This window comes from Bradyrhizobium sp. Ses1 (genome assembly GCF_059512365.1).
Genome location: NZ_JCAMOQ010000023.1, coordinates 55,205 through 110,421 on the forward strand (window position 1 = coordinate 55,205; position 55,217 = coordinate 110,421).

Consider the following 55,217-nt stretch of genomic DNA (forward strand, 5'->3'; position numbering starts at 1 on the left):
CCGAACGGCGTCTCCGGCATCCCGCGGCCGACCTTGTTCGGCATTCCGCTCTCGCCGGGCGAGGACGGGCTGGCGGCGCGGCTCGGCATCGAGTTCTCGCCGACGCACCGCATCGTATTCCTGTTCTATTTGATCCTGGCAATGGCGCTGCTGACCAACTGGGTCACGATCCGCCTTCGCCGCCTGCCGATCGGCCGCGCCTGGGAGGCGCTGCGCGAGGACGAGGTCGCCTGCCGCGCGCTCGGCATCAACACCACCACGACCAAACTCACGGCCTTTGCCACCGGCGCGATGTTCGGCGGCTTTGCCGGCGCGTTCTTCGCGACGCGCCAGGGCTTCATCAGCCCGGAATCCTTCACCTTCCAGGAATCGGCGCTGGTGCTCGCCATCGTCGTGCTCGGCGGCATGGGCTCGCAGCTCGGCGTCGCGCTGGCTGCGCTGGCGATGATCGGCGGCTTCGAACTGTTCCGCGGCCTTGACCAGTACCGCATGCTGGTGTTCGGGATGGCGATGGTGCTGCTCATGATCTGGCGGCCGCGCGGACTGATCGGTCATCGCGCCCCGACCGTCTATCTCGAGCGCAACCAGGCGATCTCCTCCGACCTCGTCAAGGAGGGACACGGATGAGCGGTGAGACCATCCTCTCCGTCAATGGCCTGTCGATGCGGTTCGGCGGCATCGTTGCCGTGAACGATCTCTCCTTCGATGCCGGACGGCGCAAGATCACCGCGTTGATCGGCCCGAACGGCGCCGGCAAGACCACCGTCTTCAACTGCATCACTGGCTTCTACAGGCCGAGCGGCGGCTCGATCGCGCTGACCCATGACGACGGCAAGACGATCCAGCTCGAACGTCTGAACGATTTCCGCATCTCCAAGCAGGCGCGCGTGGCGCGCACCTTCCAGAACATCCGCCTGTTCCCCGGCATGACGGCGCTGGAGAATCTGATGGTGGCGCAGCACAACGCGCTGATGCGCGCCTCCGGCCTGACCTTCCTCGGCCTGATCGGCGCGCCATCCTGGCGCAGCGCCGAAGCACGCGCGATCGAGCTGGCGCGCACCTGGCTTGTGCGCGTCGGCCTGCTCGACCGCGCCGACGATGCCGCCGGCAACCTTCCCTATGGCGACCAGCGCCGGCTCGAGATCGCGCGCGCGATGTGCACCGAGCCCGCGCTGCTCTGCCTCGACGAGCCCGCCGCCGGCCTGAACGCGCGCGAGAGCGCCGCCTTGAGCGAGCTCTTGCTCTCGATCCGCACCGAACAGGGCACCTCGATCCTCTTGATCGAGCACGACATGTCCGTGGTGATGGAGATTTCCGACCACGTCGTGGTGATGGATTACGGCGTCAAGATCGCCGAAGGCACGCCACAATCCGTCCGCGACGATCCCAAGGTGATCGCCGCCTATCTCGGCGCCGACGAGGAAGAAGCCATCGCCGTCATGGAGAGCGGCACGTGATCGCCCACGCTCTATCCCCGTCATGCCCGGGCTTGTCCCGGGCATCCACGTTCCGACGGCCCTCGTTCATTGCGAGGAGCGAAAGCGACGAAGCAATCCATGCCGCGGCGCGCGGAGGGATGGATTGCTTCGCTTCGCTCGCAATGACGACAGGCCGGAGAAAGCGCGTGGATGGCCGGGACAAGCGCGGCCATGACGGCTGCGAGGTTGCCCTATGACCTCAACCTCTCCCCTCCTCGCAATCCGGGGCCTGCGCGCGGCCTACGGCAAGATCGAAGCCCTCAAGGGCGTCGATCTCGAGATCAATGCCGGCGAGATCGTCGCGCTGATCGGGGCCAATGGCGCCGGCAAGTCGACGCTGATGATGACGATCTTCGGCAAGCCGCGCGCCCGCGCCGGGGCGATCGAGTTCGACGGCGATGACATCACCGGCGTGCCGACGCACGAGATCGCGCGGCTTAGGATCGCGCAGTCGCCCGAGGGACGCCGGATCTTTCCGCGCATGAGCGTCGCGGAAAACCTGCAGATGGGCGCTGACGTCACCGAGTGCAGCGAAGCGGAACGCGCGGCCGTGCTGGAACGCGTGTTCACGCTGTTCCCCCGGCTCAAGGAACGCGTTAACCAGCGTGGCGGCACGCTCTCCGGCGGCGAGCAGCAGATGCTGGCGATCGGCCGCGCGCTGATGAGCCGCCCGCGCCTGTTGATGCTGGATGAGCCTTCGCTCGGCCTCGCGCCGCTGATCGCACGCCAGATCTTCGACGCGATCCGCACCCTGAACCGCCAGGATGGCCTGACCGTCCTGATCGTCGAGCAGAACGCCAACCACGCACTGAAACTTGCCCATCGCGGCTACGTCATGGTCAACGGCTTGATCACGCTGTCTGGAACCGGCAGAGAGTTGTTGCAGCGGCCGGAGATCCGCGCTGCCTATCTGGAAGGCGGCCGGCGGGGCTAGCTGATCGGCACCCATCCTGCGGCAAGATGCTGCGAAGGGAGCGTGCATTTGCCTGAAAAATGCCGATGACTTCACGGCAAATTCAGTCGACAATGCCGTCGGTTTCGTATCCGGCGGCGCGCCGGATGCTTCCCTTAAGCGATGACCACGGGGACTCCACATGAAATCACTCAAGCTGATTGGCCTTGCACTCGGCGCATCGCTCGCATTGTCGGCGAGCGCATTCGCGCAGGATATCACCATCGCAGTGGCGGGCCCGATGACGGGCTCCGAATCCGCTTTCGGCCGGCAGATGAAGAACGGCGCCGAACAGGCGGTTTCCGATCTCAATGCCGTGGGCGGCGTGCTCGGCAAGAAGCTCAAGCTCGAGGTCGGCGACGATGCCTGCGATCCCAAGCAGGCGCGCTCGGTCGCGGAAAAACTCTCCAGCGCGCGGATCCCCTTCGTCGCCGGTCACTTCTGCTCGTCGTCGTCGATCCCGGCGTCGGAAGCCTATGCCGACGGCAACACACTGCAGATCACGCCGGCCTCTACCAACCCGCTGTTCACCGAACGGAAGCTCTGGAACGTCGCGCGCGTCTGCGGCCGCGACGACCAGCAGGGCCTGGTCGCCGCCGAGTACATCCTGAAGAATTTCAAGGGTAAGAACGTCGCGATCCTCAACGACAAGACGACCTACGGCAAGGGCCTCGCGGACGAGACCAAGAAGGCGCTGAACAAGGCCGGCTTCCAGGAGAAGATGTTCGAGTCCTACAACAAGGGCGACAAGGATTTTAACTCCATCGTTTCGCGGCTCAAACGCGACAACATCGATCTCGTCTATGTCGGTGGCTACCATCAGGAGGCCGGCCTGATCCTGCGCCAGATGCGCGACCAGGGCCTGCAGACGGTGCTGATGGCGGGCGATGCCATGAACGACAAGGAGTTCGCCTCGATCACCGGCCCCGCCGCCGAAGGCACGCTGTTCACCTTCGGTCCCGATCCGCGCAACAAGCCGACCGCGAAAGCCATCGTCGAGAAGTTCAGGGCCAAGAACATCGATCCCGAAGGCTACACGCTCTATACCTACGCCGCGATGCAGGTGTGGTCACAGGCGGTCGCCAAGGTCGGCTCCACTGATCCGAAGAAGGTGATGAACGCGATCAAGGCCGGCGAGTGGGACACCGTGCTCGGCAAGATGGCCTTCGACGCCAAGGGCGACATCAAGGCCATCGACTACGTCGTCTACAAGTGGGACGCCAAGGGCAACTACGCCGAAGTCAATCCGAAGGGGTCGTAGGCGTATCCACATCACCGCCGTCATTGCGAGCGGAGCGAAGCAATCCACTCTTCCGCTTGCGGCGCTATGGATTGCTTCGCTCCGCTCACAATGATGATGTGGATGCCTTGGGTGCGACAAATCAACCCGACGGGCAAATCACCTAAAAGTCTGTCCAGACTATCAGCGAAAAATAAATCGCTTAACCCGACGAGGCTGGGCAAGTATTCGCCGCGGGCGCGTCCTCGTAGAACGTCCTTTCTTTGCGCGACGCGCATGGCAATGAGGATGGAATTTTCTACGTGCAATCGCCCGCAACGGCGAATGCATTTCTGCGCCGTTCAAGGCTGATTGAATACTTGCCCAGCCTCGTCGGGCAAATCAGTGATTTAACTCCGCGCGTCTCACCCAGATGAGGGGCGGGTCGCGATCGTCACGAACGTTGCGGTGAGATGCGGTGGACGCGATGCGTGCGACTGACGAGCGCGCGTAACGCGGACGGCGAAGTCGTGTGGTCCTGGCGCCCCGACGCTGGCGCTAAGCTTCTTGTGAAGTGACGGTGGCAAAAGAGCCCGGTCACCGGGGAGAGCGCGAAATAAGCCGTAACACCATCGCGCAGGGAAAGCCGGAATGCTTCGGTTGAACCTGTGGTCCTACCCCGTGCTTTTTGTTGCACGGGACCCACGGGTGCAACCAGCACCCGGCTTTCCCTGCGCCCTCTGATATCGAGGAGGGTGAAACGAGACGCAAAGCTCGGGCAAATCATGCCGCGAGAATGCGAACTCATATCCGCTGTTTGAATCAGACGTAGGATGGGTAGAGCGAAGCGAAACCCATCATCGCACCGCTTGCTCCATCGCGATGGGTTTCGCTTCGCTCTACCCATCCTACGGGTCCGCTGTTTGAAATTTGGGAAGTCGTCCGATCAAACCGCCGCGCGCACCGCAACGGGGACAACCGCCTGCCGCGCGTTCTCGATGGCGCGCATCAAGTCGTTCGGACGGAACGGCTTCTGCAGGCAGACCACGTTCGACAGGTCTGGCGCTTCAGCGACGAAATCCAGCGCCGTCATGCCGGAGATCGCGACGATGGGGAAATCCGGCTGGCGGTCGCGCATCATCGACATGAGGTCGAGACCGCTCTTGCCCTGCAGGAAGATATCGATGATCGCAAGATCGAATTTCGCCGTTTCGAACGCCTTGATCCCCTCCGCGGCGGATGCCGCCTCGACAATCTCGAAACGATTGACGCGCAGCACAATTGCGATCATCGCGCGCACGTCGGATTGGTCGTCGACAATAAGAACACGGGCCATGAAAACCCCCGGGACCGGCTGCGGGAAGCCTAGTCGTGGAAAACGCTATGCAGTAGGTGATCAGGCGAATTATCTATCCTGTCAGTAAAGAGGTGGTTACCTCAATTGGATACGGGCGCCCGGTTCAATTCCCTGCCGGTAGCAGATAACCTTGGATCGATTTCGAGCAATTCGTTTTGCGCCAAAGCGATGCGTAGCGGGTTTATGGGACTTTCATTTCGACGTTCCCCAAATCAGCGGACACAGCCTTCCCTTTCCGCCGGTACGGAGAGAGGGGCCGGATATTCCACTTTGTGTGGACAGCCCGCGCGCGGATTTGACGTGATCGACTGTCTTGCGTTCGATACCGCCTTCCAGGAGACCATCAGTGCTCAAGCGTAACGATCGCAGCTTCTTCCTTTCGACCATGCCGGCCTCGCGCGGCGACCGCAACGTAGCGCTGGCGGTGGTCGTCGTCTCGGCCGTGCTGTTCGTGATCGCGATACCATTCGCCGGGATGCCGCTGACGCCGGTACCGGCTTTCGTGGCGAGCTACCAGTCCGCGCTGGCGATCAACGATCTCATCACCGCGGTGCTGCTGTTTTCGCAGTTCGCCATCCTGCGCTTGCGGGCGATGCTGCTGCTCGCCAGCGGGTATCTCTTCACCGCCGCTGCCGCGATCACCCACGCGCTGACCTTTCCGGGCCTGTTTGCGCCGGCGGGCCTGTTCGGCGCCGGTTCGCAGACCACGGTCTGGCTCTACATGGTCTGGCACGGCTTCTTCCCGCTGATGGTGCTCGGCTACGCGCTTTTGAAAAGAGACGACGGCGCCCGGATTCGCGGCTCGACGATGTCGGCGATCATGGGCAGCGTTGCGGCAGTCGTCGTCGCGATGGCGCTGTTTACCTGGATCGTCACCGCCCAGCACGACCACCTCCCAGTCCTTTTGAGCAGCGGTCACTACACGCCGGTCATGCTCGGCGTGGTCTCGACGGTGCTGTTCTTCTGCGCCGCCGCGCTTGCTGCGCTATGGTTCCGGAAGCCGCATTCCGTCATCGACATCTGGCTCATGGTCGTGCTGTGCGCCTGGCTGTTCGACATCGCGCTGTCGGCGATGCTCAACGTCGCGAGATTCGATCTCGGTTTCTACGCCGCACGCATCTACGCCTTATGCGCCGCCAGCTTCGTGCTCGCGGTGCTGTTGATCGATAACGTCGCGCTGCAGGCGCAGATGTCGCGGCTGTTGGGCGTAGTTCGTCGCCAGGCCGCCAGCGAACGCGACTATCACGCCGAGCGCGAGCGGCTGTTCAGCGCGGTCGTGGAATCCTCCAACGACGCCATCATCACCAAGTCGCTTGACGGGACCATTACCGCCTGGAATCCGGCCGCCGAGCGCCTGTTCGGCTATCCGGCAGCCGTGGCGGTCGGCCAGCACATCGACCTCATCGTGCCGCCCGACAATCGCGGCGAGGTCAACGACATCCTCAAGCGGATCCGCAGCGGCGAAAAGCTGGCGCAATATGAAACGCAGCGGCTGCACAAGAGCGGCAAACCGATCGACGTCTCGCTCAGCGTCTCGCCGCTATTGTCGGCGACGGGCGAGATCATCGGCGCCTCCAAGATCGCGCACGACATCACCGAAAGCAGGCGGACGCGGGAGGCGCTGAGCCGGGAGCTCGAGGAGCGGCAGCACATCTTCGAAGCATCGCAGGACTTCCTCTCCATAACCGACAAGCAGGGCCATTTCGTCCAGGTCAGCCCGAGCGCCAGGACCATTGCGGGCTACGATCCCGCCGAGATGGTCGGACGTTCCGCGGTCGAGTTCGTTCATCCGGATGATCTCGAAAACACCCGCAACGAAATGCGCGCTGCGCGGCGCGGCCAGAGCAAGCGCAACTTCGAGACGCGCCTGATCCGCAAGGACGGCGAAGTGGTATCACTCAACTGGTCCGCAACCTATTCGGAGCCGGTCAAGCGCTATTTCTTCATCGGCCGCGACCTCACCGAGAAGCAGGCCGCCGAGGCGCAGATCCGGCAGGTGCAGAAGATGGACGCGGTAGGCCAGCTCACCGGCGGCGTCGCCCATGACTTCAACAACATCCTGACCGTCATCACCGGCACCATCGGCATCCTGGAAGAAGCGGTCTCCGACCGGCCCGACCTCGTCGCCATCGCCCGGCTGATCGACGAAGCGGCCGAGCGCGGCGCCAACCTGACCAGGCACCTGCTCGCCTTCGCCCGCAAGCAGCCGCTGCAGCCGGTCGATGTCGATATCAACGCGCTGATCCTGGAGGCGGCGAAGCTGCTGCGCCCGACGCTCGGCGAGCATATCGAGATCACGCCAATGCTGGCCGACGACGCCTGGACGGCAATGGTCGATCCGAACCAGCTCACCGCGGCAATCCTCAATCTCGCACTGAATGCACGCGATGCCATGCCCCGCGGCGGCAAGCTGGCGCTCGAAAGCCGCAACGTCTATCTCGACGAGGGCTATGCCAGCATGCACAGCGAGGTCGCGGTCGGCCATTACGTCATGGTCGCCGTCAGCGACAGCGGCGGCGGCATTCCGGCCCATCTCTTGGAAAAAGTATTCGATCCCTTCTTCACCACCAAGGAAGTCGGCAAGGGCACCGGGCTTGGGCTTTCCATGGTGTTCGGCTTCGTCAAGCAGTCGGGCGGGCACATCAAGATCTACAGCGAGGAACGCCATGGCACCTCGGTCAAGATGTATCTGCCGCGCGCGACCGGCCTCGCCCAGACTATCGCGGAAGCGCAGCAGACCACCGATCTCCGGGGCGGACACGAAGCCATCCTGGTGGTCGAGGACGACGCGCTGGTGCGCAAGTATGTCGTGACCCAGATCACAAGCCTCGGCTACTCCACGCTCGAGGCGGCGAATGCCGCTGAGGCGCTCAAGATCATCGATACCGGCGCGCCGATCGACCTCCTGTTCACCGACGTCATCATGCCGGGCGCCATGAACGGACGTCAGCTCGTCGACGAGGCGCTGAAGCGGCGGCCTGGGCTCAAGACACTGTACACGTCGGGCTATACTGAGAACGCGATCGTCCATCACGGGCGGCTCGATTCCGGCGTGCTGTTGCTGGCGAAGCCCTATCGCAAGTCCGAGCTTGCCAAGATGATCCGGCTCGCGCTCGGCAGTTGATGCATTCGGTTCGGTTGCTATATCGATCAACAAGACGATAAGAGGAAGCGCGCTTTGAAAAATCTCCTCACCGACATCGCAGGCGTCCGCGTCGGCCATGCCGACGACGCTTCGATCGCCTCCGGCGTCACAGCGATCATCTTTGACAAGCCCGCCGTGGCGTCGATCGACGTGCGCGGCGGTGGCCCGGGCACGCGCGACGACGCGCTGCTGCAGCCGCACAATACCGTCGATGCGGTGGACGCGATCGCACTGTCCGGCGGCTCGGCCCTCGGCCTCGATGCTGCCGGCGGCGTGCAGGCCTGGCTGGCCGAGCAAGGCCGCGGCTTGCGGATCCGCGACGCCGTGATCCCGATCGTGCCGGGCGCGATCTGCTTCGATCTCTTGAACGGCGGCAACAAGGCGTGGGGCCGGTTCCCGCCCTATCGCGATCTCGCTTATGCCGCGGCGGCCGCGGCCGGGAGCGATTTCCGGCTCGGCAGCGTCGGCGCCGGCACGGGCGCGACCACGTCCAACCTGAAGGGCGGACTAGGTTCGGCGTCGGCGCGAACCGATGACGGCGTGACGGTTGCCGCACTTGCCGTCGTCAATGCGGTCGGCTCCGTCACGGTCGGCGATGGCCCGTGGTTCTGGGCCGCGCCCTTCGAGGTCGACGGGGAATTCGGCGGACGCGGTCTGCCGGCCTCGTTCACGCCTGATATGCTGAAGGCGCGGCTGAAGGGCGGGCCGGCGGCGACATCCGGCGAGAACACCACACTGGTCGTGGTCGTCACCGATGCTACGCTGACGAAAACGCAGGCCAAGCGGCTGGCGATGATCGCGCAGACCGGCATGGCGCGGGCGATCTATCCGGTGCATGCGCCGCTCGACGGCGACGTGGTGTTTGCCGCGGCGACCGGCGAGAAGCCGATCGATCCTTTGTTCGGCCTCACCGAACTCGGCATGCACGCCGCCAACACTGTGGCCCGCGCGATTGCGCGCGGCGTATACGCGGCGACCGCGCTGCCCTTCCGCGATGCGCTGCCGAGCTGGCAGGATCGCTTTGGCTAGCAACTTAGTTCAGCGACGTGCGTTGAGGCTGCGGGTTCCAGCTCGGGTGCCGCAATGCCATCCACAGTCATTCGCTTCTTCCGCTACGACGCCGAAAGACGCGAGCTGTTGGTCGTCTTCGTTACTGGTCGCCGCTACATCTATGAGGACGTTCCGCCCGATGTGGCCGAGGCGTTCGGCAAGGCATTCTCAAAGGGCCAGTTCTTCAACCACGAGATACGTGATCGCTACCGTTACCGCGAACTCAAGCAATTGGCTTAAACGCGATCTGTCACGCATTGACCGAGAGGGAGGCCCAGGCCTGCGCCGAGATCGGCTTGGCCTGCAGCTGCACCAGTTGGTCGACGGCGTGCCGCTGCCCCAACTGGTCGACGAAATTGTAGGACGAGGTGGCAGCCCGCGCGGCAGACGGGCTCGCAGCAGAGGTCGCCGTTATTTTCGATCCGTCGGCATAGGTCGTGGTGGTCGTGACCGATCCATCGCTGTTGGCAATCGAAGTGCTGGTGCCATCAAGCGCCTGCATCAGCGCATCGGCACCGCCGCCACCGCCGCCGGAGTGACGATGAGCATGCGAGCGACGGCCGGACCCGCCCTTCAAAGCCGAGGACATCTCGTCCAACGTGACATTGCCGTCGCCATCCTTGTCGAGCTTGGAGAAAACATCATCAGCCTTCGCCAGATTGGTCCCGCCGGCGCCGAGCGCATTCTCGAATTCGGATTTCGTGATCTTGCCGTCGCCGTTGCCATCGATCTGCCCGAACAAGTCCTTCAGCGCATCCGAGGGGCTTTTGGTCGACGCGGCCGTGCCGGTCGAAGCCTGGCTCTGCGCATCGAGCAGCGCGCTCATCGTCTCCGGGGCAATCGGCGCAGAGCTGCTGCCGGCCGATCCAGAAGTCGGAGCTACGCTTGTCGGCGCCGTCGTGGCACCGGAGATATCGAAGACGCTGGTGGCGCCCTGGGTGAGGCCGGTGGGCTTTGCCTGCGACGTCTTCGACGACGTCAGCGACTTCAAGAGATCAATGGCCGACGACGCAGCGCCAAGGGCGAACAGCATGAGAGGGAACTCCGGCAATGCCGCGTGAGCGGCGGCCCAACACCTGCATGGCTACGAGCAAGCGCCGTGCCATGGCGAAAAGCCCTTTGGAATCGGCGTTTCACGCAAACAAACGTGTTCGCCGCAGCCGGCAATTGCTGCCGCTGCGGCAATTTTTTCCTGCCCGCGATTTCCCTCCTGTGCATTGCCCGGCACCAGCATGCATGTTAGGCGGAACCATCCTGCCCGCTACAGAGATGCCTTGGAGAGCGTCCATGTCCCAGCCCTTCACGCCACGTCCGCTGGTGATCGCGCCGTCGATCCTGGCCTCGGATTTCTCCAAACTCGGCGAAGAAGTCCGCGCCGTCGACCAGGCCGGCGCCGACTGGATCCATCTCGACGTCATGGACGGGCATTTCGTGCCGAACATTTCCTATGGCCCCGATGTCATCAAGGCGATGCGCCCGCACACCAAGAAGATCTTCGACGCGCATTTGATGATCTCGCCTTGCGATCCCTATCTCGAGGCGTTCGCGAAGGCCGGCTGCGACCACATCACGGTACATGCCGAGGCCGGCCCGCATCTGCATCGTTCGCTGCAGGCGATCCGCGCGCTGGGCAAGAAGGCGGGCGTCTCGATCAATCCGGCAACGCCCGTCAGCGCGATCGAGCATGTGCTCGACCTCATCGACTTAGTGCTGGTGATGTCGGTCAATCCGGGATTTGGCGGCCAGGCCTTCATCCGCGGCTCGCTCGGCAAGGTCAGCGACGTCAGGGCGATGACCGCCGGCCGGCCGATCGACATCGAGGTCGATGGCGGCGTCGCGCCCGATGTATCAGGGGAACTGGCAGCGGCCGGCGCCAATGCGTTTGTCGCCGGCTCCGCCGTGTTCAAGGGCGGCACGATGGAGGCATACAAGGCCAACATCTCCGCGATCCGCAACGCGGCGGCGCTGGCGCGCGGCGAAGCGATCTAGCCCGAGCGTGGCGGGCGCACCACGGTCACCGTGCAAGGCGCCTCCGCCGCCACCTTCGCCGAGACGCTGCCGAGCAGCGTCCGCAGCATGGAATCCCGCCGCGCGCCGATCACGATGTGATCGACCTGATTGGCTTGCGCGAATTCCAGGATTGCCGCCGCGGGATCGATCGCCTCCAGCACATGCACCGACAGCCGGTTCTCGTCGAGCTTCAGCGAGGACGCCCAGTGCCGCAACGCGACCAGGCGGTCGATATGCTTGTTGCTGCCCTTCTCGTCCAGCGTCCGATCGATGGTGACGAGGCCAAGCTTGAGCACGTTGACGCATGCGAGACGGGCCTGCGGCAAGGTCCCGAGTATCCGCTGCGTGGTGACGCGCAAGGCATCGTTCAGCGGGCCCGAGGTTTCCGTCGTATCGATCGCAACCACCAGGATCGGGCTCGACGCCAATTGTACCGCGACATCGGACTTCGGCTGCGGCTGCCATGCCCCGCGGTTGAAGCGGCGGCGCATCACCGTCGCGAATGGATCGCGATCACGCCGCTCCGCACGCGCTGTCAGCTTGACCTGGTCGGGATTGCTGAGATCGAAGGCGAGTTGCGAGGCGGTCGGATAGCGCCAGGCGGGCTCGATCTCCAGGCATCGCAGGACGATCTCCTGCAGCCAGGGCGGATAGTCGGGTTTGAGCTTGCGCGGTGGATAGGGATCGCGCCACAGCCGCCGGCGCATGCCGCGCAGCGTCTCGCTCTCGCCGAACGGCCGCACCCCGGTGGTGAAGAAATACAGCAGCACGCCGAGCGAAAACAAATCGCTGCGCGGATCGTCGCGCACCCCAAGCAGGCGCTCCGGCGCCATATAGGGCGCGGTGCCGTAAGGCAGACGAAATTCTTCCTGCAAGAGGTCGGGCAGATGTTCGTGATGCGACAGGCCGAAATCGATCAGCACAGCCTCGCCGCTCTCGCGGAACATGATGCTGCTCGGCTTGATGTCGTGATGGATGACGTTCTGCCGATGCAGCGCCGACAGCGCAGCAGCGATCTTGATGCCGAGCGCCCTCGCCTCCTCGTAAGCGATCGGCAGATCGTCGAGCCGCTTGTAGAGGGTCCGGCCCGGGATGCGCTCGAGCACGACATACGCCTGGCGCGCGAAATCGCCGGTGCCGAAGCAGGCCGGCACATGCGGCCCGGACAATCGCGGCAGGATCATCTGCTCCATCTCGAAGCTGACGATGGCGGCGGGGTCCTCGCCTTCCGAGACTCGCGGCGCCTTCATCAGGAGCGGCACGTTGATGCCGGGATGGGTGACGCTCCACAGCGTCGCCATGCCGCCGCGGTGCACGCACTCGCCGACGGTGAAGCCATCGATGACCGTGCCCGGCTGCATGAGAATTTTCGCCATTTGCTATCGGCCGACCAACAGGCGATCGGCAAGCCAGCCCGGCAGGCCATTGTCGCGGATCCGGGCGGCTGCCGAGTCGATATCATAGGGGGCACGACAATAGGTGACCTCCCGCCTCTCGGTGTCGAACATGGCGAAGGCGGCTGCGGGAATGCCGTCGCGGGGCTGGCCGACGGAGCCAAGCACCGCAAGCCAGCGCCGGCCGGCCAAGAGCTGCACGGCTACGCCCGTGGTCGGGACAAAGCTGGTCATCTTCGCCGTCGACGACATCGAATAGAGCGCTGGACGGTGGATATGACCGCAAAAGGTGATTGGAGCCTCCGCAGCCATCATGCTGCGCGCAGCGTCCGACGCGTCGCGCACGTAGCGCCACCTGGTCGGGTTGGACGCTTCGGAATGGACGTAGAGGCGGTCGTCCTCCTGCTGCATCAGCGGCAGTTCGGTAAGGAAACGCCGTTGCGCCGCGCTGAGCTTGCCGCGGGTCCACTCGACCACCGCCTGGGCTTCGGCATTCATCGCGTCGTTGTCGATACCGATGGCGGTGTCATGGTTGCCGCGAACCGCGATCGCGCCGTCCTCGACCAGCGCCATGACGGTATCGACGATCCATTCGGGGTCGGCCCCATAGCCAACGAAGTCGCCGAGCAGAACGAATTTCTCTGCGCCTTGCGCACGCGCAGCCTCAAGGCAGGCGTCAAATGCCTGCCGATTGCCGTGAATATCCGCAAACAGCGCGAGACGCACATCATCCTCCCAGCCAATCCTGGCGGGCCCAATCACATCTGTCTTGATGGATATCAAACACGGGCAACTCGGTGCCCGCAAATGGATCGGGGGGATCGATCGCGAATTACGAGCTAGTGCTTAGGACAGGCTTCGAGCCCGCGGAACAGCAGCGCCAGCAAGGCGTCAGTGCGCTCCTGCAGATCCGGATCGGCCCATTCGTCGGCATGGGCCGGGTGATGAAGGCTTCTCGTCGCCTCGAAAATCGCGCGGGCGGTCGCCTTGAGATCATCGACCTCGAACACGCCCTCCTCGACGCCGTCGGACAGGATATGCGCGATCTGATCGGTCAAGCATTCCTTGTGGCCCTTGACCACAACACAAGCCTCGCGCGCCAGCGTCAGATAGGTGCGGAACATCTCGGGGTCGTCGGCGAACCTGGCCTGCTTGGTTGCGAACAGGGTACGCAGCCACCGATCGAGCCGGGCCTGCGCTGGGCCGGCACTCGCTGCGATCTCCTGCAGCGGGACCTTGGCCCGATCGAGCCAGCGTTTTGCCACGGCTTCGCGCAGCGAAGCCTTGCTCGGAAAGTGCCGGTAGACACTGCCGTGGCTCACATCGAGCGCACGGGCAACATCCACCACTGTCGCCTTGGCGAGCCCATAGCGACGCAGGACGTCCTCGGTGACCTCCAGGATACGTTCAGGGGTCAAGACGACTGCTTCGTTCATGGCTTTACCCTATCCCCAGCTCTTGGGCTTTTCCACTCCGGCGGTCAGGCGCATTGCAAAACGGCCTGGCCGGTCGTTAAGGCAGTCCTAATTCCAGTTAGCGGGCCAATTTTTCCGCCTGGGCGGCCAAGTGGCGAGCCACCTGCTGATTGAGCCAGCGCTGGATCTGTTCGGTCAAATGCAAAATCTCGATCGTCATCATCGTAGTCTCCGGCAAGTCCGTGGCCGGCTCTTTGACCCGAACCCGGTACTCAACTCTTCCGGATCAGGCATTTCGCGGCCGCAAACCACGGGGCGCCCCATCTGGCGTCCGGAAGTGGATATAGCATCTCTGACTGACAGATTTCAATATCTGTCATTCAATAGCTTGTGATAGACCGGCGCCCGGCTCTTGGCGCCTTCGACCTCCCGCCCGCCGCCCACAGTCAGGCGCGCCGCCGGAAAGCCCGCCCCGCTTACCTACTCGCTGACCAACGGCCCGAAGGGCTCCCATCGCTCTCCGGTGAAGCGCATCATCCGGAACTCCTTGATCACCCGATAGTCGCTCGCGCTGGTGTTGATGGAGAGCCCAGGCAGCAGCAGGTCGAGCGTCACGTCGCGCAGGCTGGTGGCTTGGCGCATGACGTTTTCGCGCGAAAGATCGTCACCGCACCGCTTCAATACCTCCACCAGCAGTTCGGCCGCGCTGTAGCCATAGGTCGTAAAAATGCTTTTGCGGTCACCGCCCGGAAAATAGGTGTCCATGAATGCGGTCCATCGACTCAGGCCCTCGTCGTTCTGCCAGGTGGGATCGCTCGTCTCCTTGAACGAACTCGCTGAGATTGCCCCCTTGGCATGGTTGATTCCGGCAGGAACCAGTACGGCGTCGATCGACGAGGAGCCGACTCCCAGCAGGTGAACAGGAGTCCAACCCAATTCGGCCATTCTTCTGATGGTTTGCGCAGCGAACTTGGGAGCCGCCATGTTCACCAACAAGTCGACGCCAGCAGCTTTCAGTCGCACGATCTGCGAGTCCACCGTCGCGTCTGAGACATCGTAAGGGGCTTCACCGACGAGGAGTTCACTTGCTCTTGCGCCGAAGGCCTCCTTCAGGCCGCTCAAGTAATCCTTCCCGCTCTCATCATTCTGATAGAGCAAGCCAACTTTCGCTGCAGGATAGTTCTCAAGGATGAACCGCGCATAGACACTGATCTCTGTCCGCAGGTTAGGCGCGAAGCCCATCGTCCAGGGAAAATTGGTCGGATCCTCGAACCGCTTTGCGCGTCCGGCTACGAAAAGCTGCGGGACCTTGCGATCGTTGAGATACTTTTGAACGGCAATATTGGAAGCGTTGCCCAACGTCTGAAACGTGAACAGCACCTCGTCGCCTTCAACCAACCTCCGTACCTGCTCAACTGTCTTCGAAGGCATCGCCGCATCGTCATAAGAGATCAGCCTGATCTTGCGTCCATTGATGCCGCCCCGATCGTTGATCATACGGAAGTAAGCGTCTTGCACCTTGCCAATGATAGAGGAGGCGGAAACTGGACCGCTGTAGGGCATCGTCTGGCCGATCCTGATCTCAATATCACTCGCTCCCGGATCGTAGGGGCCGCTTCGCGCATGCGGCACGCTTCCACCGAGTAATAGGACGCCAATCAGCGCTGCCCTGAGCGCGGTCATTTTGTTGTCAGTGCGACGGACCATCCGCTCGCTCAGCGCATGCATGGTCGCCCTATTGCTCGTCCTTCGGAGGCATTCGCGGTGGCAGCAGCGGGGTAAATGAGACGGCCTCGCCGGGTCCTGGGGCCGCCATCAGGGCCCCGCCGGTCGAGGGATCGCCCCCCGACGTCTCGATCACGGCGCTCGGGGTAATGTATTCCCTGGCCGCTGCGATCAGGCCGCCCTCGCCGGTCCCGAAATCGGCGGCGCGGCCGCCCTGGGGACGACCGGCGGCAATCTCGGTGATGGCCTTATCGGTCTTCTGCGCCAGCGAGTCGCTGTAGGGGATGCGGTAGGCCCTGGGGATGCCGCTCGGCCGGTTGTCTTCGTCGAGGGTCTCGACCCAGAGATAGATCGAGCCCGGGTCGCCCTCCAGCGAGTGCGGCTCCACAATGCGCGCCTGCAGCAGCTTGAACGAGGCCGGCAGCCTGTCGACGCTGGCCCAGCCCAAGAGGCCGCGGACGCCCATGAAGCTCGCAATGTAGAACGCACTGGTCACGACCACAGCGACCGCCTTGGCCGACCAAGGCAAGCGTGCATAGACCAGGATGACGAGCAACAGCGCGCTGATCAGAGCGTAGCTGACCGAGAGCGTGAGGATGACTGACTGGAGGTTGTTCACGGGCGAGACATCCTGACGCCTGTCTTCGGATCGAGGTCCGCGCCGTTTGCGCGCACGTTGCGGAACGTCTCCATCAATGATTTCTGCCGCTGCTGCACGTCGACCACCTTGCCTTCCGCATCGACCCAGAAGCGCAGCGCGGTTTTCTCGTCGCCGGTGTGATCGAGCGTCAACTTGTTGTCGAAGATCACTTGGGCGGTCGGATTGAGCTTCTGCACCTTCACGCTGACCGGAACCGGCTGCCCGGTCGTCGCCTGGAAATGCGAAACATTCACGGTGAATTCGCCGGGGATAATGCCGCGCACGGTGACGATCTCTTCTCGGATCGGCGACGGAATCTTCTTGCCGTTGACGATGATGAAATCGTTGGCACCGCCGCGGTCATCGCGGTCGAGCGTGAGGAAGCCGGCTTCGCGGCGGCGATACCAGGCGATGTTGCCTGCGGGATCCTGCACGAACAGATCGAAATCATCGGGATGATTGTCGGGCCAGTCCATCGTGATGATGAATTCGGCCTTGGAGTCGATCTTCCCCTCCTTCGACTCCGGTGAAACCGCAAGCAACGCGAGGAAAAACAGGAAGGCGACGACCTGCAGCGCCTTGAACAGCATCACGCCGAGCGGATCGAACTGTTCTTCCCGTGGATAAAGGCCGAACTCATCCATCATGATGGTGTTCCAAGGCCGGGGTGACGTGCGTCTCGGTCAACATGACGGCATCGGAGAACACCCGCTGGGTGGCGGCATCGAGCATGTAGTATTGAATCCTGACGAGGATCGATCCAATCAGGCCGGCCAGCGTCGTGTACATGGCCACCGCCATGCCATCGCTCATCAGGCCCATCGACGATCGCATCGCGACCTTGTCGGCCGCGTCGAGGGTTGCGATCGGCGCCAGCATGATGATGAAGCCGATGATGGTTCCGAGCAGTCCAAGCTTCATCAGCGTATCGGAAACGAACGCACCGAAGGCGTTGGAGCCGCGCAACCGGTCCGCCAGCGACCTGAGCAGCAGCGTCTGATCGATGCGGCCGCTCGCCTGCGCCGCGGCCTTCTTCACCAGGTTGCGGATGTGATCGCTGACGAGCCCGCCAGGCAGAGCGCGCGCATTCTCGTCGAGCTTCCTCGCGGCGCCGGGAGTGGACAGGATCGCCCGGCAGCGTCTGGCCGCTTCGCCTTCGCGCGCAATCGCTCGCGTCCGCCAGAAGCAATGAAAGCAGGTGATGACGTAGAGAACGGCGATCAGGCTTGAAATATAGGTGCGGTCCGAGGTCACCATGAGATGGAGCAACCCGTATCGCCACAGCAGCATGGCGGCGAAGATCGAAAGCCCCGTGAAGATCATCCATAACAACAGGACGCTTCGCTCTGAATTGTCCTTGCCGGGCAAGACAGGCTCGGCGCCAACGGTGGCACTCATGCAGCTTTGCTCCCTGAGGGCGGCCAAGAGAGACTGCCCGCAAACGCTCCCCGGCTTTTGTTAATCCGAGGCGACAGGTTGCGTCCAAAGACATATGCCCGCGCTTCGTTGGGAAAATTTCCCGAGCTTCGCCTCACCTGCCATCTTGCAATTGGCGTGAAATCGCGATGCTGTTACGCTCTGGATTGTTGTTTTGACGCGTTTTCTTGACGCGAACCGGTGCCCACTTCGCTGGAAAACGCTTAGAAAGCCGCGGAGTGATCGCATGCGCCTCGTGCTCCAGCTCGTCGCCCGTCTGCTCGTCATCGTCATCTTGTGTCTGGGAGGCGCAACCGTTTGGGCAACGATCGACGCCTACCACAGTGTCGACCGCGCCACGGCTGCATCCGCCGAACGGGTCTCGCAAGCGCTGGAAGCGCTCTACTGGCGCGAATTGCTGTTGCGCGGCAACAGGACACGCGAACACCTTTTGCCGGTACCGGAATGGCGCACCACCCAGACGATGAGCCTGATTTCGCCTGGAGTCTGCGTCCAGTTTGAGCCGAAGGGCGAGTTCGAGAATCCGCTGTGCGGCCAGAGCAAAGGGATCGGCGCATCTCCACCGCATTGGTTCGCAGCTGCCGTAGAGACATTCCTTGGCGACCACGCCGCGGTCGCCCGGCCGATCAGTGCGCGCTCGACCACTGCGGGCACAGTTACGGCCGTCGCCGATCCCGACGCCGCGATATCCCTCGCCTGGCAGCACATCCTCGATAACGTCCACGTCGCGCTGCTGATGGCTGTGGCTATCGCCCTGCTTGCCTCGCTCGCGATTGCGCATGCGCTGGCCCCGGCGCAGTTGATCGTTACCGCACTGCAGCGCATGGCGAATGGCCATTATCGAACGTCGCTTCCGCGCTTCCGATCGATGGAACTTGCCATGATCGGGCAAGCCGTCGGCGAGCTCGGAGATCGCCTCGCGCAGGCCACGGAAGAACGGGCCGTCCTGACCCGCCGGCTGCTTGAGATCCGCAGCGACGAGCGACGGGCGCTGGCGCGCGAACTGCACGACGAATTCGGGCAAAACCTCACAGCGATCCTGGCCTTCGCCAACACGATCGAAGCGGCCAGCGCGCAGGAGCAGGACCGAGGCGACGTCGCGCAGGATGCGCGGATGATCTCGAAGGCCACGCTGCACATCATGGCATGCCTGCGCGGCACCCTGAACCGCCTGCGCCACCCGCCCGCCGAGGAACTCGGGCTGGAGGCGAGCCTCATCAACCTGGTTGATAGTTGGCGATCGCAGAACGCGATGCAGCCGATGATCCAGCTCGACCTCAAAGGCGATTTCGCCGACGTGCGAGGCGCCGTCGCCGCGACCGCCTACCGTGTGGCTCAGGAATGCCTGACCAACTCGTTGCGCCACAGTGCGGCGCGCGAGATCGTGCTCCGGATCGAGCGGCGGACGGGGCTGGAAAATGCGCTGCTGGTCCGTGTCGAGGACGACGGCGGCGGCGATGCCGCCAAGGTGGCGCAGTCCGCCGGCTTCGGCCTGACCGGAATACGCGAGCGCGTAACCGCTCTCGGCGGCTCGCTGTCGATCGCGCACGCAAGGCGCGGTCTGAGCGTTGCCGCCACCATCCCGCTTGCTGCCTGATGCCGGCGTCGCAGACCAGTGGCATTTCGATCCTGCTTGTCGACGACCATCCCGTGGTCCGGCAAGGCTACCGACGCGTTCTGGAGCACCAAGGCGACTTCAGGGTGGTCGCCGAAGCCGACAACGCAGCCGACGCTTACCGCGCATACAAGAGCCACGCCCCTGATGTCGTGGTCATGGACATCTCGATGCCGGGTGCCAGCGGGCTTGAAGCTATCAGGAACATCCGCCAGCGCAGCGCTGGTGCGCGCGTTCTCGTCTTCAGCATGCACAGCGAGGCGGCGCTGGTGAAAGCCGCCTTCGGCGCCGGGGCAAGCGGCTATGTCACCAAGAGCAATGAACCGACCGTGCTGATCGCGGCGATCCGTTCGGTGGCGCGTGGCGAACATGCAATGAGCGACGACGTCGCCCATGTCCTGGCGATGGAAAGCCTGACCCCGTCAGGATCGGTCCTTGACCAATTGGGGGAACGGGAGATCGAGATCCTGCGGCAATTGGCTGCCGGCTCGACCACAGAGCAGATCGCAGTAAACCTCAATCTCAGTATGAAGACGGTTCAGAACTATCACTACCTGATCAAGACCAAGACCGGCATGCGGACCGACGCGCAGCTCGTCCGCCTCGCCGTCGAGTGTGGGTTGACCAGCCTGTAGCCGCGCCCGGCAGTCGCGCCACCGCCTTGGGACGCAGCCCCATTTTCTATCTGCAGCAAGCCCGTATGGGTGGCCTCTCCGAGCCCGCTCTGCTAAAGCACGGCGTAAAAACAAACCGGCTGGGAGTCGCTTAGCGATCCCGCCCTACACTTTCCCGGAGTTTTCGATGATCCCCCGCTACACTCGCCCGGAGATGGCCGCGATCTGGGAGCCGCAGACCCGCTTCAAGATCTGGTTCGAGATCGAGGCGCATGCGGCTGATGCGCTGGCGGAACTCGGCGTCATTCCAAAGGAGGCGGCGAAGACGATCTGGGCCAAGGGCAAGGACGCGACCTTCGACGTCGCACGGATCGACGAGATCGAGCGGGAGACCAAGCACGACGTCATCGCCTTCCTGACCCATCTGGCTGAAATCGTCGGCCCCGAGGCACGCTTCGTGCATCAGGGCATGACCTCCTCCGACGTGCTCGACACCTGCCTCAACGTGCAGCTCACCCGCGCCGCGGACCTCCTGCTCGCCGACATCGACAAGGTCCTGGCCGCGCTGAAGAAGCGCGCCTTCGAGCACAAGATGACACCAACCATCGGCCGCTCTCACGGCATTCACGCCGAGCCGGTGACCTTCGGCCTCAAGCTCGCCTATGCCTATGCGGAATTCTCCCGGGCCCGGGCGCGGCTCGTCGCTGCCCGCAAGGAAGTCGCGACCTGCGCGATCTCCGGCGCGGTCGGCACCTTTGCGCAGATCGACCCACGCGTCGAAGAACATGTCGCCAAGGCCATGGGGCTCGAGCCGGAGCCGATCTCGACCCAGGTGATCCCGCGCGACCGCCATGCGATGTATTTCGCGACGCTGGCCGTGATCGCCGCCTCGATCGAGCGCCTCGCAGTCGAAATCCGTCACCTGCAGCGCACCGAGGTGCTGGAAGCCGAAGAGTTCTTCTCCGAAGGGCAAAAGGGTTCGTCGGCGATGCCGCACAAGCGCAACCCGGTGCTGTCGGAGAACCTCTCCGGCCTGTCGCGGATGGTGCGCGCCTATGCCGTGCCCGCACTCGAGAACGTCGTGCTCTGGCACGAGCGCGACATCTCGCATTCCTCCGCCGAGCGCATGATGGGCCCGGACGCCACCGTGACGCTCGACTTCGCGCTGGTGCGCCTCGCCGGCCTGGTCGAGAAGCTCCTGGTCTATCCGCAAAACATGCAGAAGAACCTCGACCGCCTCGGCGGTCTCGTACATTCGCAGCGGGTGCTGATCGCGCTGACGCAAAAGGGCGCGAGCCGCGAGGACGCCTACAAATTCGTGCAGCGCAACGCCATGCCGGTCTGGCGCGGCGAAGGCGATTTCCTGACGCTGCTGAAGAAAGATCCGGACGTGAGGAAGTATCTAAGCGACGCTGAGATCGAGGAGCAGTTCGACCTCGGCTATCACCTCAAGCACGTCGACACGATCTTCAAGCGCGTATTCGGGGAAGTCTAACCCCGGCCACAGCCCTTAACCCGGCGCGCCGTCGACCATGCGGGCGGCGACGCGATCGCGCCGCATGAAGTGGTGCCAGGCTACGGCCACGATGTGAATTCCGATCAGCGCCAGCAGCACATAGGCGAGATAGATGTGCCTGTTCTCGTAGGCCTGCGCCGCGGCGCGATCAGGCGAGGTGATCTGGGGCACGTGAAACAGCCCGAACCAGTCCGAATAGTTGGGCGTCCGCGCTCCCGAGTGCGCCCAGCCCAGCACCGCCACCAGGATGGTGACGGCATAGAGCGCCAAATGGCTGACCCGGGCGGCGATCCGGTGCCAGCGCGAGGTATCCTCCGGCAAGGCCGGCGTCGGGTTGACGCCGCGCCAGACCAGCCGGAGCAGGGTCAGGAGCAGCACGACATAGCCGACATCGGCATGGATCGAGCGATAGAAGAAGCGGTCCGGCCGAGCGGGGATATGGTTCATCCACCAGCCGAAAGCGATCATGCCGATAATCGCCGCCGCCAGCGCCCAGTGGAATCCGCGCGCAACGCTGCCCCAGCTCGATGTCGTGTTTCGGATCATGCGCCCGGTCCCATCGGCTTCGAGTTCGTTGCCGCCGGGCCCTTGCCGCGCTGCAGCGCATCCTGATAACCCTCCGGTCAGATCAAGGCGATTTGAATCGTTCCAAAAACTCCACCCTGCACCGCGACCGATCCGCAAGGGCCGGCAGTGCCCTCAAATCAACTGAATCGTAACGCTGAAATGGGACAAGGTTGAACCGTGGCGGCACCCCCAACCATCCTGGTATTCGATTCCGGCCTTGGCGGGCTGACGGTGTTGCGCGAGATCGTGCGCGCCCGGCCCGACGCGCGTTACGTCTATGTCGCCGACGACGCCTTCTTCCCCTACGGCCACCATGGCGAGGAAGACATCATCGCGCGCGTGGTGCCGCTGGTCGGCGAATTGATCCGGCGGCACACACCCGATCTGGTCGTGATCGCCTGCAATACCGCCTCGACGCTCGTCATGTCACACCTGCGGGACGCCTACGACCTGCCGTTCGTCGGAACCGTTCCAGCGATCAAGCCGGCCTGCGCCAGCTCGAAGACCAAGCGCGTGTCCGTGCTGGGCACCAAGGGCACCGTCAAGCGCGAATATACGAAAAAGCTGATCCACGATTTCGGGCAGGGCTGCGAGGTGACGCTGGTCGGCTCGGGCGAGCTCGCTTCGCTGGCGGAAGCGGCGCTGAGCGGTGAGGAAGTCAGCGACACCGATATCGCCGCTGAACTGGCGCCCTGCTTTGTCGACGGCGCTACCCGCACCGACACCGTGGTGCTCGCCTGCACGCATTATCCCTTGCTGCTGGATCGTCTGGTGAAGCTCGCACCATGGCCGGTCGCCTGGATCGACCCGGCGCCCGCCATCGCGCGACGGGTTTCCGATTTGCTCGGACCGCCCGGCGACAGCAGGGACGACGCCGGCGCCGAAATGCTGTTCACGTCCAACCGCCCGCACACGCTGAGCCGGGCGTTGATGCCGTTTTTCGGCGGCCGGGTCCCGGCCTGAGGCCGCATACCCGTTTGGCTAGCCAAAGCGCCGGCCGCTCATTTGGCCGATCGCCGCGAAAACGGCTTCGAGCTGCTGAGCGGTCGGCGAGCCGCCCTGCGTATAGGCCGAGATTAGCACCGGTCCACCTTTCCTCGGCCAAACCACCGCGATGTCGCCGGCAGCATCCTTGCCGTTATTGCCCGTCTTGTCGCCGATCTTCCAGTCCTTCGGCAAACCACCGCGAAGGCGGTTGTTTCCGGTCTTGCAGTTCAGCATCCAGCCCGTGAGGCGTTCGCGCGACGCCGGAGATAGCACCTCGCCAAGCACGAAACGGCGCAGATTGCCGGCCATTGCTGCAGGCGTGGTCGTGTCATGCGGATCGCCGGGCGGAGAGCGATTGAGCTCGAGTTCATAGTGATCGAGGCGCGAGACGGTATCGCCCGTATCGCGCCAAAAAGCAGTGAGCGCGGCGGGACCGCCAATCCGCGCCAGCAGCAGATTGGCGCAGGTGTTGTCGCTGAGCTCGACCACAGCCTTGCACATATCGGCGACCGACATCGCGCCGCTCGCCAGGTTCTGCCTTGCCGCCGGTGCATGGTGGAGAAGATCGGCGGCACGGTATCGCACCACGTTCTCAAGCTGATCTTCGCCGCGATCGATGCGGGCCAGCACGCACGCGGCAAGCGAGGCCTTGAACGTGCTGCACATGACGAAGCGCTCGCCGCTTCGCCAAGTGACCTTGGCACCTGTGGCGACATCCTCGGCATAGAGGCCGATTCGCCCACCGGTCTCGCGCTCACAGGCTTTAAACAGGGACGGCTGCTCCTGCGCTCGCACGGGCGAGATCGCCAGACACGACAGAGTGGCCAGCAGCGAGCGTCTGGTGAAAATCATTGGGCGTCCTTCGAATTTAAGCTTCTTCGGGTGGGCATCCGTCGCGTCCTCCAACGAGACATAGCGCCAAGATGAGGGGTCGAGCACTCGATGCGTGCAGATTTTGTCTTTATGATATCGGCGATCGACCAGCGCGCCCTCAACACAGACTGTGGAGACCCGCTTTGTCCTCACCTACGCCAACTCCCCTCAACCGGCTGCGACAGCAATGGCGAGAGCGGCGCCCGACCTTCGGCGCGATCGCCACCATCCCCAGCATCCAGACCGTGCAGATCATGGCGCAGTCGCTCGACTGGATCATCGTCGACCTCGAGCACGGTCCGATCGACCTTGGCACCGCGCATGCGATGATCGTGGCAACCTCTGGCACAGCATGCGTGCCGATGGCGCGCATTGCCGCGAACGAGCCATGGCTGGCCAAAGCGCCGATGGACATCGGCGCGCTCGGCATCAATTTCCCGATGATCTGCAGCCGCGCCGAGGCCGAGAAGGCGGCGCGCAGCATGCGTTATCCGCCGAAGGGCGATCGGCTCTGGGGACCGTTCCACGCGCCGTTCCGCTGGGGCGTCTCGATGGCGGACTACATGGCCACTGTCGATGACGACATGATCTGCATGATCACGATCGAGCATGTCGAGGCGGTCGAGCGGATCGACGAGATCATGGCTACGCCCGGCATCGACATCGCGGTGATCGGTCCCGGCGACCTCGCCACCTCCATCAACAAGCGTGGCCTCGTGGATGATCCCGAAGTGGTGGCGCTGATGCAGCGCGCCGAGGAAGGCATCCTGAAGAGCGGCGTGCCGATCGGCGGGGTGGCGCGGTCTGCCGAGCAGGCCAACGCAATGATCGAGCGCGGCTATGTGGCCCTCGCGCTCGGCTTCGACTGGTCTCTGCTCCAGCGCGGCATTGCCGCCAGCTTTGCAGGAATCAGGCGCTAGGGCTGCTTCTCCCGACGCGAGCACGGCTGCCACGCTCGCCGTGATCGCTGGCGGTGCGGCGGGACGCCACACCCATCCCGGCGCAGAAACCGGCCGTTGGTTCATGCTCGGTTCAGGGCTGGCGAGCGCATAGTCCGGCTCGCCAGCCTTTTATTGAATCTGGAATCTCCGGCGGAGTTATGCGCGGAACGGCCCGAAAAATCTCTATCCCGCGCTGTTTCATTGCCGACTTGATGCGGGCATCGCTCGACATCCCCTTCGTGTCGCTCACGCGCATCCTCAACGTCCGGGACCTGGTGGAAGCTCGCGCGGAGGCGGCCTGTCCGCCCGGCTGGGCGGCGATCTTCGTGAAGGCCTTTGCCCTGGTTGCGAAGGACGAGCCGGCCTTGCGGACGCTCTACGTCAAATGGCCGTGGCCCGGCTTCTACGAGCTGCCACGCAGCGCCGCCACCGTCGCGATCGCCCGCGTCGTGGACGGCGAGGACTGCGTACTGCCGCAAAAGATCGGCACGCCCGAAATCAAGCCGCTCGCCGAGATCGACGCCCTGATCCACCACGCCAAGGAGGCACCGGTCGAGGACGTGGCGGCGTTCAGGAAGGCGCTGAGGGCGACCGGGCTGCCGCTGCCGCTGCGCCGCCTGCTCTGGTGGATCGGGCTGAATTCCGGACGCCAGCGCGCCAATTACTTCGGCAGTTTTTCCGTGACGTCGGTGGCGGCCATCGGACCCGGGGAACTGCACGCCGTCACACCGGGGCCGTTCATCCTCAGCTATGGGGTGGAGGAGGACGGCACGATCAGCGTGGTGCTGCGCTGGGACCATCGGATTACTGACGCCGCCCTGGTCGCCCGGACGCTGTGCCGGCTGGAACAGGTACTGAACACCGAAATAGCAACGGAACTGCGGGTGAATCGGCAGCAAACCGAGCGAGCGGTCCCGGCAATCGCAACGTGACAGCACTAAAAAGCCACCTCTTTCGTTGACAGGACGGCCATCTTTCCCCTAAAAGCCCCCTGCTCGCGGGCCGGTTTCGGCCCGCGAAGCGTTTCGCGACCCGTGGTTCGTCCTCGAGCTTTCGAGGCGGACCTGTCGGCACCGGCCACATGGCAGGCTGCACAGGAGGGCGCGTCTCCTCAAACCCAACTTTGACCTGAAGAGGACCGCGATGACAAAGCGCAGTGAGGCGAAATACAAGATCGATCGCCGCATGGGCCAGAATATCTGGGGCCGCCCGAAGAGCCCTGTGAACCGCCGCGAATACGGCCCCGGCCAGCACGGCCAGCGCCGCAAGGGCAAGCTCTCCGACTTCGGCGTGCAGCTCCGCGCCAAGCAGAAGCTTAAAGGTTATTACGCCAATATTTCCGAGCGCCAGTTCCATGGCATCTACGTCGAAGCCGGCCGCCTGAAGGGCGACACCGGTGAGAACCTGATCGGCCTGCTCGAGCGCCGTCTCGACACCGTCGTGTACCGCGCCAAGTTCGTGCCCACGATGTTCGCCGCCCGCCAGTTCATCAACCACGGCCACGTCAAGGTCAACGGCCGCCGCGTCAACATCGGCAGCTACCGCCTCAAGCTCGGCGACGTGATCGAGGTCAAGGAAGCCTCCAAGCAGCTCGTGACCGTGCTGGAAGCCTCGCAGCTTCCCGAGCGCGACGTGCCCGACTTCATCGAGGTTGATCACGGCAAGATGACCGCGAAGTTCATCCGCATTCCCGGCCTGTCCGACGTGCCGTTCCCGGTGCAGATGGAGCCGCATCTGATCGTCGAATTCTATTCGCGCTGATCGGACGGAAAGTTCGAGGTATGGAAGGCCCCGGGATCCCGGGGCCTTTTTGTTTGTGACGCGTCGTTGTTCCGTCATGCCGGGCTTGTCCCGGGCATCCACGACCTTATGGTCATCGCGGAACGAAGAACGTGGATGGCCGGGACAAGCCCGGCCATGACGCGGCCAGTGAAGAGAAAAGCCATGTCCTACACCCCTGCCCCGCGCGATCCCAAGGCTCCGCCCGTTCGCATCAATCTTTTATCCGACACCCAAACACGTCCCACGCCGGCGATGCGCGAGGCGATGGCGCGGGCTGAGGTCGGCGATGAGCAGATCGGCGACGATCCGAGCGTGAATCTGCTCTGCGAGCGCGTTGCCGACCTGCTCGGCAAGGAGGCCGCGGTGTTCATGCCCTCGGGCACGATGTGCAACGTCGCCGCAACGCTCGCTTACTGCCGGCCCGGCGATGAAATCCTGGCGCATGCTACCGCCCATATCATCGCCCGTGAAGGCGGCGCGCATGCCGCGCTCGGCGGCTTCCAGATCACACCTCTGCCCGGCGACGACGGCCAGTTCGCGCCGGAGACGTTCCGCGCGGCACTGCATCCGCGCTCGCGCTACCAGCCGCCGCAGGTGCTGGTCAGCGTCGAACAGACCGCCAATATCGGCGGCGGCACGATCTGGAAGAAGGCCGATCTCGACGAGATCGTCAGTATCGCAAAGGCCCACGGGCTCGCCACCCATATGGACGGCGCCCGCCTGCTCAACGCCTGCGTTGCTACCGGCATCTCCGCACGCGACATGGCCGCAGGTTGGGATTCCGCCTGGATCGATTTCTCGAAAGGACTGGGCGCGCCGATCGGCGGGGTCATCGCGGGCAGCAGCGATTTCATCGACGAGGTGTGGCGATGGAAGCAGCGCCTCGGCGGCTCCATGCGCCAGGCCGGCATCTGCGCCGCCGCCTGCACCTATGCGCTCGACCATCACTTCGACCGCCTCGCCAACGATCACGCCAATGCCAGGGCGCTGGCGCGCGGGCTGTCGCAGATCGCGGGCATCGAGGTGCAACAGCCGGAAACCAATCTCGTCTTCTTCAAGCCCGATGGTGCGGGCGTCTCCGGCGACAACATGGTCGCCGAACTAGGCAGACGCGGCGTCCTGCTCGCGATGATGGACGGTCGCATCAGGGCCTGCACACATCTCGACGTGACGGCCGGCATGATCGAAGAAACGGTCAGCTTGGTGCGGGAAATCGTGCGTGGAGCGTAGACAGATGATCCCGCGTCATTGCGAGGAGCGAGGCGGCGCGAAAAAGCTTCAGTTCTCCATCGCTTCATAGACGAGCTGCTTCAGCGTCCGCTGGATACGTTGCCGCTCGGTCGGCGTCTGCTCCAGGAGCACGAACAACATATCCTGCTTGCGGTCGATCACGAAGTAGCAACCGCTGGCGCCGTCCCATTTCAGTTCGCCCAGCGAGCCCGGTGGTGGTGGCTTTGCGTTGCCAGGATCGGTCCGAACCGCGAGCCCGAGCCCGAAGCCAAAGCCATCGCCGGGAAAATAGAAGTAATCCCGCCCCACTCCCGAGCCGGGACCGACCTGATCGGTCGTCAGCAGCTTGAAGGCCTCGGGGGTCAGATAGGTCCGGCCATCGTATGTGCCACCGTTGAGCAGCATCTGCGCAAACCGGGAGAAATCCGCCATGGTCGAGACCATGCCGCCGCTGGCAAACTCCATTTTCTTGACAACGGTCGGATCGTTGATGCGGCCGACCCGGAAATCGCTGTCGTTCGGCATCGGGAGCGCCAGCAGCTTCTGCTTCTCCGGATCGGTGACGAGGAAGCGGGTGTCGTTCATGCCGAGCGGATCGAGCAGCTTCTCGCGCTCGATCGCGAGCAGCGGCTTGCCGGACACGATCTCCATGATGCGCGCCAGCACATCGGTGGAGTGGCCGTATTGCCAGAGCGCGCCCGGCTGATTGTGCAGCGGCAGCTTGGCGATCCGCTCGGCGAATTCGGCAAGATCGAAATCGCCGGCATAGAGATTGGAGGATGCATAGGCCTTGCGCACCAGGCTATCGCCATAGAAGCCATAAGTGATGCCGGAGGTGTGGCGCATCAGGTCGAGCACGGTCATCGGCCGGTCCGGCGGCACCAGTTCGAGCGTCTTGCTGCCGTCCTCGTTCTTCTTCTCGACGCCGACTTTCACATTGGCGAAGGACGGGATGTATTTCGCAACCGGATCATCCAGCTTGAACTTGCCCTCTTGAAGGAGCTGCACCGAGACGACGGCGGTGATCGCCTTCGTCATCGAAAACAGGCGGAAGATCGTCTTGTCGGTGATCGGCGCCTTGCTCGCCACGTCCTGCACGCCGAAGGACTGGTGATAGACCGGCTTGCCATGCTGCTGGATCAGGACGATCGCGCCCGGGATTTTTCCGGTCGCGACCTCGTTGTCGAAGAACGCCCCGATCTTCGCAAGCTTGTCCTGGTTGAAATGCGCACCTGCAGGAATATCGAAGGTTCCTTCCGCAGCAGCGGCAGGCCATGCAACAAGCATCAGCGCGCCTGTCGCCAGCAGGCGCAGCGATTTAAACGAATTCATTTGGACCCCTCCCGAATTCGACAGGGAGTGTAGCGGCGGCGCGTCAACCAGCACAAGGGCCGTCAAGACCGGCCAAAGCTTGCTCATGCAGCCGGGCGCTGGCCTCGGAGAAGCAGCAGAAGATCACCCGGTTGACCGCCGGCGCATAGCTAAGTCCCTCCGCGACCGCCCCAACCGAAATCCCGGCGGCGCGGTCGGCGGGGAAGCGATAGACACCAGTCGAAATGGCCGGAAACGCCAATGTGGCAAGCCCGTTCGCCTGACAGAGCTCGAGCGCGCGGCGATAGCAGGAGGCGAGCAATCCATCCTCGCCTTGGCCGCCGCCGTGCCAGACCGGGCCAACGGCGTGGATCACATGCCGGGCGGGAAGCCGATAACCATGTGTGATCTTGGCGTCGCCGGTCGCACAGCCGCGCAAGGAGCGGCACTCGGCGAGCAATTCGGGTCCGGCGGCGCGATGGATCGCTCCATCGACACCGCCTCCACCCAGGAGGGACGAATTGGCCGCGTTGACGATGGCGTCAACGCGTAACGTTGTAATGTCGGCAACGATGACTTCGAGGCACGCGTTGCCGAATTGGCGCGCCATCAGGCTCAGGCGGCGGCGCCGACCGGAACGCCCTTGTCGGCGAAAAGCTGCTGCAGCTCGCCGGCCTGGAACATCTCGCGGATGATGTCGCAGCCGCCGACGAACTCGCCCTTCACGTAGAGCTGGGGAATGGTCGGCCAGTTCGAATAGACCTTGATGCCGTCGCGCAGCTCGGCGGACTCCAGCACGTTCAAGCCCTTATAGCCCACGCCGATGTGGTCGAGGATCTGCACCACCTGGCCGGAGAAACCGCACTGCGGAAATTGCGGCGTGCCCTTCATGAACAGCACGACGTCGTTCGACTTCACTTCGTTGTCGATGAATTGTTCGATGCTCATTTTCGTTTCCCTTTGGGGCTCCGCCCCTTGCGGCATTGCTGGTGGGCCGGCTCGACCCGCTTACCCCGCGACTAGCTATATATGTAGCCCAAACCGTTGTGCATCCAAAGCAAAATGGCGGTGGGCTGGCATGCATGAGGCCCTTTTCGGGCGGCGGCCGGGCTCCGGGTCCATAGTCTGACGACACTAATATCATGGCCCCGGGAGGCTTTTTTCCCGAACGGGAGCCCCTATCTAGGACGGACTGTCCGTAGGGAACCAGTTTGGCAGAGCAACGTTCTCTCCAGCATTCGGAGACACCCGTGACGAAACCAGCATCCGCTGCCGCCACCCTTGCCACCCCTTCCCCATCACGCGCTTCTGATTCCGGTCCCCTGTCCCGGGGTCTGGTGGAGGCGTTTCTCGCGGTGCGGGATGAAACCGAACGCCGGGCCGCTCCCCTGTCCGCGGAGGACCAACTGATCCAGTCCATGCCGGACGCGAGCCCGGCAAAGTGGCACCGCGCCCATACCACCTGGTTCTTCGAGCAGTTTCTGCTCGGCGAGCACCAGCACGGCTACAAGCCTTTCCATCCCGATTACGCCTATCTCTTCAATTCCTATTATGTCAGCGCCGGCCCTCGCCATGCCCGCGCCCAGCGCGGTCATCTGACCCGGCCAAGTGCCGATGAAGTCACCGCCTATCGCCGCTATGTCGACGATGCCGTGGTGAAATTCTTCAAGGCTGCGGGTGAGGAGAAGCTGGCCAAGCTGGTCCCGTTGGTCGAGGTCGGACTCAATCACGAACAGCAGCATCAGGAACTGATGTGGACCGACATCCTGCATGCCTTCGCGCAGAACCCGATCCCACCGGCATACGATCCGGCCTGGCGCTTCCCGGCCTCTAACCGCAGCGGCGAGGAATGGGTGACGCTGAACGAGGGCATCCACACCATCGGGCATGCGGGCGACAGCTTTCATTTCGACAATGAAAAGCCGGCGCATCGCGCCCTGGTCGGCCCGGTCAAATTGGCGCGGAATCTCGTGACCAACGCGGAGTGGCTCGCCTTCATCAAGGACGGCGGCTATTCGACAGCGACGCTGTGGCTGATGGACGGTTTTGCGACCGTCGAAAAGGAAGGCTGGGACGCGCCCGGCCACTGGCGCAACGTCGACGGCCAATGGCAGATCATGACCTTGGGCGGACTGCAGCCGATCGATCCGGCAGCTCCGGTCTCCCACGTCAGTTATTACGAGGCCGACGCTTTCGCCCGCTGGGCCGGCAAGCACCTGCCGACCGAGATGGAATGGGAGGTCGCCGCGCGCGCCGGGCAGCTCAACGACGCCTTCGGCATCGTCTGGCAGTGGACCCGCTCCTCCTATTCACCCTATCCCGGCTATCGGGCGATCGAGGGCGCGCTCGGCGAGTACAACGGCAAGTTCATGGTCAATCAATTGGTGCTGCGCGGCTCTTCGCTTGCAACTCCGAGCGGTCACAGCCGTATCACCTACCGCAACTTCTTTTATCCGCACCACCGCTGGCAATTCACGGGATTACGGCTCGCAGATTACGCCTGATCGGTTCTTAAGCATGATCCGGAAAGGCGGATGCCGGTTTTCCGAAACGATCATGCGCAAAAACAACCAAAAATCATAGCGCGCGGGAAGGCGCGTTCAGGAGAGTATCATGAATGTGCATGCCCGCGCTTTAGCCAAGGCCTATGCCTTCGACGAACAGACCGCAGCCTTTGCCGAAGATGTCATCGGACATCTCGCGCAACATCCCAAGCACCTGTCGCCCAAATATTTCTATGACGCGACCGGCTCGGAGCTGTTCGAGCAGATCACGGTGCTGCCGGAATACTACCCGACCCGCACCGAGCTCGGCATCTTGCGCGATCGCGGGGCCGAGATCGCCGCGATCATCCCTGCGGGCGCCGCGCTGGTCGAGTTCGGCGCGGGTGCGACCACCAAGGTGCGCCTGTTGCTCGAGCACTGCGAATTCGGCGCCTACGTGCCCGTCGACATATCAGGCGATTTCCTGAATGCGCAGGCGGAAGGCCTGCGCAAGGACTTTCCCGGCCTGCGCGTTTATCCGGTCGCGGCCGACTTCACCGCCCCGTTCACGCTGCCGGCCGAGATCGCCGGGATGCCGAAAGTCGGCTTCTTCCCGGGATCGACGATCGGCAATTTCGAGCCGCACGAAGCCACCGATCTCCTGCGCACCGCGCGTGAAATCTTAGGTGCGGGCGCGCAGATGATCATCGGCGTCGACCTCGAGAAAGACGAGCGCGTGCTGTACAACGCCTATAATGATTCAGCCGGCGTCACGGCGCGCTTCAATCTGAATGTGCTGGTGCGGATCAACCGCGAGCTCGGCGGCAATTTCGATCTCTCCGCCTTCTCCCATCGCTCGATCTACAACCGCGACCGCCACCGGATCGAGATGCACCTGATCAGCCGCAAGGCGCAGAGCGTACGGGTCCTCGGCAACACCTTTTCGTTCCGTCCCGGCGAGAGCATTCACACCGAGAACAGCTACAAATATTCGCTGGAACGGTTCACGGAGCTGGCCCGAAGCTCGGGCTGGACGGTGCGGCAGTCCTGGACCGACGCGGCAAAGATGTTCTCGGTTCACGCGCTGGTCGCTTCGGAATGAGATTCCGAAGCCGAGCGCAGCGACACCGATTCCCACACCGCGACCACGATCATGATCGCGGTCGTGAGGAGCGAGAGCCATAGCGGCGACAGCTCGCTTCCGAACCAGCCCACCGCGAGCAGAGCGAGGATGCCGACGATGTGGGAGAGCTGCAGAAAGCCCCGAATCGAGAGCTTGAACAGGATCGTCCCGACCAGGAACAGAAGCGGGCCGCCGATCGTGCTCAAGATTGTCTTGAGATCGGAATGACCGCTGGGATGCTTCAGCACCAACTCGTCCGACACCGCCGTCAGGATGATGCCGGCGACGATCGGCATGTGCAGATAGGTGTAGGCAAGGCGCGCCAGTTTCCCTGATTCGGCCGATGTCGAGATCAGTTCTGAGCCGGCCTCGGCGCCCTTGTGGAAATAGATCCACCACATCGCGATGCTGGCGACCAGGGAGGACACGAAGGCCAGCACGATCTCGGTGGTCCAGCTCAGTTCGGCAAAGGTCGCTCCGTTGACGACAACAGCCTCGCCGAGCGCGATGATGATGAAAAGGGCGCAGCGCTCGGCCATATGGCCGCCTTCGACCGCCCAAGCCTCAAGCGAGGACGGCCCCAACCCCGGGATCCAGAACCGCGCTGCCGGCGAGACATATTCGATCACGACCGCGATGATCCACAGCCATAGCCTCGACTCACCCTCGGCAAGGCCGCCGAGGATCCAGAACACCGCGGACGTGGAGAGCCAGGCCAGGATGCGGATGGCATTGTGGCGCACCGCCGTCCAGTGGTGCGGGGTCGAGAGGAACCAGAATGCGGTACGACCGACCTGCATCACCACATAGGCGATGGCGAACCACAGCCGCGGCCTTCAAAGGCCGTCGGAATCGTGGTCGACAGCACGAGGCCGCCGAGCATCATCAGGAACAAGAGGATGCGGACCGGCGTCAGTTCCGGATTGAGCCAGTTGGTTACCCAGGCCGTGAAGACCCAGACCCACCAGACCGCGAGGAACAGCAGCGTGACCTGGACCGCGCCGATCGGCGTGAAATGATGCAGCAGCGTGTGCGAGATCTGCGTGACCGCGAACACGAACACCAGATCGAAGAACAGTTCGACATAGGTGACGCGGCTGTGCTGATGTGGCACGACGACGCGAAACATCGCGCCGCGTCGGTTCTCCGCAGCCATCGGTGCCCCCTACAGCATGCTCAAACAAAGAGATGAGGTCATGATCCGATTCCGTCCAATCGGATCATGATCTAACGAGATGATCAGGCCTCGGGCCCGCCAGGCACCCCGGTCTGCAGCGCCAATGCGTGCAGTATGCCGCCCATCTGTCCCTTGAGAGACTGGTAGACGATCTGGTGCTGCTGGACACGGGACTTGCCGCGGAAAGATTCCGAGATCACCGTTGCCGCGTAATGGTCGCCGTCTCCGGCCAGGTCGCGGATCGTCACCACGGCATCGGGAATGGCTGCCTTGATCATGGATTCGATATCGCGGGCGTCCATCGGCATCCCAGTACACCTCCATTTCGACGTTCAAATCGCGGCCGGCATGGCCGGCCACACGGAGCAAAACCTAGCGATTGCGCTCTTCTAGCTCATCCTATCAGCCACTATATACCGCTTCCAATCGTTTTAGCTGCATCATTCGGTCACAACGAACTGACCAAAAAAGGCGCAGAATCATGAAACTCCCAGGTCCCGACCATCCGATCACGATTGCCTCCAATCCCAAGCGCATCCGCGTCCGGGCGGGGGACGTCGTCATCGCCGACTCCACCCATGCGCTGACCCTGAAGGAAGCCAGCTATCCTGCCGTGCAATACATCCCGCGGGAAGACGCCAACATGGCCCTGCTCTCCCGGACCGAGCGGACCACACATTGCCCCTACAAGGGCGATGCGAACTATTTCAGCATCAATGCCAACGGCAAGACGCTGGAGAATTCGATCTGGACCTATGAGACGCCCTTCCCGGCGATGAAGGAAATCGCCGGTCACCTGGCGTTCTATCCGGACAAGGTCACGATCGAGGAAGTGGCGTAAGCGCGGAAGACAAGGTCTCGTCATGGCCGGGCCTGACCCGGCCATCCACCACGCTGCCGCTTCCCCGGCAAGAGGACGTGGATGCCCAGGCGAGCCCCGGGGCATGACGACGACGCTGCTCAATACTACGCCCTGAATATCGTGAGCCCGAGTATCAGGAGCACCAGGAAGATCACGACAAAAATATAGAACAATACCCGCGCGATATCGGCGGAGGCTGCCGATATGCCAGTGAAGCCGAGCAAGCCGGCTATAATCGACACCACAAGAAAAATCAGCGCCCATTTCAGTAACGTCATCGCCCTCTTCTCCAGCTATTTCGCGGGGGTAACCTCGGGCGATAGCGCGAGTTCCAAAGCAGTGAGGCGGCGAATTGATCGCCGCCCCGCTTGACCCTGCAAGCTTCCTCTACCGTTCGATGGACCCGGAAGAACCGGACGGAATGGCATCGTCTTCCGGGATGCCGTTCGGCGGCAGACCGGTCCCGGCTGCACCTGGCGATGTGCTGCGCGTGCCTGGCTGGTGCAGGGATGGATTCGTGGTGGACGTTCCGCCGGTGCCCATTCCGGTGGTGGAGCTCGACTGCCCGCCGGGCGCCGCCGAGATGCCGGCCGATCCCGGGTTGGTAGGTGTGGCCGCCGGTGGAGGCGTGCTGCCACCGGCCTGCTGCGCTGCCCCGGTGCCGCCGCCGCCTGGAGCTTGCGCGAAGGCGGCCGATGACACCGTCATCAATGACATCGCGATGACGACCGATAGATGCAATTTGTGTCGCATGATAACTCTCCGCGTTGCATGCGGCCGCACCAACGTGCCGTGAATCGCCTCGTTCCGTTGTTTCGGCGACCGTGCAATCACATCGACGTTTCCGGATTGCAGCGATTGGGCCTTGCCCAATCCGGTTCCGGATTGCAACATCACCACCGATCACCTCTGAGAGGGGGGCGCATATGAGCTCGATCTCCCACACCATGGCGACCGCGGAAGCTCACGCTGCACCGAAAGCAAAAGCGCGCAACGCCGCGCTCGATCGTACCCGCACGTTCCTGACGCTGGTCGTGCTGCTGCATCACTCGGTGATTCCCTATACGTATTTCGGACACACCGATCCCAAGTACTCGATCGTTTTCGACATGATCGTGCTCGCCACCGACAGCTTCTTCATGGCGATGTTCTTCTTCCTGTCGGGACTGTTCGTGTGGCCGGGCCTGTCTCGGAAGGGGCCGGTGCAATACTTGCTCGATCGCCTGGTTCGACTTGGCCTGCCCTTCGTGATCTGCGCGTTCACGCTCATTCCGCTGGCCTACTACTCCTTTGCGCTGCGTCAAACTCCGGATCTGAGCTTCTCCGAGTTCTGGTGGAAAACAATCACCGTCGGGCCGTGGCCGAGCGGCCCGATCTGGTTTCTCTGGATCTTGCTCGCCTTCGACCTCGTTGCGAGCGCGGCGTATCTGCTGTCACCCAAAATCATCGATCCGATCAATCGCCTGTCGCTGCAGGGGCGCGAACGGCCCACCCTGTTCTTCGTGGTCATGCTCGCGGTCACTGCCGTGCTCTACATTCCGGGGCGCGTTCACTTTGGGGCAGGGAGCTGGTTCGAGTTCGGACCGTTCTCGGTCCAGCACGGCCGCGTGCTGCTCTATGCGACCTACTTCTTTTTCGGTGCAGGCATAGGCGCCATGTATTTGGATCGCGGTCTGCTGGCTGCAGACGGCCGGCTTGCGAAGAGTAGCTGGGGCTGGGCGGTCGTGGCGCTGGTTCCGTATTGCCTGATGTGGGTGCTGATTTACATCAAGCGCGAAATCCTGGGCAATCCGGTACGTCTGCCGGACTGGTATGAGGCGACCTACGGTCTCTTCTTCGCTTCCTTCAGCGTCGCCATCATGTTCGTGATCCTGGCCTATTTCCTGCGATTCAAACAATCCGGCCGGAGCATCCTCGATCCGATGCAGCCTGATGCCTATGGCATGTTCCTGGTGCACTATCCGATCGTGCTCTGGCTGCAATATTGGATGTTTGATTTCAATTGGCCGGCGATCGTGAAGGCGGCCATCGCGTTTGCGCTGACGGTGCTGCTGAGCTGGGCGGCGACGGCGGGCTTGCGGAAGATTCCAGGCGCGAAGCACGTGTTGTGACGCCGCCCTCTCCGCCGTCATTGCGAGGAGCGACAGCAACGAAGCAATCCATAGCTCCACAAGTGGCGACATGGATTGCTTCGCTCCGCTCGCAATGACAGCGGATAGAACGCGGCGCCCCTACGCCGCCTTGCCGCTCATATAGGCCGGCAACCAGCGCTCGAACGCTTCGTTCAGCGTCGTGATCGCCACCGGCGTTTCGCCTACGATTGAGATCGCGTCGCCGCCGGTGGTGCCGATGCGCGCGCACGGCATGCCGCAACCCCGCATCTTCGCAAGCACACGGCCGGCGTCAGCCTCCGGTACGGTAACGATATAGCGCGCCTGATCTTCGCCGAACCAGTAGGCGTGCGGCACCAGCGCCGTCGGTGCTGCCAACAACCGCGCGCCGATGCCGCTTGCGATCGCCATCTCGGCGAGCGCGATCAACAGCCCGCCGTCGGAGATGTCATGCACCGCGGTCGCGGTACCACCGTGGATCATCCCGCGCACGACATCGCCGTTACGCTTCTCGGCGGCGAGATCGATCGGCGGCGGTGCGCCCTCCTCGCGGCCGCAGATGTCGCGCAGATAGACGGACTGGCCGAGCCAGCCATGGGTCTCGCCGATCAAGAGGATCGCCTCGCCTTCCGCCTTGAACGCGAGCGTCGCGGACTTGGCGAAATCGTCGAGCACGCCGACACCACCGATCGAGGGCGTCGGCAGAATGGCGCGGCCGTTGGTCTCGTTGTAGAGCGAGACGTTGCCGGAAACGACCGGGAAGTCCAGCGCGCGGCAAGCTTCGGAAATGCCCTGCAGGCAGCCGACGAACTGGCCCATGATCTCGGGCCGCTCAGGATTGCCGAAATTGAGATTGTCGGTGATCGCGAGCGGCTTGCCGCCCACCGCGGTGATGTTGCGCCAGGCTTCCGCCACTGCCTGCTTGCCGCCCTGATAAGGATCGGCCTCGCAATAGCGCGGCGTCACGTCGACCGTCATCGCAAGCCCCTTCGGCCCATCCTGCACGCGGACAACAGCCGCATCGCCGCCGGGGCGCTGCACGGTGTTGCCCAGGATGACGTGATCGTATTGCTCCCACACCCAGCGCTTCGAGCACAGCTCGGGCGTGCCGATCAGCTTCTCCAGCGCCTGCGGAATGCCAAGCGGCGCCTCGACGTCGCGCGCATGGATCACGGGCTGCGCGGCGGAAGCCGTGTGCGGGCGGTCGTAGACCGGCGCCTCGTCGCCAAGCTCCTTGATCGGCAGATCCGCCATGACGTCGCCGCCATGCTTGACAACGAACCGCTTGGTCGGCGTGGTGTAGCCGACCACCGCGAAATCGAGGCCCCATTTGCGGAAGATCGCCTCGGCTTCCTGCTCCTTCTCGGGCTTGAGGACCATGAGCATGCGCTCCTGGCTTTCCGAGAGCATCATCTCGTAGGCGCTCATGCCGGTCTCGCGTGTCGGCACCGCGTCGAGATCGAGATCGACGCCGAGATCGCCCTTGGCGCCCATCTCGACCGCCGAGCAGGTGAGCCCCGCCGCGCCCATGTCCTGGATCGCGATCACGCAGCCCTTTTCCATGATCTCGAGGCAGGCCTCGAGCAACAGCTTCTCCGCGAAGGGATCGCCGACCTGCACGGTCGGCCGCTTCTCCTCGGAATTGTCGTCGAACTCGGCCGAGGCCATCGAGGCGCCATGGATGCCGTCGCGGCCGGTCTTCGAGCCGAGATAGACGATCGGCATGTTCACGCCGGAGGCCGCCGCATAGAAGATCTTGTCGGCGTCGGCGAGACCGACCGCCATCGCATTGACCAGGATGTTGCCGTCATAGCGGGTGTGGAAGCGAACCTGCCCGCCGACCGTCGGCACGCCGAAGGAATTTCCGTAGCCGCCGACCCCGGCGACCACGCCCGAGACGAGATGGCGCGTCTTCGGATGCTCCGGCGCGCCAAAGCTCAGCGCATTGAGGCAGGCGATGGGGCGTGCGCCCATCGTGAACACATCGCGTAAAATGCCGCCGACGCCGGTGGTCGCGCCCTGATAGGGCTCGATATAGCTCGGGTGGTTGTGGCTCTCCATCTTGAAGACCACGGCCTGGCCGTCGCCGATGTCGATCACGCCGGCATTCTCGCCCGGCCCCTGGATCACCCATGGCGCCTTGGTGGGCAGTCCACGCAGATGGATGCGCGAGGACTTGTACGAGCAGTGCTCGTTCCACATCGCCGAGAATATCCCGAGCTCGGTGAAGCTCGGCACCCGCCCGATCAATTTCAGGATGCGCTCATACTCGTCAGGCTTGAGCCCGTGGGCGGCGACAAGTTCGGGGGTGATTTGGGGCTCGTTCATGGGTCCCTTATTAGGTAGATCGGCGGTGCGGGCAAAGGCCTTTTATGGCGCTTTTCCGCCCTGTCCAGAGCTTTGCGGCGGCGGGCCGCGGGCTGACGATTTGCAGAAACGGACAGGATCGGATTTAAGGACCGGAACTCAATTTTGAAAGCCTGCCAGCGTGAACGACCTCTCCAAGACTGCATTCCTCCGCCGCCCCGACCTGCATGTCGCGACCGACGGCGAATTCAAGGGCTGGCGCACCTGGATCCGGGACAGCTTCGAGAGCCATATCGGCCCGTTCTGGCACCGGATGGATGAGAACGGCCGCGTGCAGTGCGCGTTCCGGGTGGAGAAAAAGCATCTCAACGGCATGCGCAACGTCCATGGCGGCTGCTTCATGGCCTTTGCGGATTACTGCCTGTTCGCGATCGCCTCGGCCGAATTGGAAGGCCCGGGCGTGACGGTGGCATTCTCCTGCGAATTCCTCGACGCGGCACGCGAGGGCGAATTGGTCGAATGCGTGGGCGAAGTGACCCGCGCGGGCGGTTCGCTGATCTTCCTGCGCGGCATGCTGAAAACGGGTGAGCGCTCGCTGTTCACCTTCTCCGGGACGATCAAGCGGGTGAAGCTGAAGGCGCCGCTTGAGGCCAGCGCATAGCTCCCGCCTTTCCTTTTTGCGCTCTCAGGCTAAGACTGGCTCCAGCGCGCCAATGCGCCGGGAGCAAGAGGTGCCGAAGAGCACATTAAGGACGGGTAGCGTGACGGCTGCCGTGGAGACGTCTGCACGATCAGCGCTGAAGCGGCCGCACCATCGCTGGCAGGATTATGCGCTGCTGCTCGCGCTCGCCTGCTGCTGGAGTTCGACTTATCCCTTGACCAAGATCGGTCTCGGCTCGATCCCGCCGATCACCTTCATCTCCGCCCGCTCCCTGATCGCGGCGCTGTTCCTCCTGGTGATCCTGCGCATCCGCGGCCGTCGCATTCCGACCGACGCCAAGGCGTGGAAGCTGTTTGCCTTCCAGCAGACCATCAACTCGACAGTCCCGTTCCTGGTGATCACCTGGGCGCAGCAATATGTGGCGGCGGCCCCCACCGTGGTGCTCGCCTCGACCACGCCGATTTTTGCCTTCCTGATCACCTGGGCCATCACGCGGCATGAGCCGGCGACGCTGTTGAAGCTCGCTGGGGCGATCCTTGGCCTCGCCGGCACCGCCGTGATCATCGGCCTCGATGCGCTCGGTGGCCTCGGCAGCGAGATCTTTGCCGAGATGGCAATCCTGCTCGCCACCATCTCCTTCGCGTGTGCCACGATCTTCGGCCTGCGCCTGTCCGACTACGACCCGATGGTGGTTGCCGCCGGCTCGCTGTTGTTCGGCGGCCTCGTGCTGCTGCCAGCCGCCATCGTCGTCGAACATCCCTGGACGCTGCATCCGACGCCGCAGGCGCTCGCCGCCGTCACGACCATGGGCATCTTCTCCAGCGCGATCGGCCTGATGCTGTTCTACATGTGCCTCTCCCGCCTCGGCACGCTGATTACCAACGCGCAAGGCTACCTGCGCATCCCGATCGGCGTTGGCCTGTCGGTAGTGCTGCTCGGCGAAGCTGTACCCTCGAACCTCACCCTCGGGCTTGTGCTCGTCATGGCGGGCGTAGCCGCGATGACCGTTCCGGGCGACCGTTACAGGCTCGCCCTAAACTGGCTGCGGATGCGGCTGAGGGGCTGAGGGCCTCGAAAACCTTTACTGCAGGCTCACCAGGGTCAGATCGACGAACCACGATTGCGGCGAGACGAATCCCTTGACCTTCGGGCTCATCGCGCGCGGGTTGAGATCGTGCACGATGTAGAGCCAGGGCGGGTTGTCGACGAGGCGTTCATGCGCCTTGCGATAGGCGGCCGCGATCACCTTGGGGTCGGTGGCCTCCGAGATCGTCTTGAGCGCATCGTCGAACTCAGGGTCCTTCCACTGCTCGAAATTGAACCCGTTCGGCGAAAAATTCTCGGACGAGAAATAGCGCGCCATGATGCCGGCATCGGAGGATGGCGACGAGATATTGAGCCCCATGGCGCCCTGCAAAGTGGGACTATCCGGCGTCGCCCGCGCGGCGGTCAACAGAACCTGCCATTCGATCACGTCGAAGGCCACGTTCACACCGCACGCCTCTTTCAGGTTTTGCTGCAGGAATTCGTTCATCGGCAAAGGCAGCATCTGGCCCGAGCCGGAATTCGAGATCAGCATCTTGAAGGACAATGGCTTCGCCGCCGTGTATCCGGCCTCGGCGAGCAGCGCCTTGCCCTTGGCGGGGTCGAACTTGTAGCGGTTCGCTGGCGAGCCGAAATCGGGGTCGCTGGCCTTGAGCCAGCCCACCGAAGGCTCCGCGGTCCCATTCAGCAGTGCAACGAGTCCATCGCGGTCGATGCAATAGTTCAGGGCCTGGCGGACTTTCACGTCCTTGAAGGGGCTGTTGGTCGCGCCGATATTGTAGAACCACGGCCAGACATGGGGATAGGAGCCGGTGGTGATGGTGAAGCCCGCCGATTTCAGCGAGGCGACGCCGTCGGCCGGCGGCACCTCGATCCAGTCGGCCTGACCGGAGCGAAGCGCGGCCAAGCGCGAGTTCGCTTCAGGGATCGGCATGAGCACGACGTTGTCGACCTTCGCCCTTTTGCTCGCGTCCCAATACCCATCCCAGCGCATCAGATCCGCCTCCTGACGCGGCACGACCTTGGTGATGCGGAACGGTCCGGTACCGGCCGCGGGCAAAGTCGCGACGTTGGCCCAATCCCGCCCCGCCTTTTCGAACGAAGCCGGCGATGTGAACAGAAGATAGACCGCCATGTAGGGGAAATAGGACGCCGGCTTGGTCGTGGTGATGGCGACCGTGAAGGCATCGATCTTCTTGTAGCTGCCCATCACGGGAACGCGCGCTCGCGACATCGCCGAACTCGCGGGCTCGAATTGCGGGCTGGACGTGTTGAAATAGCGCTCGAGATTCCAGATCACGGCATCCGCATTGAAATCCGTGCCGTCGTGGAATTTGACGCCATGGCGCAGATGGAAGATCCAGGTCTTGTTGTCCTCGGGATCCTGTTCCCATTTCTCCGCAAGCCCCGGACGCAAGCTGGCCAATTTGTCGGTCCTGGTCAAATCCCACAGCACCAATCCCTCGAAGATCGGGTAGCCGAGAAAGCGCATTCCTTCGAAGCCGTTGTTCGGCAGCCCGGTCGCCGTGGGGATATCGGATGCCGTCATGCCGATGCGCAGCGTGGTTTCGGCCATTGCCGCATGCGACGAAAGCAGCGCAGCGGTGAGCGTGAACGTGCAGCAAGCCTTGCGAATAAGCATAAAAGTCCTCCCGCCCAACGATCGGAAAGATCCGTGCCTGGATCGGGGGAGTACGGGCAAGTTTCAGGCCAGCAGAGCGGGCCGCCTATTTCTGGTCGTCCGCCAGCAGCTTCTTGTATTTCTCGACATCGCGCGCGACGAGCTGTTGCAGCACGTCCGGCGCATGCTCGTTGGCGTCGGGCGCAACCGTCGACAGATCGGTGAAGCGTTTTTTCACCGCCTCGCTCTCCACGGCGGTCCGCGCCGCGGCGTTCAATTTGGCGATGATCTCGGGCGGCGTACCCTTTGGCGCGAATAACCCGTTCCAGCCCTGCGCCTCGAATTCGGGCAGGCCTGCTTCTGCCGAGGTCGGCAGATCAGGCAGCGTCGCAAGCCGCACGGTCGAGCCGACCACGAGTCCCTTCACCAGCTTCTCGTTGATCGCCTGCGACACCGAGGCCGCCGCATCGCAAACGCCGTCGATCTGGCCGCCGATCGCATCCGTCAGCGCTGGCGCAGCCCCGCGATAGCCGACCAGCGTCACGTCGATTCCGGCGGCGTTCACAAAACTCTTGCAGATCAGGTAATTCGAGGAGCCGACGCCGGCATGGCCAAGATTGATCTTGCCGGGATTCTTCTTCGCGTAAGCGATGAACTGCTGCAGATCCTTGGCGGGAAAATCCTTGCGCAAAGCAATGATGCCAAAGGTCTTTGCGACCACCGCGAACGGCACAAAGGAGTCCGGCGTAAACGGCAGTTTCGGATAGATCGTGTAGGTGGCGGCGCTGGTGCCGGCGTTGCCGATCGCAATCGTGTAGCCATCCGGCTCCGCACGCGCGGCCCGGGACAGCGCGGTCGAGCCGCCGGCGCCCGCGACATTCTCGATCACGATCGGCTGCCCTAGCGCCACGCTCATCTGCTCGGCAACCACGCGCGCAATCACGTCGGAGGTGCCGCCGGCCGCGAACGGCACGATCATGGTGATGGGGTGTTTCGGGAAATCCTGGGCGTGCGCCGTAGTCGCAAGCCAAAGCGACGCAATCGCCGCGAGCCACCTCGCGACGACCGACTTCACGCGGCCTTTTCCAGATGCTGGACCAGGCCCGCAAACAGGCCGCGGCCGTCGGTGCAGCCCATGATGTCCTCGACGTGATTTTCCGGATGGGGCATCATGCCGAGCACATTGCTGCCGTCGTTGACGATGCCGGCGATCGATTGCGCGGCGCCATTGATATTGTGGCGCTCGTCGACCACGCCGTCCGGCGAGCAGTAGCGATAGAGCACCCGTCCCTCGCCTTCCAATCGCTTGATCGTCTCTTCATCCGCCTCGTAATTGCCCTCGCCATGGGCGACCGGGACGCGGATCACCTGGCCGGCATTGTAGCCGCGGGTGAACGGCGTGTCGGAGCGTTCGACGCGCAGATGCACGTCGTGGCAGATGAACTTCAATCCCGCATTGCGCATCAACACGCCCGGCAGCAGGCCGGATTCGCAGAGGATCTGAAAGCCGTTGCAGACGCCGAGCACGAGACCGCCCTTGCCGGCGTAGTCGCGCACCGCGTTCATGATCGGCGCCCGCGCTGCAATCGCGCCGCAGCGCAAGTAATCGCCGTAGGAGAAGCCGCCGGGCACCACGACGAGGTCGGTGCCTTCAGGCAGCGAGGTCTCGGCATGCCAGACCATCGCCGGCTCCTTGCCCGAGATGAGCTTGAGCGCCCGCGCCATGTCGCGCTCGCGATTGATGCCGGGAAAGACGAGGACGGCGGATTTCATCAGAGCAGTTCGACCCGATAATTCTCGATCACGGTATTGGCGAGCAGCCTGTCGGCCGCCTCTTTCAGCGCGGCTTCCGCCTTGGCGCGGTCGGAGCCGGAGAGCTCGATGTCGAACACCTTGCCCTGGCGGACGCTGGCGACACCATCGACGCCGAGCGATTTCAGGGCGCCCTCGATCGCCTTGCCTTGGGGATCGAGGATGCCGGATTTCAACGTAACGGTGACGCGTGCCTTCACTTAAACCTAGCCCCTCTCAGCTCTTCACCAGCACCGGACCGGAGCCCGCCGGCCGCTCGTTCTCCATGAGGATGCCGAGCCGCTTTGCCACCTCGGTATAGGCTTCCAGCAGCCCGCCGAGATCCCTGCGGAAACGGTCCTTGTCGAGCTTCTCGTTCGACTTGATGTCCCACAGCCGGCACGAATCGGGCGAGATCTCGTCGGCGACGATGATCCGCATCATTTCGTTCTCAAACAACCGCCCGCATTCCATCTTGAAGTCGACCAGTCGGATGCCGATCCCCAGGAAAAGCCCGGTCAGGAAGTCGTTGACCCGGATAGCGAGCGCCATGATGTCGTCGATCTCCTGCGGCGTCGCCCAGCCGAAGGCGGTGATATGCTCTTCCGACACCATGGGGTCGTTGAGCTGGTCGTTCTTGTAGTAGAATTCGATGATCGAGCGCGGCAACTGCGTACCTTCCTCGATACCGAGGCGCTGCGACAGCGAGCCGGCAGCGACGTTCCGCACCACCACTTCCAGCGGCACGATCTCGACCTCGCGAATCAATTGCTCGCGCATGTTGAGGCGACGGATGAAGTGCGTCGGCACCCCGATGTCATTGAGGTGCTGAAACAGGTACTCCGAAATCCGGTTGTTGAGGACGCCCTTGCCCTCGATCACCTGGTGTTTCTTGGCATTGAACGCGGTCGCGTCGTCCTTGAAGTGCTGGATGAGGGTTCCGGGCTCGGGACCTTCGTAAAGGACCTTGGCCTTGCCTTCATAAATGCGGCGTCGACGGCTCATTGGGATGTACCGTGTTTTGTTGAAATCCATGAATCTGGTGTGCTCCGGTTGACTAGGGATCGCGACCCACGACGGAGCTGCCGCGGAAGCCTGGAACCCCAAACAGAACAAGAACCAAGCCGTATGGCAACCTATCCGATTGGCCCATCCAGCACAATCGACCCGGACCCTTTATGGCCGACTTATCCGCCTTGGATTAGGGCGCCAAAATCTGCCATTCTGCCTGCGGCTTAACGGCTCGTTGTCTTGCCGATTCGTCCCTTCTATCTAGGCATCCGCCGGGGCTGCCGCAACGCAAGCTCCATTCGTCCGTCAGCAGCAATTGGAACCACCGATGACCACATTCGATAAGCGCGAGGAAGGTTTTGAGAAGAAATTCGCCCTCGACGAGGAGCAGAAATTCAAGGCCGAGGCGCGCCGCAACAAGTTGTTAGGCATGTGGGCGGCGGAAAAGCTTGGCCTCGCGGGCGATGCCGCCAACACCTACGCCAAGGAAGTGGTTGCCGCCGATTTCGAGGAAGCCGGCGACCAGGACGTGCTGCAGAAGGTCTTCAAGGACCTCACCGCGAAGGGCGAGGCCATCACGGAAGCTCAAATCCGCGCCAAGATGGACGAACTGCTGGTCCAGGCCGTGGCGCAGGTGAAGGCGGGGGCATAGGCCCCTGCTGCTCGGGGCTATTTCAACGTGATTTGAAAGCTCATCGAGCCGTTGTTGGTCAAGCCCTCCTGCTGCTGACCAAATTGCCGGTTGATGTTGATGTTGCTGGTCACCGATTCCATCCGGCAGTCCTTGGCCAGCACTTCCCGCAGCAGATCACATTCGCGCGCCGCCATCTCATAGACGATGCGGCGCGCGCGTTCACGGAGCTTCTACGCCTCATCCCCCTCTCCGGTCGGACCGGCGATAAAGAAATTGATCGAGCTCTGAACCCGCACCGCCCCCTCCTGGCGCGGAGAGCTGCCGGATTGCGCGACGACGATCCGCTGCCCCGGCGTCTGGGCGAAAGCAGGAGCGATCAGGAACAGCAGGCCTATAGCTGCCGGGAGAAGAAGGCGCATCGGCGACATTATGGCGGACCCTTGCGGTTGAAGTGACGCGCCGGTCTATAGCGACCTTGGATTGCAACAAGACGAACCCATGCCGCGAAAAATCGATGCACCACTTCATCCCGCGTTAACCGCCGTATTGTCTATCCCTCTTTGAACCCGTACTCCGGTACGTTGCCGCTGGCGCCGTAATATTTGTACGGCAGGAATTTTCCGGACATCGTGAACTTGACGCGGTCGCCCTTGGGACTCGGCAGGCGCTCCATCACCATGTCGAAGTCGATCGCCGACATGATGCCGTCGCCGAACTCCTCCTCGATCAGCGCCTTCCAGGCCGGGCCATTGACCATCACGAGCTCGTAGAAGCGGTAGATCAAGGGATCGGTCGGCGGCATCGGCACGCCCTCCCCGCGCATCGGCGTCTCGTTCAGCATCGCGATTTCCGACTTGGACAGGCCGAACAGTTCGCCGGCGTTCGCGGCCTGCGGCTTGGTCAACTTCATTTGGCCGAGGATCGCGCCTGTTATCAGCACCTCGGAATAGCCGCCGATCTGCTCGCAGATGTATTTCCAGCTCCAGCCCTTCTCGCGCTTGATGTCGAGCAGCTTTTCGGTGAGGTCGGAACGTTTCATGTCAGGGTCTCCTTCTGCTCGTCATGCCCCGGCTTATCCCGGGCATCCAAATTGTTGATCGGATTCAGGAAGACGTGGATGGCCGGGACAGGCCCGGCCATGACGTCTCGGTTGGCGGCTCGGCGTCCGATGCGATCGCCAATTCAGGCAAACCCGGCCGCACCGTCGGCACGTTGCGCGGGTCGTGGTCGGTGGCATCAGCCGCAAAGCTCTTGCTGCGGCTGACCAGGAAATCGATGATGTGGTTGCGGAGCGCGTAGTAATAGGGATGGCGGTGCAGATCTATGCGGCCGCGATCCTTGGGCAACGGATTTTCGACGATCTCGGCCAGCACGGCGCCCGGGCCGTTGGTCATCAGGAATATCTTGTCGGCGAGATAGATCGCCTCGTCGACGTCGTGGGTGATCATGAACGCGGTCTGCCCGGTCTCGAGACAAATGCGCCGCACCTCGTCCTGGAGCGTGCCGCGCGTCAGCGCGTCCAGCGCCGAGAACGGCTCGTCCATCAGCATGATCTTCGGCGTGATCGACAGCGCCCGCGCAATGCCGACGCGCTGCTTCATGCCGCCGGACAGTTCGGAGGGACGCTTGTGCTCCGAGCCGGCGAGGCCGACCAGATCGATGAACTTCTGCGCATGCGCCTTGACTCGGGCGCGGTCCCATTTGCGCCATTTCGAGCTGACGGCGTAGGCGACATTGCCGAGCACGGTGCGCCAGGGCAATAGCGCGTGGCTCTGGAAGATCACGGCACGGTCGAGGCTCGTGCCCTCGATCGCCTGCCCATCGACGATCACGGCGCCCTCGCTCGGCTCGTCGAGGCCTGCCAGGATGTTGAGCACCGTGGTCTTGCCGGAGCCGGAATGGCCGATCACGCAGCCGAATTCGCCGCGCGCCATCGCGAGCCACAAGTCCTCGAACACGGTGGTGGTGCCGCCTCCCGCGCCCGGATAACGCCGCGCGATGCCTTCGATCGAGATGAATTTGTCGGTCATCGCCCTACTCCGGAAACGTGACCATGCGCGTGAAGCGCGCGAGGATCTGGTCGAGCAGCATGCCGACGATCCCGATCATGAGGATAGCGATGATGACATTGGTGATCGAGAGGTTGTTCCACTCGTTCCAGACGAAATAACCGATGCCGGTGCCGCCGACGAGCATTTCGGCAGCGACGATCACGAGCCAGGCGATGCCGATCGAGATCCGCATGCCCGTCAGGATCGTCGGCGCCGCGGCCGGCAGGATCACGGTGAAGGCGCGCCTGACGGTGCCGACTTCGAGCGTGCGCGCGACGTTGATCCATTCCTTGCGCACGCCGGCGACGCCGAACGCGGTGTTGAGCAGCATCGGCCACACCGAGCAGATGAAGATCACGAAGATCGCTGAAATCGACGAATCCTTGATGGTGTAGAGCGCGAGCGGCATCCAGGCGAGCGGCGAGATCGGCTTCAAGACCTGGATGAACGGGTCGAGCGCCCGGCTGATCAACGGCGACATGCCGATCAGGAAGCCGAGCGGGATCGCGACCAGGACCGCAATCAGATAGCCGAGCCCGACGCGGCCGATCGAATAAGCGAGCTGGATGCCAAGCCCCTTGTCGTTCGGCCCGTTGTCGTAGAACGGGCGCCTCAAGTGCTCCCACAATTTGGCGCCGACATCGAGCGGACCCGGCATCGCCGATTTGCCTTGCGTGGCGGTGAGCCCCATCAGCTTCGCGTATTCCGGGCTCATGTTGGTGGCCGGACCGGTGCTGCGGGTCGCAAGATGCCAGACGCCGATGACGGCGGCGAACAGCACGATCGAGACGATCGCCGCGCGCAGGCGAAGGGAGTTCATCATCTCCCTCTCCCCGTAAGCGGGAGCGCCCTCACGACGCCTTCCTGATCTTGAAGCTGGCGAGATAATCGTCGGGCTTGGCGGGATCGAATGTCTTGCCCATCACCGCGAACGACTTGTACGTGGTCGTCGGCGGCGTCAGCCCGATCTCGGCCATCAGCTTGCCGGTGTCGGTGGCGAGATAGACCTGTTCGGCCACCGCCTTGTAATCGACATCACCCTTGATCTGCCCCCAGCGCTTCATCTGCGTCATGATCCAGACGGCGAACGACTGCCAGGGGAAGGGATCGAAATCGACGCGGCCCGGCTGCGTGACGACGTTGCCGAGACCGTCGGCGAAGGTGCCCGTCAGGATCTGCTCGAGCACGATCTGCGGCTGGTTCAGGTAATTCGCCGGCGCGATCGCTTCCGCAATCTGCTTGCGGTTCTCGGCCTTGTGCGCGAACGCGGTGGCCTCGATGATCGATTTCAGGAGCGCGCCATAGGTGTTCGGCATCGAGGTGACGAACTCCTTCGATGCCGCGAAGGCGCAGCAGGGATGGCCCTCCCAGATGTCCTTGGTCAGGATGTGGATGAAGCCGGCGCCGTCATAGACCGCGCGCTGATTCATCGGATCGGGCCCGAGGAAGCCGTCGATATTGTCGGCGCGGAGATTGGCGACCATCTCCGGCGGCGGCACCGCGCGGATCTGCACATCGACGTCGGGGTCGAGGCCGTGCTCGGCGAGATAGTAACGCAGCAAGTAATTGTGCATCGAATAGTCGAAGGGTACGGCGAACTTGAAGCCCTTCCAATCCTTGGGATCGCGCTTGTCCTTGTGCTTGATCGCAAGCGTGATCGCCTGCCCATTGATGTTCTCGACCGCCGGCATCGTGTAGGGCAGCGGGTTGGAGCCGACGCCCATGGTGATCGCGAGCGGCATCGGCGACAGCATGTGCGCGGCGTCGTATTCCTTGTTGATGGTCTTGTCGCGGATGACAGCCCAGCCGGCGGTCTTGATGACTTCGACGTTCAATCCGTGCTTGGCGTAGAAGCCCATCGGCGCGGCCATGATGATCGGCGTCGCGCAGGTGATCGGGATGAAACCGACCTTGAGGTCCTTCTTCTCGGGCGCAGCGCCTTGTGCGAACACCTCGGTCGCCGCCTTGATCGGGAAGAACTGCGACAACGCCGCGAGCGCCGTGGAGGCGCCGACCGACTTCAGGAAGACGCGCCGGGTCGCGTCCTGCGGAAACACCGCGCGCATCACGGCTGAGGCGACGACGCCCTCGTAACGCTTGTCCTCGCTCTCCGCAGGCTCACAGCGCAGCGCCAGTTCGGCATGGCGGTGCTCGGCTTCGCTGAGATGGCGGCCGCAACTGCAGCCGGTGCGGAGATTGCGGTCGAGATCGAATGGATTGTCGAAGATGGACATCGGACCTCCTGCGCGGCGTTTGCCAAAGGATTTACGCAAGCTCCGTGCCAGCCTCTTTTTTGAGCCGATGACATTGATGTCGCAGGCTTTTATCGGCGCCTTGGCGACTACAAAAACTCGTGATACACGAAAAATCGTAATCAAATTACGATTTTTCGGGGCGACGTGCACGATGGACCTGGCTCTCAGCGCGACCGCGAGCGCATACGATGCGAACCTGCGTGCCGCTGCCTTCGAGTGCTCGATCGAGCCGACGCTGCTGCTCGATCCCGATGCCGACGTGATCCTCGACGCCAACCCCGCCGCCTGTTCCCTGCTCGGCTATGACCGCGCGCTGCTGCGCCAGACCAAGGTGAGCACGCTGCATGCAGGCCAATTGCCGGCTTTGATCGTCTTCACCCAGGCGGTGCTCGACAAGGGCGCGTACTGGACCGATGCGCTGACACCACGACATGCGACCGGACAGAATCTTCGGATCGAATATGCCGGCTGCGTGGTGCCGCATGACGGGCGTACGCTGATGCTGCTGACGATGAGCGACCTCGACGCGCGCCGCCGGCGCTATGTCGATGCCGCCGCCGAGGACCACATGCGCAGCGGCATCGCCACCTGGCAGCGGGTCGAGCGCGTCTTCCAGGACATCGAGCGCGAGAACCAGTTGATCCTGCGCGCCGCCGGCGAAGGCATCTACGGCGTCAACGCGGAAGGAAAGACCACTTTCGTCAACCCAGCCGCCGAACGGATGCTGGGCTGGACCGCCGAGGAATTGGTGGGCAAGGAGATCCACCCTGTCGTCCATCACACTCATCATGACGGGCGGCACTATCCCGATCATGATTGCCCGATCTATGCGGCGTTCCGCGACGGCGCCGTCCACCAAGTCGACGGCGAAGTGTTCTGGCGCAAAGACGGCTCGCCGGTCTGGGTCGAATATACCTCGACGCCGATCCGCGACCGCGGCGTCGTGGTCGGCGCCGTCGTGGTGTTTCGCGACGTCAGCCACCGGCGCGAGGCGGACGAGAAGCTGCACGCCGCACTTGCCGAGGTCGATCGCCTGCGCGAGCGGCTGGAGCTGGAAAACGCCTACCTGCAGGAAGAAATCCGCATCGAGACCAATCCGCGCGGCATCATCGGCCAGAGCGAGGCGATCCAGAAGACGCTGCGCCAGGTCAAGCTGGTGGCGCCGACGTCGGCGGCGGTGATGATCACAGGCGAGTCCGGCACCGGCAAGGAGCTGATCGCGCGCGCCATCCATGAAGCGAGCAGCCGCTCCGATCGGCCGCTGATCCGCGTCAACTGCGCCGCGATCCCGCGCGAATTGTTCGAGAGCGAATTCTTCGGCCATGTCCGCGGCGCCTTCACGGGCGCGACGCGCGACCGCATCGGCCGGTTCGAGCTGGCCGACGGCGGCACGCTGTTTCTCGACGAGGTCGGCGAAATCCCGCTGGAGCTGCAGGGCAAGCTGCTGCGCGTGCTGCAGGAAGGCAATTTCGAGCGGGTCGGCGAGGAGCGCACCCGCACCGTGGATGTGCGGCTGATCGCCGCCACCAACCGCGACCTCAAGCAGGAGGTGCAGCGCGGCCGGTTTCGCGAGGATCTCTATTTCCGTCTCAACGTGTTTCCGATCGAATCGGTGCCCTTGCGCGAGCGGCGCGAAGACATCCCGCTCTTGGCGCAGCATTTCCTGAGCAGCGAAAGCAAGGCGCCGAGATCCGATCTGCGCCTGTCGGAGGGCGACGCCAGGCGCCTTGCCCGCTACGACTGGCCGGGCAATGTCCGCGAATTGCAGAACGTGATCGAACGCGCGGCGATCCTCGCCCAAAACGGCCGGCTGCGCATCGACCTGCCCGATGTGCCCGGCAACCAGGCCTCGCCGGGCTCGACCCGCGCCAAGGCCGACGCGCGTCCCGCGGTAATGACGGCAGCGGAGCTGCGCGATCACGAGCGCGCCAACATCGTCGCGGCGCTCGAAGCCTGCGCCGGCAAGGTGTTCGGCCCCGGCGGCGCGGCCGAAATGCTCGACATGAAGCCGACCACGCTGGCCTCGCGGATCAAGGCGCTCGGAATTGCCGGGCGGCAGCGACCGGTTTACCCCCCGTCAAGCACGGCAAGAGATCGGGGCGCGCCTTAAAAGCCTGTTAGGCGGGCACGGTGTTGTTGTACCCCGGGAAGACAGGGGTGCTCTGCAATGAAGTCCGACAAGGGACCTTACAGCCGGCCGCGCTGGGGCGTGACGCGCTGGCTGGCCGACGCCGGTCCCGGCGCGCCTGAGGATATCCGCGCGGCGCTGATCGCCGACCTCCACGGCTCGCTACCGGTGTTTGCGGCCGGCGCGGTCAACACGATGGCGGTGGCAGGCGTGATCGCGATCCGGCAACCGACCGCATTGTTCATCGCCTGGTTCATCCTCGAAGTCGCGATTTGCCTCGCCCGCCTTTCGGTATTGGTCGTCGCCCATCGCCGGGCGCGTGGCCGGCGCCGGACCCCGACCGACCTGCATGTGCTGCTCGCGGTCGCCTGGAGCGCCAGCGTCGGGTACGGCGTGGCCGTCAGCCTCGCCAGCGGCGACCGGGTCGTCGCATTGCTCGCCTGCCTGTCGGCGGCGGCGATGGTCGGCGGCATCTGCTTCCGCAATTTCAGCGCACCGCGATTGGCCGGGACGATGATCCTGCTCGCCCTCGGCCCGATCGTCCCCGGCGCCGCGCTTGCCGGCGAGCCGCTGCTTTACCTCGTGTTCCTGCAGGTGCCGCTCTATCTCGCGGCGATGACGGACGCGGCCTTCCGGCTCAACAGGATGCTGATCGCGACGATGCGCGCCGAGCGCGAGAACGGCCACATGGCCCACCACGATGCGCTCACGGGCCTGTGGAATCGCGCCGGTATCGTCGATGCTCTCAACAGGAAGCTGGAGGCCTCCAGTCGCGACGACGGCTCCTTTGCCGTGCTGTTCTTCGATCTCGACAATTTCAAGCCGATCAACGACACCTTCGGGCATGCGGCCGGCGACAAGGTGCTCCAACTGGTCGCCGACCGGCTCCGCCGCGCCCTGCCCAATAGCGCCGTCATCGCGCGCATGGGCGGCGACGAATTCGTCGTGCTGGCCGACAGCATCACCGCAGAGCAGGCGCTCGCCATCGGACATCGGATCATCGATGAGGTCGCGATGTCCTATCGGCTAGGCGAGGAGATTTGCGTCCAGGTCGGCGTCAGCGTCGGCGTTGCGATGTCGCCGGAGCACGGCACCGAGGCCGAGGAGCTGCTTTCGGCCGCCGATACCGCGCTCTATGAAGCGAAATCCACCGGCAAGTCCCGCTGCTGCCTCGCTTCCTTCGAGATCAACCTCGCCGCCCTGCAGCGGCTCCAACACAGCAGCGCGGCCAAGGCCGCCGGGATGGCGGCCTGAAACTTGACGAGCCTGGTAGCCTCGTAGCCCGGGTGGAGCGCAGCGCAACCCGGGGCCGCTCGCAAACGCTGACGCCGATGTCCCGGGTTACGCTGGCGCTCCACTCGGGCTACGGAGCGTCTCGCCGGGCTGGCAGGTTCGATGCGAGCCGGTCCAGTTCGCCGGCCAGATCGCGCTCGACTTCGGCCGCGCGCAGGTTGAGCACGCGATAGTCCCGCTCCTCCAGCCATTCCCGTCGTTTGGCCCGGTCGGCCACGATGGTCTCGCTCTCGTCAGGGTTTTCCAGCTCGATCGCGATCCGGTGGATGAAGGAGACGAAATCGGGGATATGACGCCCCACCGGGGTCTGGCGCTTGAACAGGCCGGCAAAGCGGCGATCCTTGGTCAGCGCCTGCCACAGGATGCGCTCCGCATCGGTCGGGTTGCGCCGGAGGAGCCGCGCCAGTCCGCGCACCGTGCTGCTGGCATCGGCGGAGGCGCCGCCGCCCTGCCCCTGCTCGGCGAGGAGCGCCCGCAGCCGGGTCGCCTGCTCGCCGTCGAGCACGCCGCCCTTGGCCGGCCCCTTGCGTCCCTCGGCGATCGCCATGATCACACCGTGCAGGGTATGCATGTCCTGCTTGGTCGGCTCCATCCGGGTGAAGATGTTGCGCAGGTTGACCAGCATGGTGTCGCGCTTCTCGCGCGGCCGCAGGAACTCGACCTTGTCGAGCTCGGCGACCAGATTGTCGAAGAACGCCTGAACCTGGTGCTGGGAGGCGCGCTCGGATCGCTCAGGCATCGCGAACGGCAGCACGCCCGTGGTCGCGAGCTTGAACCACTCATAGCCCATCAGCAGCACCGCCTGAGCGAGGTTCAGCGAGGCAAAGCCGGGATTGACCGGGAAGGTGACGATGCGGTCGGCGAGCGCGACCTCCTCGTTGGTCAGTCCGGCGCGCTCGCGGCCGAACAGGATGCCGGCCCCGCCGCCAGCGGCGACATACGCCACGATCTCGCGCGCGGCCGCTTCCGGCCCGACCACCGGCTTGGCCTGGTCATGGGCGCGGGCGGTGGTGGCGAACAACAGGTCGAGATCGGCGACAGCCTCGGTGACGGTGTCGAACAGCTCCACATGGTCGAGAATATGGTCGGCGCCCGCTGCGGCGCGCTGCGCGGCGATGTTGGGCCAGCCGTCGCGCGGATTGACCAGCCGGAGCCGAGACAGCGCGAAATTGCCCATCGCGCGCGCAGCCATCCCGATGTTCTCGCCAAGCTGCGGTTCGACCAGGATCACGACGGGACCCCTGAGGTCGTGGCCGGTCTTGGTCTTGTCGGTGCCGGACATCTTAAAACTTCGCTTCCTGATTCAATCTCTGAACAATCTGATTCAGGTCCTGAAGGAGTTGAATCAGAGTGCCAGTTTCCTGCTACGCCCGGATTGCCCCGTGGGCGCAAATTTCTCAAGCGGAA

55 protein-coding genes and 1 pseudogene (1 of these 56 cut by a window edge) are annotated in these 55,217 nt (G+C 63.6%); 25 read left to right on the forward strand and 31 right to left on the reverse strand.

Features of this window, described 5'->3' with window-relative positions; all coding sequences use genetic code 11:
* The 4 genes from livM to AC5ZG5_RS24760 form a co-directional block, all read left to right on the forward strand.
* On the forward strand, nt 1–627 hold the 3' portion of the coding sequence (gene livM / locus AC5ZG5_RS24745; protein WP_130229673.1) for a high-affinity branched-chain amino acid ABC transporter permease LivM. Its footprint begins 699 nt before the window's first position; the window shows 627 of its 1,326 coding nt (coding positions 700–1,326); the start codon falls outside the window, past its left edge; its stop codon occupies nt 625–627.
* Nucleotides 624–1,457: an ABC transporter ATP-binding protein gene (locus AC5ZG5_RS24750; protein ID WP_456644436.1), complete on the forward strand. Its 834-nt coding sequence runs from the start codon at nt 624–626 to the stop codon at nt 1,455–1,457. The genes livM and AC5ZG5_RS24750 overlap by 4 nt, the downstream gene beginning before the upstream one ends.
* A gap of 214 nt (nt 1,458–1,671) precedes the next feature.
* The gene (locus AC5ZG5_RS24755; protein WP_456644437.1) at nt 1,672–2,412 is read left to right on the forward strand and encodes an ABC transporter ATP-binding protein; all 741 of its coding nucleotides are present in this window, start codon (nt 1,672–1,674) and stop codon (nt 2,410–2,412) included.
* 160 nt (nt 2,413–2,572) lie between these two features.
* Nucleotides 2,573–3,691, forward strand: coding sequence for a branched-chain amino acid ABC transporter substrate-binding protein (locus AC5ZG5_RS24760; RefSeq protein ID WP_456644438.1), 1,119 nt, complete (start codon nt 2,573–2,575; stop codon nt 3,689–3,691).
* Between the two features lie 904 nt (nt 3,692–4,595).
* Here the strand turns inward: AC5ZG5_RS24760 and AC5ZG5_RS24765 are convergent.
* Nucleotides 4,596–4,985: a response regulator gene (locus AC5ZG5_RS24765; protein ID WP_028166414.1), complete on the reverse strand. Its 390-nt coding sequence runs from the start codon at nt 4,983–4,985 to the stop codon at nt 4,596–4,598.
* Between the two features lie 406 nt (nt 4,986–5,391).
* Here AC5ZG5_RS24765 and AC5ZG5_RS24770 point away from each other — a divergent pair, with 406 nt between their 5' ends.
* From AC5ZG5_RS24770 to AC5ZG5_RS24780, 3 genes are read left to right on the forward strand one after another with little or no spacing between them, the layout of a single operon-like run.
* Nucleotides 5,392–8,130 carry a PAS domain S-box protein gene (locus AC5ZG5_RS24770; RefSeq protein ID WP_456644484.1) on the forward strand — a complete coding sequence of 913 codons (2,739 nt, stop codon included), beginning with the start codon at nt 5,392–5,394 and terminating at the stop codon, nt 8,128–8,130.
* 54 nt (nt 8,131–8,184) lie between these two features.
* Entirely contained in the window at nt 8,185–9,180 is a 996-nt protein-coding gene (locus AC5ZG5_RS24775; RefSeq protein WP_456644439.1) for a P1 family peptidase, read from the forward strand.
* Between the two features lie 54 nt (nt 9,181–9,234).
* A complete protein-coding gene (locus AC5ZG5_RS24780) occupies nt 9,235–9,441 on the forward strand; it encodes a KTSC domain-containing protein (protein ID WP_456644440.1) in 207 nt (68 codons plus the stop codon).
* A gap of 10 nt (nt 9,442–9,451) precedes the next feature.
* On the opposite strand, the gene AC5ZG5_RS24785 is transcribed toward AC5ZG5_RS24780, so the two are convergent.
* Nucleotides 9,452–10,234 (reverse strand): EF-hand domain-containing protein, encoded by a 783-nt coding sequence (locus tag AC5ZG5_RS24785; RefSeq protein ID WP_456644441.1) that lies wholly within the window; start codon nt 10,232–10,234, stop codon nt 9,452–9,454.
* Between the two features lie 254 nt (nt 10,235–10,488).
* Here AC5ZG5_RS24785 and rpe point away from each other — a divergent pair, with 254 nt between their 5' ends.
* The gene (gene rpe, locus AC5ZG5_RS24790; RefSeq protein WP_456644442.1) at nt 10,489–11,190 is read left to right on the forward strand and encodes a ribulose-phosphate 3-epimerase; all 702 of its coding nucleotides are present in this window, start codon (nt 10,489–10,491) and stop codon (nt 11,188–11,190) included.
* On the opposite strand, the gene AC5ZG5_RS24795 is transcribed toward rpe, so the two are convergent.
* From AC5ZG5_RS24795 to AC5ZG5_RS24825, 7 genes are all read right to left on the reverse strand, one after another.
* Complete coding sequence (locus AC5ZG5_RS24795) at nt 11,187–12,587, reverse strand: serine/threonine protein kinase (protein ID WP_456644443.1); 1,401 nt, start codon at nt 12,585–12,587, stop codon at nt 11,187–11,189. The two genes, rpe and AC5ZG5_RS24795, sit on opposite strands and share 4 nt — an antisense overlap.
* Before the next feature lie 3 nt (nt 12,588–12,590).
* Entirely contained in the window at nt 12,591–13,331 is a 741-nt protein-coding gene (locus tag AC5ZG5_RS24800; RefSeq protein ID WP_456644444.1) for a metallophosphoesterase family protein, read from the reverse strand.
* Nucleotides 13,332–13,444: 113 nt separating this feature from the next.
* Complete coding sequence (locus AC5ZG5_RS24805; protein ID WP_028166406.1) at nt 13,445–14,041, reverse strand: TetR/AcrR family transcriptional regulator; 597 nt, start codon at nt 14,039–14,041, stop codon at nt 13,445–13,447.
* Nucleotides 14,042–14,500: 459 nt separating this feature from the next.
* Entirely contained in the window at nt 14,501–15,748 is a 1,248-nt protein-coding gene (locus AC5ZG5_RS24810; protein WP_456644445.1) for an ABC transporter substrate-binding protein, read from the reverse strand.
* Between the two features lie 7 nt (nt 15,749–15,755).
* Nucleotides 15,756–16,364 (reverse strand): hypothetical protein, encoded by a 609-nt coding sequence (locus AC5ZG5_RS24815; RefSeq protein WP_456644446.1) that lies wholly within the window; start codon nt 16,362–16,364, stop codon nt 15,756–15,758.
* Nucleotides 16,361–17,032 (reverse strand): hypothetical protein, encoded by a 672-nt coding sequence (locus AC5ZG5_RS24820; RefSeq protein WP_456644447.1) that lies wholly within the window; start codon nt 17,030–17,032, stop codon nt 16,361–16,363. Before AC5ZG5_RS24820 ends, AC5ZG5_RS24815 begins: the two co-directional genes overlap by 4 nt.
* Entirely contained in the window at nt 17,022–17,783 is a 762-nt protein-coding gene (locus tag AC5ZG5_RS24825) for a MotA/TolQ/ExbB proton channel family protein (RefSeq protein WP_130226233.1), read from the reverse strand. The genes AC5ZG5_RS24820 and AC5ZG5_RS24825 overlap by 11 nt, the downstream gene beginning before the upstream one ends.
* 265 nt (nt 17,784–18,048) lie before the next feature.
* Between AC5ZG5_RS24825 and AC5ZG5_RS24830 the strand changes: the two genes are divergently transcribed.
* The 3 genes from AC5ZG5_RS24830 (at nt 18,049) to purB (ending at nt 21,546) form a co-directional block, all read left to right on the forward strand.
* The gene (locus tag AC5ZG5_RS24830) at nt 18,049–19,419 is read left to right on the forward strand and encodes a sensor histidine kinase (RefSeq protein ID WP_456644448.1); all 1,371 of its coding nucleotides are present in this window, start codon (nt 18,049–18,051) and stop codon (nt 19,417–19,419) included.
* On the forward strand, nt 19,419–20,072 hold the full coding sequence (locus AC5ZG5_RS24835) for a response regulator (protein ID WP_028166401.1): 654 nt from the start codon (nt 19,419–19,421) through the stop codon (nt 20,070–20,072). The genes AC5ZG5_RS24830 and AC5ZG5_RS24835 overlap by 1 nt, the downstream gene beginning before the upstream one ends.
* 166 nt (nt 20,073–20,238) lie before the next feature.
* A complete protein-coding gene (gene purB, locus AC5ZG5_RS24840; protein ID WP_208828588.1) occupies nt 20,239–21,546 on the forward strand; it encodes an adenylosuccinate lyase in 1,308 nt (435 codons plus the stop codon).
* 15 nt (nt 21,547–21,561) lie between these two features.
* Here the strand turns inward: purB and AC5ZG5_RS24845 are convergent, their stop codons facing one another.
* Nucleotides 21,562–22,113 carry a cytochrome b gene (locus AC5ZG5_RS24845; RefSeq protein WP_456644449.1) on the reverse strand — a complete coding sequence of 184 codons (552 nt, stop codon included), beginning with the start codon at nt 22,111–22,113 and terminating at the stop codon, nt 21,562–21,564.
* Between the two features lie 198 nt (nt 22,114–22,311).
* On the opposite strand from AC5ZG5_RS24845, the gene murI reads away from it, so the two are divergent.
* Nucleotides 22,312–23,097 (forward strand): glutamate racemase, encoded by a 786-nt coding sequence (gene murI, locus AC5ZG5_RS24850; protein WP_456644450.1) that lies wholly within the window; start codon nt 22,312–22,314, stop codon nt 23,095–23,097.
* Between the two features lie 18 nt (nt 23,098–23,115).
* Here murI and bla read toward each other — a convergent pair whose 3' ends face one another.
* Nucleotides 23,116–23,973, reverse strand: coding sequence for a class A beta-lactamase (bla, locus tag AC5ZG5_RS24855; protein WP_456644451.1), 858 nt, complete (start codon nt 23,971–23,973; stop codon nt 23,116–23,118).
* Nucleotides 23,974–24,137: 164 nt separating this feature from the next.
* On the opposite strand from bla, the gene AC5ZG5_RS24860 reads away from it, so the two are divergent.
* The 4 genes from AC5ZG5_RS24860 (at nt 24,138) to AC5ZG5_RS24875 (ending at nt 27,947) form a co-directional block, all read left to right on the forward strand.
* Nucleotides 24,138–24,914 (forward strand): HpcH/HpaI aldolase family protein, encoded by a 777-nt coding sequence (locus AC5ZG5_RS24860; RefSeq protein WP_456644452.1) that lies wholly within the window; start codon nt 24,138–24,140, stop codon nt 24,912–24,914.
* A 179-nt stretch (nt 24,915–25,093) separates the two neighbouring features.
* Nucleotides 25,094–25,867: an acyltransferase gene (locus AC5ZG5_RS24865; RefSeq protein ID WP_456644453.1), complete on the forward strand. Its 774-nt coding sequence runs from the start codon at nt 25,094–25,096 to the stop codon at nt 25,865–25,867.
* Between the two features lie 211 nt (nt 25,868–26,078).
* Complete coding sequence (gene rpsD / locus AC5ZG5_RS24870) at nt 26,079–26,696, forward strand: 30S ribosomal protein S4 (RefSeq protein ID WP_130226225.1); 618 nt, start codon at nt 26,079–26,081, stop codon at nt 26,694–26,696.
* A gap of 183 nt (nt 26,697–26,879) precedes the next feature.
* On the forward strand, nt 26,880–27,947 hold the full coding sequence (locus AC5ZG5_RS24875; protein WP_456644454.1) for a threonine aldolase family protein: 1,068 nt from the start codon (nt 26,880–26,882) through the stop codon (nt 27,945–27,947).
* Between the two features lie 48 nt (nt 27,948–27,995).
* On the opposite strand, the gene AC5ZG5_RS24880 is transcribed toward AC5ZG5_RS24875, so the two are convergent.
* The 3 genes from AC5ZG5_RS24880 to grxD are packed head-to-tail and all read right to left on the reverse strand — an operon-like array spanning nt 27,996 to nt 30,206.
* Nucleotides 27,996–29,279, reverse strand: coding sequence for a serine hydrolase domain-containing protein (locus tag AC5ZG5_RS24880; protein ID WP_130226222.1), 1,284 nt, complete (start codon nt 29,277–29,279; stop codon nt 27,996–27,998).
* Between the two features lie 43 nt (nt 29,280–29,322).
* Nucleotides 29,323–29,868, reverse strand: a complete 546-nt coding sequence (locus AC5ZG5_RS24885) for an O-acetyl-ADP-ribose deacetylase (RefSeq protein ID WP_433994534.1) — start codon at nt 29,866–29,868, stop codon at nt 29,323–29,325.
* 5 nt (nt 29,869–29,873) lie between these two features.
* Nucleotides 29,874–30,206, reverse strand: a complete 333-nt coding sequence (grxD, locus tag AC5ZG5_RS24890; protein ID WP_028166390.1) for a Grx4 family monothiol glutaredoxin — start codon at nt 30,204–30,206, stop codon at nt 29,874–29,876.
* A gap of 302 nt (nt 30,207–30,508) precedes the next feature.
* Between grxD and egtB the strand changes: the two genes are divergently transcribed.
* Both egtB and egtD read left to right on the forward strand, forming a co-directional pair.
* A complete protein-coding gene (gene egtB / locus AC5ZG5_RS24895) occupies nt 30,509–31,762 on the forward strand; it encodes an ergothioneine biosynthesis protein EgtB (protein WP_456644455.1) in 1,254 nt (417 codons plus the stop codon).
* A gap of 109 nt (nt 31,763–31,871) precedes the next feature.
* A complete protein-coding gene (egtD, locus tag AC5ZG5_RS24900; RefSeq protein ID WP_456644456.1) occupies nt 31,872–32,843 on the forward strand; it encodes an L-histidine N(alpha)-methyltransferase in 972 nt (323 codons plus the stop codon).
* Here egtD and AC5ZG5_RS24905 read toward each other — a convergent pair.
* Both AC5ZG5_RS24905 and AC5ZG5_RS24910 read right to left on the reverse strand, forming a co-directional pair.
* Nucleotides 32,819–34,020: pseudogene (locus tag AC5ZG5_RS24905) on the reverse strand (low temperature requirement protein A). The gene egtD and the pseudogene AC5ZG5_RS24905 sit on opposite strands and share 25 nt — an antisense overlap.
* 83 nt (nt 34,021–34,103) lie before the next feature.
* Nucleotides 34,104–34,349, reverse strand: coding sequence for a BolA/IbaG family iron-sulfur metabolism protein (locus AC5ZG5_RS24910; RefSeq protein WP_028166386.1), 246 nt, complete (start codon nt 34,347–34,349; stop codon nt 34,104–34,106).
* A gap of 173 nt (nt 34,350–34,522) precedes the next feature.
* Between AC5ZG5_RS24910 and AC5ZG5_RS24915 the strand changes: the two genes are divergently transcribed.
* Nucleotides 34,523–34,882, forward strand: coding sequence for a DUF427 domain-containing protein (locus tag AC5ZG5_RS24915; protein WP_456644457.1), 360 nt, complete (start codon nt 34,523–34,525; stop codon nt 34,880–34,882).
* Between the two features lie 125 nt (nt 34,883–35,007).
* On the opposite strand, the gene AC5ZG5_RS24920 is transcribed toward AC5ZG5_RS24915, so the two are convergent.
* Together AC5ZG5_RS24920 and AC5ZG5_RS24925 are read right to left on the reverse strand one after the other, a co-directional pair.
* Nucleotides 35,008–35,181, reverse strand: a complete 174-nt coding sequence (locus tag AC5ZG5_RS24920; protein WP_028166384.1) for a DUF1328 domain-containing protein — start codon at nt 35,179–35,181, stop codon at nt 35,008–35,010.
* Nucleotides 35,182–35,290: 109 nt separating this feature from the next.
* Nucleotides 35,291–35,656, reverse strand: a complete 366-nt coding sequence (locus tag AC5ZG5_RS24925) for a hypothetical protein (protein WP_456644458.1) — start codon at nt 35,654–35,656, stop codon at nt 35,291–35,293.
* Between the two features lie 173 nt (nt 35,657–35,829).
* Here AC5ZG5_RS24925 and AC5ZG5_RS24930 point away from each other — a divergent pair, with 173 nt between their 5' ends.
* Nucleotides 35,830–37,014, forward strand: a complete 1,185-nt coding sequence (locus AC5ZG5_RS24930; protein ID WP_456644459.1) for an acyltransferase family protein — start codon at nt 35,830–35,832, stop codon at nt 37,012–37,014.
* Nucleotides 37,015–37,134: 120 nt separating this feature from the next.
* Here AC5ZG5_RS24930 and purL read toward each other — a convergent pair whose 3' ends face one another.
* Nucleotides 37,135–39,342, reverse strand: coding sequence for a phosphoribosylformylglycinamidine synthase subunit PurL (gene purL / locus AC5ZG5_RS24935; RefSeq protein WP_130226215.1), 2,208 nt, complete (start codon nt 39,340–39,342; stop codon nt 37,135–37,137).
* A 160-nt stretch (nt 39,343–39,502) separates the two neighbouring features.
* On the opposite strand from purL, the gene AC5ZG5_RS24940 reads away from it, so the two are divergent.
* Nucleotides 39,503–39,982 (forward strand): PaaI family thioesterase, encoded by a 480-nt coding sequence (locus AC5ZG5_RS24940; RefSeq protein ID WP_208828604.1) that lies wholly within the window; start codon nt 39,503–39,505, stop codon nt 39,980–39,982.
* A gap of 70 nt (nt 39,983–40,052) precedes the next feature.
* Complete coding sequence (locus AC5ZG5_RS24945; protein WP_245474742.1) at nt 40,053–41,048, forward strand: DMT family transporter; 996 nt, start codon at nt 40,053–40,055, stop codon at nt 41,046–41,048.
* A 15-nt stretch (nt 41,049–41,063) separates the two neighbouring features.
* Here the strand turns inward: AC5ZG5_RS24945 and AC5ZG5_RS24950 are convergent, their stop codons facing one another.
* From AC5ZG5_RS24950 to purC, 5 genes are all read right to left on the reverse strand, one after another.
* Nucleotides 41,064–42,668, reverse strand: a complete 1,605-nt coding sequence (locus tag AC5ZG5_RS24950; RefSeq protein ID WP_456644460.1) for an ABC transporter substrate-binding protein — start codon at nt 42,666–42,668, stop codon at nt 41,064–41,066.
* Nucleotides 42,669–42,753: 85 nt separating this feature from the next.
* On the reverse strand, nt 42,754–43,722 hold the full coding sequence (locus AC5ZG5_RS24955; RefSeq protein WP_165435241.1) for a tripartite tricarboxylate transporter substrate binding protein BugD: 969 nt from the start codon (nt 43,720–43,722) through the stop codon (nt 42,754–42,756).
* Entirely contained in the window at nt 43,719–44,420 is a 702-nt protein-coding gene (purQ, locus tag AC5ZG5_RS24960) for a phosphoribosylformylglycinamidine synthase subunit PurQ (RefSeq protein WP_456644461.1), read from the reverse strand. The genes AC5ZG5_RS24955 and purQ overlap by 4 nt, the downstream gene beginning before the upstream one ends.
* Nucleotides 44,420–44,659, reverse strand: coding sequence for a phosphoribosylformylglycinamidine synthase subunit PurS (purS, locus tag AC5ZG5_RS24965; protein ID WP_028166376.1), 240 nt, complete (start codon nt 44,657–44,659; stop codon nt 44,420–44,422). Before purS ends, purQ begins: the two co-directional genes overlap by 1 nt.
* 16 nt (nt 44,660–44,675) lie before the next feature.
* Complete coding sequence (gene purC / locus AC5ZG5_RS24970) at nt 44,676–45,443, reverse strand: phosphoribosylaminoimidazolesuccinocarboxamide synthase (RefSeq protein WP_008974302.1); 768 nt, start codon at nt 45,441–45,443, stop codon at nt 44,676–44,678.
* Between the two features lie 334 nt (nt 45,444–45,777).
* Between purC and AC5ZG5_RS24975 the strand changes: the two genes are divergently transcribed.
* Complete coding sequence (locus AC5ZG5_RS24975; RefSeq protein ID WP_028166375.1) at nt 45,778–46,101, forward strand: DUF1476 domain-containing protein; 324 nt, start codon at nt 45,778–45,780, stop codon at nt 46,099–46,101.
* Nucleotides 46,102–46,118: 17 nt separating this feature from the next.
* Here AC5ZG5_RS24975 and AC5ZG5_RS24980 read toward each other — a convergent pair whose 3' ends face one another.
* The 6 genes from AC5ZG5_RS24980 to AC5ZG5_RS25005 all read right to left on the reverse strand — a co-directional run bounded on the left by AC5ZG5_RS24980 (nt 46,119) and on the right by AC5ZG5_RS25005 (nt 50,368).
* Nucleotides 46,119–46,277, reverse strand: a complete 159-nt coding sequence (locus AC5ZG5_RS24980; protein WP_456644462.1) for a hypothetical protein — start codon at nt 46,275–46,277, stop codon at nt 46,119–46,121.
* A gap of 36 nt (nt 46,278–46,313) precedes the next feature.
* Nucleotides 46,314–46,502 carry a hypothetical protein gene (locus tag AC5ZG5_RS24985; protein WP_456644463.1) on the reverse strand — a complete coding sequence of 63 codons (189 nt, stop codon included), beginning with the start codon at nt 46,500–46,502 and terminating at the stop codon, nt 46,314–46,316.
* A gap of 131 nt (nt 46,503–46,633) precedes the next feature.
* The gene (cynS, locus tag AC5ZG5_RS24990; protein ID WP_456644464.1) at nt 46,634–47,122 is read right to left on the reverse strand and encodes a cyanase; all 489 of its coding nucleotides are present in this window, start codon (nt 47,120–47,122) and stop codon (nt 46,634–46,636) included.
* Between the two features lie 64 nt (nt 47,123–47,186).
* The gene (locus AC5ZG5_RS24995) at nt 47,187–48,113 is read right to left on the reverse strand and encodes an ABC transporter ATP-binding protein (protein ID WP_456644465.1); all 927 of its coding nucleotides are present in this window, start codon (nt 48,111–48,113) and stop codon (nt 47,187–47,189) included.
* 4 nt (nt 48,114–48,117) lie between these two features.
* Nucleotides 48,118–48,957: a nitrate ABC transporter permease gene (ntrB, locus tag AC5ZG5_RS25000; RefSeq protein ID WP_456644466.1), complete on the reverse strand. Its 840-nt coding sequence runs from the start codon at nt 48,955–48,957 to the stop codon at nt 48,118–48,120.
* A gap of 28 nt (nt 48,958–48,985) precedes the next feature.
* Nucleotides 48,986–50,368, reverse strand: a complete 1,383-nt coding sequence (locus AC5ZG5_RS25005) for a CmpA/NrtA family ABC transporter substrate-binding protein (RefSeq protein WP_456644467.1) — start codon at nt 50,366–50,368, stop codon at nt 48,986–48,988.
* Nucleotides 50,369–50,540: 172 nt separating this feature from the next.
* Between AC5ZG5_RS25005 and AC5ZG5_RS25010 the strand changes: the two genes are divergently transcribed.
* The gene (locus AC5ZG5_RS25010) at nt 50,541–52,499 is read left to right on the forward strand and encodes a sigma-54 interaction domain-containing protein (RefSeq protein WP_456644468.1); all 1,959 of its coding nucleotides are present in this window, start codon (nt 50,541–50,543) and stop codon (nt 52,497–52,499) included.
* 57 nt (nt 52,500–52,556) lie between these two features.
* A complete protein-coding gene (locus tag AC5ZG5_RS25015; protein ID WP_456644469.1) occupies nt 52,557–53,771 on the forward strand; it encodes a diguanylate cyclase in 1,215 nt (404 codons plus the stop codon).
* A gap of 109 nt (nt 53,772–53,880) precedes the next feature.
* On the opposite strand, the gene AC5ZG5_RS25020 is transcribed toward AC5ZG5_RS25015, so the two are convergent.
* Nucleotides 53,881–55,092, reverse strand: a complete 1,212-nt coding sequence (locus AC5ZG5_RS25020; protein ID WP_456644470.1) for a TrmJ/YjtD family RNA methyltransferase — start codon at nt 55,090–55,092, stop codon at nt 53,881–53,883.
* Nucleotides 55,093–55,217 lie beyond the last annotated feature (125 nt).

What these genes read in the sequence shown, in the direction of transcription:
- egtD (WP_456644456.1), top strand. Translation starts at nt 31,872, where the DNA reads ATGAATGTGCATGCCCGCGCTTTAGCCAAGGCCTATGCCTTCGACGAA.
- purB (WP_208828588.1), top strand. Translation starts at nt 20,239, where the DNA reads ATGATCCCCCGCTACACTCGCCCGGAGATGGCCGCGATCTGGGAGCCG.
- cynS (WP_456644464.1), bottom strand. Translation starts at nt 47,122, where the DNA reads ATGAAACGTTCCGACCTCACCGAAAAGCTGCTCGACATCAAGCGCGAG.
- AC5ZG5_RS24805 (WP_028166406.1), bottom strand. Translation starts at nt 14,041, where the DNA reads ATGAACGAAGCAGTCGTCTTGACCCCTGAACGTATCCTGGAGGTCACC.
- AC5ZG5_RS24755 (WP_456644437.1), top strand. Translation starts at nt 1,672, where the DNA reads ATGACCTCAACCTCTCCCCTCCTCGCAATCCGGGGCCTGCGCGCGGCC.
- AC5ZG5_RS24830 (WP_456644448.1), top strand. Translation starts at nt 18,049, where the DNA reads ATGCGCCTCGTGCTCCAGCTCGTCGCCCGTCTGCTCGTCATCGTCATC.
- AC5ZG5_RS25015 (WP_456644469.1), top strand. Translation starts at nt 52,557, where the DNA reads ATGAAGTCCGACAAGGGACCTTACAGCCGGCCGCGCTGGGGCGTGACG.
- AC5ZG5_RS24810 (WP_456644445.1), bottom strand. Translation starts at nt 15,748, where the DNA reads ATGCATGCGCTGAGCGAGCGGATGGTCCGTCGCACTGACAACAAAATG.
- AC5ZG5_RS24985 (WP_456644463.1), bottom strand. Translation starts at nt 46,502, where the DNA reads ATGCGCCTTCTTCTCCCGGCAGCTATAGGCCTGCTGTTCCTGATCGCT.
- AC5ZG5_RS24980 (WP_456644462.1), bottom strand. Translation starts at nt 46,277, where the DNA reads ATGGCGGCGCGCGAATGTGATCTGCTGCGGGAAGTGCTGGCCAAGGAC.
- AC5ZG5_RS24915 (WP_456644457.1), top strand. Translation starts at nt 34,523, where the DNA reads ATGAAACTCCCAGGTCCCGACCATCCGATCACGATTGCCTCCAATCCC.
- AC5ZG5_RS24845 (WP_456644449.1), bottom strand. Translation starts at nt 22,113, where the DNA reads ATGATCCGAAACACGACATCGAGCTGGGGCAGCGTTGCGCGCGGATTC.
- AC5ZG5_RS24750 (WP_456644436.1), top strand. Translation starts at nt 624, where the DNA reads ATGAGCGGTGAGACCATCCTCTCCGTCAATGGCCTGTCGATGCGGTTC.
- AC5ZG5_RS24865 (WP_456644453.1), top strand. Translation starts at nt 25,094, where the DNA reads ATGCGCGGAACGGCCCGAAAAATCTCTATCCCGCGCTGTTTCATTGCC.
- AC5ZG5_RS24930 (WP_456644459.1), top strand. Translation starts at nt 35,830, where the DNA reads ATGAGCTCGATCTCCCACACCATGGCGACCGCGGAAGCTCACGCTGCA.
- purC (WP_008974302.1), bottom strand. Translation starts at nt 45,443, where the DNA reads ATGAGCCGTCGACGCCGCATTTATGAAGGCAAGGCCAAGGTCCTTTAC.
- AC5ZG5_RS24995 (WP_456644465.1), bottom strand. Translation starts at nt 48,113, where the DNA reads ATGACCGACAAATTCATCTCGATCGAAGGCATCGCGCGGCGTTATCCG.
- AC5ZG5_RS25010 (WP_456644468.1), top strand. Translation starts at nt 50,541, where the DNA reads ATGGACCTGGCTCTCAGCGCGACCGCGAGCGCATACGATGCGAACCTG.
- AC5ZG5_RS25020 (WP_456644470.1), bottom strand. Translation starts at nt 55,092, where the DNA reads ATGTCCGGCACCGACAAGACCAAGACCGGCCACGACCTCAGGGGTCCC.
- AC5ZG5_RS24920 (WP_028166384.1), bottom strand. Translation starts at nt 35,181, where the DNA reads ATGACGTTACTGAAATGGGCGCTGATTTTTCTTGTGGTGTCGATTATA.
- rpe (WP_456644442.1), top strand. Translation starts at nt 10,489, where the DNA reads ATGTCCCAGCCCTTCACGCCACGTCCGCTGGTGATCGCGCCGTCGATC.
- ntrB (WP_456644466.1), bottom strand. Translation starts at nt 48,957, where the DNA reads ATGATGAACTCCCTTCGCCTGCGCGCGGCGATCGTCTCGATCGTGCTG.
- grxD (WP_028166390.1), bottom strand. Translation starts at nt 30,206, where the DNA reads ATGAGCATCGAACAATTCATCGACAACGAAGTGAAGTCGAACGACGTC.
- AC5ZG5_RS25005 (WP_456644467.1), bottom strand. Translation starts at nt 50,368, where the DNA reads ATGTCCATCTTCGACAATCCATTCGATCTCGACCGCAATCTCCGCACC.
- AC5ZG5_RS24765 (WP_028166414.1), bottom strand. Translation starts at nt 4,985, where the DNA reads ATGGCCCGTGTTCTTATTGTCGACGACCAATCCGACGTGCGCGCGATG.
- AC5ZG5_RS24925 (WP_456644458.1), bottom strand. Translation starts at nt 35,656, where the DNA reads ATGCGACACAAATTGCATCTATCGGTCGTCATCGCGATGTCATTGATG.
- rpsD (WP_130226225.1), top strand. Translation starts at nt 26,079, where the DNA reads ATGACAAAGCGCAGTGAGGCGAAATACAAGATCGATCGCCGCATGGGC.
- AC5ZG5_RS24820 (WP_456644447.1), bottom strand. Translation starts at nt 17,032, where the DNA reads ATGATGGATGAGTTCGGCCTTTATCCACGGGAAGAACAGTTCGATCCG.
- AC5ZG5_RS24780 (WP_456644440.1), top strand. Translation starts at nt 9,235, where the DNA reads ATGCCATCCACAGTCATTCGCTTCTTCCGCTACGACGCCGAAAGACGC.
- AC5ZG5_RS24760 (WP_456644438.1), top strand. Translation starts at nt 2,573, where the DNA reads ATGAAATCACTCAAGCTGATTGGCCTTGCACTCGGCGCATCGCTCGCA.
- purL (WP_130226215.1), bottom strand. Translation starts at nt 39,342, where the DNA reads ATGAACGAGCCCCAAATCACCCCCGAACTTGTCGCCGCCCACGGGCTC.
- AC5ZG5_RS24950 (WP_456644460.1), bottom strand. Translation starts at nt 42,668, where the DNA reads ATGCTTATTCGCAAGGCTTGCTGCACGTTCACGCTCACCGCTGCGCTG.
- bla (WP_456644451.1), bottom strand. Translation starts at nt 23,973, where the DNA reads ATGATTTTCACCAGACGCTCGCTGCTGGCCACTCTGTCGTGTCTGGCG.
- AC5ZG5_RS24825 (WP_130226233.1), bottom strand. Translation starts at nt 17,783, where the DNA reads ATGAGTGCCACCGTTGGCGCCGAGCCTGTCTTGCCCGGCAAGGACAAT.
- AC5ZG5_RS24785 (WP_456644441.1), bottom strand. Translation starts at nt 10,234, where the DNA reads ATGCTGTTCGCCCTTGGCGCTGCGTCGTCGGCCATTGATCTCTTGAAG.
- purQ (WP_456644461.1), bottom strand. Translation starts at nt 44,420, where the DNA reads ATGAAATCCGCCGTCCTCGTCTTTCCCGGCATCAATCGCGAGCGCGAC.
- AC5ZG5_RS24880 (WP_130226222.1), bottom strand. Translation starts at nt 29,279, where the DNA reads ATGAATTCGTTTAAATCGCTGCGCCTGCTGGCGACAGGCGCGCTGATG.
- AC5ZG5_RS24975 (WP_028166375.1), top strand. Translation starts at nt 45,778, where the DNA reads ATGACCACATTCGATAAGCGCGAGGAAGGTTTTGAGAAGAAATTCGCC.
- AC5ZG5_RS24910 (WP_028166386.1), bottom strand. Translation starts at nt 34,349, where the DNA reads ATGCCGATGGACGCCCGCGATATCGAATCCATGATCAAGGCAGCCATT.
- AC5ZG5_RS24835 (WP_028166401.1), top strand. Translation starts at nt 19,419, where the DNA reads ATGCCGGCGTCGCAGACCAGTGGCATTTCGATCCTGCTTGTCGACGAC.
- AC5ZG5_RS24875 (WP_456644454.1), top strand. Translation starts at nt 26,880, where the DNA reads ATGTCCTACACCCCTGCCCCGCGCGATCCCAAGGCTCCGCCCGTTCGC.
- AC5ZG5_RS24795 (WP_456644443.1), bottom strand. Translation starts at nt 12,587, where the DNA reads ATGGCGAAAATTCTCATGCAGCCGGGCACGGTCATCGATGGCTTCACC.
- AC5ZG5_RS24885 (WP_433994534.1), bottom strand. Translation starts at nt 29,868, where the DNA reads ATGGCGCGCCAATTCGGCAACGCGTGCCTCGAAGTCATCGTTGCCGAC.
- AC5ZG5_RS24770 (WP_456644484.1), top strand. Translation starts at nt 5,392, where the DNA reads ATGCCGGCCTCGCGCGGCGACCGCAACGTAGCGCTGGCGGTGGTCGTC.